This is a genomic window from Streptomyces sp., from assembly GCF_035645055.1.
Taxonomy (GTDB): Bacteria; Actinomycetota; Actinomycetes; order Streptomycetales; family Streptomycetaceae; genus Streptomyces.
On the sequence record NZ_DASQNH010000105.1, the window covers coordinates 1 to 55,028 of the forward strand.

Consider the following 55,028-nt stretch of genomic DNA (forward strand, 5'->3'; position numbering starts at 1 on the left):
CGTCCGCACCCCCATGCAGTGGACGCCCGACCGCAACGCGGGCTTCTCCACCTGCGACCCGGGACGGCTGTTCCTGCCCACGATCATGGACCCGGTCTACGGCTACCAGGTGACGAACGTCGAGGCGTCCATGGCCTCCCCCTCGTCCCTGCTGCACTGGACCCGGCGGATGATCGAGATCCGCAAGCAGAACCCCGCCTTCGGCCTCGGCTCGTTCCGCGAGCTGCAGTCGTCGAACCCCGCGGTGCTCGCGTTCCTGCGCGAGTACGAGGACGACCTGGTGCTGTGCGTGAGCAACTTCGCGCGGTTCGCCCAGCCGACCGAGCTGGACCTGCGTGAGTTCGCCGGCCGCCACCCGGTCGAGCTGTTCGGCGGTGTCCGCTTCCCCGCCATCGGTGAACTTCCGTACCTGCTGACCCTCGGGGGCCACGGCTTCTACTGGTTCCGGCTCGTCCGAGTCGCATCTCGCATCGGCCGTCGGCTGTGAGGCCGACGACCGTGAGCGTGCGCCGACGAAAGGAGGCGTCACCATGACGAAGACCGCATACCTCCGACCGAGTGGCAGCGGCAGGGCCGGGCTGACCCGGCCCATGGCCTCACTCGACGGCCTGTTGCGGGCGTGGCTGCCGAGGCAGCGGTGGTTCGCCGGGAAGGACCGTCCCGTCACGGATCTGCGGCTGCTGTCCCTGACCGAGCTGTTCCCGGGCTGTCTGCACCTCTTGGTGCACGCCGGTCACGCGGGCGGCCACGGCGGCCACGCGGGCGTGCCCGCGCCCGGCGGCACACCCCCGCCCGGGGACATCTACCAGCTGTTCCTGGGCATCCACGAACACCCGTCGCCACGCCTGGGCCGGGCCCTGATCGGCCGGGCGCAGGACGGCCCGCTGGCCGGTCTGACGGTCTACGACGCCCTCCTCGACCCCCGTTCGGCGCAGCTGCTCCTGGAGCGCCTGCGGCAGCCGGGCTCGGCGGGCCCGCTGCGCTTCGAGACCGACCCCGCCCAGCCGGTGCCGGCCGGGCTGGTGCCGCGGGTGCTGGAGGCCGAGCAGTCGAACTCCTCGCTGGTGTACGGCGACGAGTTCATCCTGAAGGTGTTCCGGCGCATCCAGCCGGGCGTCAACCCGGACCTGGAGGTGCCGGTCGCGCTGGCCGGGCAGGGCTGTGAGCGGGTACCCGCTCCGGTGGCGTGGTTCCGCACCACCCAGCCGCAGCCCGCGACGCTCGGCGTGCTCCAGCCGTTCCTGCGCGACGCGTCCGACGGCTGGACCCTGGCCCTGCACGCGCTCGCCACCGGCACGGACTTCACCGCCCATGCCCGTGAGCTGGGCCGGGCCACCGCGGACGTCCATCTGGCGCTGGCCGCCGCCTTCCCGACCGGCGCCCCCGGCGAGAACGGGCTGACGGCGGCGGCCATGGTCGAACGCCTCGACGCCGCCGCGCACAGCGTGCCCGCGCTGCGGCCGTTCGTGCCGGGGCTGCGGGGCGCGTTCAGCGCGCTCACCACCTGCGATCCGGGGCCGCCGGCCCAGCGGATCCACGGCGACCTGCACCTGGGTCAGGTGCTGCGCGCGGGCCGCGAGTGGTTCGTCATCGACTTCGAGGGCGAACCGTCCCGTCCGCTCGCCGAGCGGCGCGGCGCCCAGTCCCCGGTCCGGGACATCGCGGGCATGCTGCGCTCCTTCGACTACGCGGCCCGGCAGCGCCGGCCCTGGCGCCCCGAGTGGGCGCGCCGCTGCCGGGAGGCGTTCTGCGCGGGCTACGCGGCCCGGGCCGGATGGGACCCGCGCAAGAAGCACGGCCTGCTGCGCGCCTACGAGACCGACCGGGCCGTCTACGAAGTGATCTACGAGGCCAGACACCGTCCGGACTGGCTCCCCGTGCCGATGGCGGCGATCGAACGACTCGCCGTGAGAGGAGACTGACACCGTGGCGCTGCGCGACACCTCACTGCCCGAGCCGTCCGCCCCGAGCCAGGCCGTCCACCGGCCGGGCGGGGCGGCCCCGCCGCTGGACCCGGGCGACCGGGACCGGCTGCTGAACGGCTCCCATCACGACCCGCACGCCCTGCTCGGCGCGCATCCCGTGCCGGGCGGGGTCGCCGTGCGGGCGCTGCGCCCCTTCGCGCAGTCCGTGACCGCGCTGGTCGACGGGGTGCGGCACCCGCTGGTCTCGGAGGGTGACGGCCTGTTCTCCGTCGTGCTGCCCGGCACGGACATCCCGGCGTACACGCTGCTGATCTCGTACGGGGACGGCGAGCGGGAGACGCACGACCCGTACCGGTTCCTGCCGGCGCTCGGCGAGCTGGATCTGCACCTGATCGGCGAGGGCCGGCACGAGCAGCTGTGGAAGGCGCTCGGCGCGGAGCCGACGACCCATGAGGGCGTGGCCGGCACCCGGTTCACGGTGTGGGCGCCGAACGCGCGCGGGGTGCGGGTCGCCGGGGATTTCTGCCACTGGGACGGGACCGCGTTCCCGATGCGCTCGCTGGGCGCGTCGGGGGTGTGGGAGCTGTTCCTGCCGGGGATCGGCGAGGGCGCCCGGTACAAGTTCGAGATCACCTCCCAGTACGGCGGCCGGTTCCTGAAGGCGGACCCGATGGCCCGGGAGACGGAGATGCCCCCGGACACGGCGTCGGTGGTGACGGCGTCGCACTACGAGTGGGGCGACCAGGAGTGGCTGGCGCATCGCGCGGACACCCCGGTGCACGAGGCGCCGTTCTCGGTGTACGAGGTCCACCTGCCGTCCTGGCGGCCCGGCCTCACGTACCGGCAGCTCGCCGAGGAGCTGCCCGCGTACGTGAAGGACATGGGCTTCACGCACGTGGAACTGATGCCGGTGGCCGCGCACCCGTTCAGCGGGTCGTGGGGCTATCAGGTGACCTCCTACTACGCCCCGACGCCGCGGCTGGGCGGCCCGGACGACTTCCGGTACTTCGTCGACTCCTGCCACCGGGCGGGGATCGGCGTGATCATGGACTGGGTGCCGGCGCACTTCCCGAAGGACGACTGGGCGCTGGCCCGGTTCGACGGGGATCCGCTGTACGAGCCCGGAAACGCGCAGCGGGCGGAGCACCCGGACTGGGGCACGTACGAATTCGACTTCGGGCGGACCGAGGTGCGCAACTTCCTCGTCGCCAACGCCGTGTACTGGTGCGAGGAGTTCCACATCGACGGGCTGCGCGTCGACGCCGTCGCCTCGATGCTCTACCTCGACTACTCCCGCGAGGACGGCCAGTGGTCGCCGAACGCCTACGGCGGCCGGGAGGACCTGGCGGCGATGGCGTTCCTCCAGGAGATGAACGCGACCCTCTACCGCCGGGTGCCCGGCGTGGTGACGATCGCCGAGGAGTCCACCGCCTGGGGCGGGGTGACCAAGCCGACCGACTGCGGCGGCCTCGGCTTCGGGCTGAAGTGGAACATGGGCTGGATGCACGACTCGCTCCAGTACATCAGCAAGGAGCCCGTGCACCGCAAGTACCACCACCACGACATGACCTTCGCGATGGTGTACGCCTACAGCGAGAACTACGTGCTGCCGATCTCCCACGACGAGGTGGTGCACGGCAAGCAGGCACTGGTCTCCAAGATGCCCGGCGACTGGTGGCAGCGGCGCGCCACCCACCGCGCGTACCTGGGCTTCATGTGGGCCCACCCGGGCAAGCAACTGCTGTTCATGGGACAGGAGTTCGCCCAGGGCGGCGAGTGGTCCGAGGCACAAGGCCCCGAGTGGTGGCTGCTGGACGACGGCTACTGTGCCGCGGGCGACCACCGCGGTGTCCAGGCTCTGGTGCGCGACCTCAACACCCGTTACCGGCACAGCCCCGCCCTCTGGCAGCGGGACACCGACCCGTCCGGCTTCCGGTGGGTGGCCTGCGACTCGGCCGACGACAACGTCTTCGCGTTCCTGCGCTACGCCGCCGACGGCAGCCCGCTGCTGGCGGTCAGCAACTTCTCCCCCGTCGTCCGCCACGACTACCGCCTGTGGGCCCCGGACGACGTCGTCGCCTGGCAGGAGGTGCTGAACACCGACGCGGCCCGCTACGGCGGCAGCGACGTCACCAACCCGGATCCGGTCAAGCCCCAGGACGACCACATCCGGCTCACCCTGCCGCCGCTGGCCACGCTCTGGCTGACGCCCGTGCCGGTGTGAACCGCCGCCGCCGGGGCAGGCGGGGGCTACGGGAGGACCGTCCTCTCGCTTAGCGGCAGAGCCTCGGAAAGGCGGCACACGGTGCGCACGGTCGGTGTGGAGGAAGAGCTCCTTCTGGTGGATCCGGAGACCGGCGAGCCACGGGCCCGGTCCGCGGCCGTGCTGGCCCGGGCGGAGCACGAGGACGCCGGGCAGGATGTCTTCGAGAAGGAACTCCACGAGCAGATGGTGGAGTTCGCCACCCATCCGCAGTCGGAGATGGCGGCCCTGGGCGAGGAGATCGTCCGGTGCCGCCGGGAGGCCGCCCGGCACGCCGAGGAGATCGGGTGCGCGATCGCGGCGCTCGCCACCTCCCCGCTGCCGGTGAGCCCGGCCGTCGGAGCGAACAGCCGCTATCAGTGGATGGAGCGGGAGTACGGCATCGCCACCCGGGAACAGCTCGTCATGGGCTGCCATGTCCATGTGGCCGTCGACTCCGACGAGGAGGGCGTGGCGGTCATCGACCGGCTGCGGCCGTGGCTCGCCGTGCTGTCCGCGCTGAGCGCCAACTCCCCCTTCTGGCAGGGCAAGGACACCAGCTACAGCAGCTACCGCAGCCGGGTCTGGCAGCGCTGGCCGTCGGCCGGCCCGACCGAGCTGTTCGGCTCCGCCGAGGAGTACGACCGGCGGGTCGCCGACATGATGGCGACCGACACGCTCCTCGACGAGAAGATGGTCTACTTCGACGCCCGGCTCTCCCGGCAGTACCCGACCGTGGAGATACGGGTCTCCGACGTCTGCCTGGACGCGGACACCGCCACGCTGATCGCGACCCTCACCCGGGGCCTGGTGGAGACGGCCGCCCGGGACTGGCGGGAGGGGCGCGCGCCGGCCGACCTCGGCGTGAGCGTGCTGCGCCTCGCCGGATGGCGGGCCGCTCGCTCCGGCCTCACCGGCGATCTGCTGCTGCCCCCGGGGATGCAGCCCGCGCCCGCCGAGACGGTGGTGGAAGCCCTGCTGGACCACGTCAAGGACGCGCTCGCGGACAGCGGCGACCTGGACCGGGCGCGGGAGAGCTGCGCCCGGCTGCTGCGGGACGGCAACGGCGCCCGCGTGCAGCGGGACCTGCTCGCGCGGACCGGCAGTCTGCGCGAGGTCGTCGCCGCCTGTGTGCGCCGGACCCAGGGCGTTACGGAATGACCGCCCGGGACCAGGACGCTACAGGATGAGCACCAGGGCGTAGGCCAGGAAGAACGCCGCCACCAGGACCGCCAGCACGATGATCAGCGTCAGCGGTCCCTTGCCCCAGCCCTTGGGCGGGTTGTGGGTCTCGCGGGGCCCGGCCTCCGGCATGCTGCTCTCCGCGGGCGGGGTCTCCCCAGGGGGTACGCCGCCGCCCGGTTCCAGGCCTGTCGTCCGCTCGGGTTCCGGATCGGGGTTGATGTGACTCATGGGCTCCGAGTCCCCCGATCCGGCCGAGATCATCGGACCGGACCCGATTCCCTCGTCCGGGCACCACGCGGGCCCGCCGACCGCTACATTCGACCAGCGTCGATAACGGTTCTCGTCGGCAACGTCACGGCCCGTACACCACAGGAGCAGCGCATGCGCGACGTCGCTCTCGCTCCCCCGACCGTCCCGCCCGCCCTCACCGGCGGGCTCGCCGACAGCCTCTTCGAGCGGGCCGAGCGCGACCCGGCACGGCCGCTGGCCGCGTACCGCCCCGATCCCGCCTCCGATCACTGGCGGGAGGTGACCGCGGCGGAGCTGCGCGGCGAGGTGGTGGACCTCGCGCGGGGGCTGATCGCCTCGGGGATCTCGCCGGGCCGGCGGGTGGCTGTCATGGCGCGCACCCGGTACGAGTGGACGGTGCTGGCCTACGCGCTGTGGGCGGTGGGCGCCGAGGTGGTGCCGGTGTATCCGACCGCGTCGCGGGAGCAGGTCGCGTACATCCTGCGGGACGCCGGGTGTGTGGCCGTGGTCGTCGAGGACGAGCTGGGCGCGATGACGGTCGGCTCGGTGTGCGCCGGCCTCCCCGCGCTGCGGCACGTGTGGCAGCTGGACTCGGACGGGCTGGCGCGGCTGGCGGCGCGGGGCGAGGCGATCCCGCCGGAGACGGTCGACTCGCTGCGCCGGATCGTACTGCCGGACACCACCGCGGTCGTCGCCTACACCTCGGGCACCTCGGGCCGCCCGCTGGGCTGCGCGCTCAGCCACCGCGGTCTGGCGAACCCGTGCGACACCCTGCTGGCGGGCTGGGGCCACACGGTGGCACCGCCCGGCGAGCAGGGCCGGGTCCTCGCCTTCCTGCCGTTCTCGCATGTGTACGGCCTGATGATCCAGGGCCTGTGCGTGCGGGGCGGGCTGCTGCTGGGGCATGAGCCGGAGGTGGGCAGCGAGGAGGCTCTGGCGCGGGCGCTGCGCTCGTTCCGGCCGACGTACTTCTACGGGGTGCCGTCGCTGTTCGAGAAGGTGTACAAGACGTTTCTGCGGACGGCGCAGCAGACGGGCCGCGGGGCGCTGTTCGAGCGGGCCGCGGAGACGGCGCGGGCGTTCGCGGCGGCCACCGAGCGGCAGCGGCTCGGCCGGGGATCGGGACCCGGGATGGAGCTGCGGCTCCAGCACGCGGTGTACGAGCGGGCGGTCTACCGCAGGCTGCGGGCGGCCCTGGGCGGCCGGGTGGGGCGGGCCACCTCCGGCGGCTCACCGCTCAGCCGGGAGCTGTCCCGGTTCTTCGAGGGCATCGGCATCCCGGTGCACGACGGGTACGGGCTGACCGAGACCAGTGGCGGCATCACCATGCAGCCGCACGGCCGGGAGAAGTCGGGCACCGTCGGGCAGGCCCTGCCGGGCACGGAGATCCGGGTGGCCGCGGACGGGGAGATCCTGGTGCGCGGGCCGTCGGTGTTCCTGGGCTACCTCGGCGACGGCACGGCGACCCGGGCGGCGCTGCGCGACGGCTGGCTGGCCACCGGTGACCTGGGGCAGCTGGACTCCGAGGGCTATCTGACGATCACCGGGCGCAAGAAGGACGTCATCATCACCAGCAGCGGCAAGAGCGTCGCCCCGGCCGTGCTGGAGGAGCGGCTGCGGATGCACCCGCTGATCCACCAGGCGGTCGTCGTCGGCGACGACCGGCCCTGTGTGGGTGCCCTGATCACGCTGGACCCGGAGTTCCTGGTCCACTGGCGGGCGGGGCTGGCGCTGCCCGGCGACGCGCCGCTGCGCGAGGCACGGGAGGAGAACGCCCTGCGGGAGGAGGTCGCGCGGGCCGTGGCCGGGGCCAACAGCGCGGTGTCCCGGTCGGAGTCGATCCGGGTGTTCCGGGTGCTGCCCGAGCCGTTCGACGTGGCGAGCGGGCTGCTGACGCCGTCGATGAAGCCACGCCGGGACGCGATCGTGCGGCACTACGCGCCGGAGATCGACGCGATGTACGCGGCCCGGGCGCCCCTGCCCCGGCCGGCCGCCGACGATCCCGCGGGCTGGGACGACGCGGACAACGTGTTTCGCTGAGCCCGCCGCGACGGGTCCGCATGGGCTCGGCAGCCGGGGGAACTCGCCTGGCACATGCAAGTGACGTGGCGACGAGCCTGCGGAAACGCACGCGGGAATGGCGACATGACGACCGAGCCGGGATGGGACGACAGACTGGCTGCCCGAGGAATTCCAAGCCGTACGACCGGCTTTCCGGGCGAGCCGCGCGACGTGACGGGTGCGCGGCTCGCCGCTGAAGGCTTTCTGCGGGACCTGGCGCGCGTATCGCCGCCCGCTTCGCCCGAACACTGGGACGACATCCTGCTGGTGGTGACGGAACTGGCGGCGAACGCGGTGCAGTACGCGCCCGGGCCCTTCGAGCTGCGGATGCGCCGGGCCTATGACGGGGTGCACGTCACCCTGCACGACACCAGCACCACCCCGCCGTCACCGCGGCCGTTCCGGCCGAGCACGGGTGGCGGCGGGATCGGCTGGCATCTGCTCCACGCCCTGTGCGACCAGGTCAGCGTGGTGACCGGGGAGCGCGGCAAGGACGTGCACGCCTTCCTTCCCTGGTGAGGCCCCGGGCGTCAGCCGGCGCCCGCTGGGCACCCGGATGACCGCACCGACGGCCGCCTCGCGGGTGCCGGCGGGCACCGCGGCCATTGGCCCGTCGAGCGGCGCCCGACTGGCGCGCCGGCGTCCGGCACGGTGGGATCGATGCGTAAACCGCGGAAGGGAAGGACAACGTGACACGACCCAGGATCCTGGTGGTGGGCGCGGGCTTCGCGGGAGTGGAGTGCGTACGGCGCCTGGAACGCAGGCTCGGCCCCGACGAGGCCGACGTCACGCTGGTGACTCCGTTCTCCTACCAGCTCTATCTGCCGCTGCTGCCGCAGGTCGCCTCAGGGGTGCTCACTCCCCAGTCGATCGCGCTGTCCCTGCGCCGCAGCCGCAAGTACCGCACCCGGATCATCCCCGGCGGTGCCATCGGTGTGGACCTCAAGGCGAAGGTCTGCGTCATCCGCACGATCACCGACCAGACCGTCAACGAGCCCTACGACTATCTCGTGCTGGCCCCGGGCAGCGTCACCCGCACCTTCGACATCCCCGGGCTCACCGACCACGCCTTCGGCATGAAGACCCTCGCCGAGGCGGCCTACATCCGCGATCACGTCATCTCGCAGCTCGACCTCGCCGACGCCAGCCAGGACCCGGCCGAGCGGGCCTCGCGGCTCCAGTTCGTGGTGGTCGGCGGCGGCTACGCGGGCACCGAGACCGCCGCCTGCCTCCAGCGGCTCACCCACAGCGCGGTGAAGCGCTACCCGCGACTGGATCCGCGCCTGATCAAGTGGCACCTGATCGACATCGCGCCCAAGCTGATGCCCGAACTGGGGGACAAGCTCGGCCGCAGCGCCCTGGAGATCCTCAACCGGCGGGGCATCGAGGTCTCGCTCGGCGTGTCCATCGAGAAGGCGGGCCCCGAGGAGGTCACCTTCACCGACGGCCGGGTGATCCCCACCCGCACCCTGATCTGGACGGCCGGGGTGGTGGCGAGCCCGCTCATCGCGACGCTGGGCGCGGAGACGGTGCGCGGGCGGCTCGCGGTCACCGCCGAGATGAACCTGCCGGGCCACGACGGGGTCTTCGCGCTCGGAGACGCCGCCGCCGTGCCCGACGTCGCCAAGGGCCTGGGCAATGTCTGCCCGCCCACCGCGCAGCACGCCATGCGGCAGGGCCGCAAGGTCGCCGACAACGTCATCGCGACACTCCGCGGCCAGTCCATGGAGCCGTACATCCACAAGGACCTCGGTCTCGTCGTCGACCTCGGCGGCAAGGACGCGGTGTCCAAGCCGCTCGGCGTGGAGCTGCACGGGCTGCCCGCCCAGGCCGTGGCGCGTGGCTACCACTGGTCCGCGCTGCGCACCAACGTGGCCAAGACCCGGGTGCTGACCAACTGGGTGCTCAACGCCGTAGCCGGGGACGACTTCGTCCGCACCGGCTTCCAGGCCCGCAAGCCCGCCAAGCTGAAGGACTTCGAGTACACCGACGCCTATATGACCCCGGAGCAGGTGCGGGAGTACGTCGAGGGCTCGGGCCGCGGGGCATCCTGACGGCGGTCCCTCCCGGCGCGCGGGGACGACAGGGCGCGGGGACGCAAAAGAGGGGGGCCGGTCCTCGTGACCGGCCCCCTTCCCCTTTCCCCTCGCCGCCGTGCTCTTCAGCGACGCCGGCGCCGCCCGTTGCACGACCCGGCCGCGTGGCCGGCGCCCGGCCGCCCGGCGCCGCGCCGGCCCAGGGCCTCGTCCCGGACGCGGGCGCAGCTGCGGCTGATGAGCCGGGACACGTGCATCTGGGAGATGCCGAGCCGGTCGGCGATCCGGCTCTGCGTCATGTCCTCGAAGAACCGCATGTAGAGGATGGCCCGTTCGCGTTCGGGCAGGTTGCGCAGGCACTCCTTGGCGGACTCGCGGTCCACCACGATGTCGTACGAGGAGTCCGGCGCGCCGAGGGTGTCGGCGAGGCTGTAGCCGTCCTCGTCGGAGGACAGTTCGGCGTCGAGGGAGAGGGTGCTGAAACTCTCCAGGGCCTCGATCCCGGTGCCGACCTCCTCCTCGGTCAGGCCGGTGTGGGCGGCGATCTCGGCGATCGTGGGCTCGCGCGTGCCGGGGCTCTGGGCGAGTTCGCGGCGGGCCACCCGCACCTTGTTGCGCAGCTCCTGCACCCGGCGCGGGACGCGCAGCGCCCACATCCGGTCCCGGAAGTGGCGCTTGACCTCACCGGTGATGGTGGGGACGGCGTAGCTCTCGAAGGCCCCTCGTTCGGGGTCGTAGCGGTCGATCGCCTTCACCAGTCCGAGGGCCGCCACCTGGCGCAGATCCTCGACGGACTCACCCCGGTCGCGGAACCGGCCGGCGATGCGGTGGGCCATGGGCAGCCAGGCCGTGACGAGTTCGTCGCGCAGGGCGTCCCGCTCGGGGCCGTCCGGCAGTTCGGCCAGCCGGGCGAAGAGTTCGGCGGTCTCCGGAGCGTCGTCGTGCGGTCGTCGGTTGGGGTGCGTGGTGGAGGGCCCGGACGTGGTGGTGCGGCTGGTCGACGTGTCGATGCGCATGCGGATTCGCTCCTGAACGGTCTTCTCAGCGACTTTCTCGGGACTGACTTGACCGCGGGAAGGGTGCCGCTCCGGTCGACCGGAGGCCCCGGAGCGCAGACCACTCCCCGCTGGCGCGCCTCCGGTCCGAAGCACGAACATGCGCCTGCCCGGTCGCCCGGAGCGCAAACCCGGGCCGCCGGCCAAGAGTCCGCGACCGCTCAGAACACGTCCACCTCGGCGGTGATGCGCTTGCCGCCCGAGGGCAGGCCGGTGACCCGCACGTCACGTGCCAGCCGGCAGACGATGGGCCAGCCCCGGCCCCCGGGGCGCCGTCGCCCGCGGGGATCGACCGGCGGCCTGACCTCGGGCAGCCGGTCACTGCGGTCGCTCACCGACACCCGCACGCCGTGCTCGACGGCGTCGACGTCCACCTCGGTGATCCCGCCGCCGTGCAGGATGGCGTTGGTGGTCAGCTCCGAGGCGACCAGCAGCGCGTCGGCCAGGCCGTCCTCGTCGCAGTGCCTCCCGGTGGCCATGCACCGCCGGGCCACCACGCGCCGTACGGCCCCGCGCACATCGGCCGGGCGGCAGGGTCCCGGGCAGGGGGGTCCGGGACGGCCCGGCGGCCCGTCGAGGCGCTCGGTCGAGTACTGGATGCTCACGTTCTTTCGCTCCCTGACTGGTCGGCCGGGAAAGGGGAGGGGCAAGCCGTTTTACCCGATTGCCCCTCTTTTCGGCTGACCATCGAGGCCGGACCCAAACCAGTCGTCCCGGGCCGAACCGTGATCGAGACCGCCGGCGCGACCGTCATGGAAGCCGGCGTCGAAGCCGCTCTCGAAGTCGTCGTCGAAGCCGCCATCGAGGCCGCGAACCGGGGTACGCGGACGTCATGACCGATGTCGTGGACTCAGACGAGCTGGTGCGGCGCATCCAGCGCGGCAGGGCGTGGGCCCTGCGGGAGGAAAACACGTGGCGGCAGCGCAGCGACGCCCTGCGATCGGCCGAACCCGAGGAGGCCCGTGACGCCGCGGTGCGTGCGCTGGCCTACCAGGCGGTGATCGGGGTGCTGGACGAGATCCTCACACCGGGCAGACACCCGGAGGAGAGCTGACCGATGTGATCACGCCGTATCCGCCCGGGATCCCGGCGGTGCCGCCCGGCGGCCGGGACGCCGGAGACCGGGTGCGCGAACCTGCCGCGCTCTCTGCGCGCGGAGTCGGCGGCGGGGACGAACCTGCCGGACGCGGCCGACCCTCCACTGGGCCGTCCCGCCCGCCGCCTTGTCCACCGACACGTGCGCGAAACACACGGGAAACCGAAGTGAAACAGGTCACGTGACCGGGTTCCGGGTGGGGAACCGCCCGCAGATGGTTTATGGTTCATACATACGTGGTGACGGAGTCGATGGCATCCTCCTCCGGCACCGCTACGGCCCTGGCTGGTGTCCCCCGTCCAGCCAGGGCTTTTAATTTTCCCCCGCGGCGAGATTCCGCCCTCCGCCAAGGTGCCCGCGGCGCCCGCAGCGGCTGAAATAGGCGTAGGCAACGCACGGGAACCGACCGTCGGCGAGGAGCACCGCGTCATGACCAAAGCGACGAAACTGCTGACCGCCCTGCCGCCGGCGCAACGCCAGCGCCTGATGACGCTGGCCCGGGAGGTGTCCTTCCCGGAGGACACCCGGATCTTCGAGCCGGACGGTGTGGCCGACCGGTTCTGGGTGATCCGCTCCGGCGCGGTCTCGCTCGACCAGCGGGTGTCGACGCTCCAACGGGTGACCGTCGCCAGCCTGGGCTCCGGCGACCTGCTGGGCTGGTCCTGGCTGTTCCCGCCGCACCGGTGGGACTTCGGTGCCGAGGCGTTCAGCCCCGTGCGCGCCTACGAGTTCGAGGCGGAGCCGGTGCTCGCGCTGTGCGAGGAGGATCCGGGACTCGGCATGACGCTGGTGCGGACCGTCGCCGAGATCCTCGCCCACCGGCTGGAGACGACCCGGGGCCAGCTGATGGAGCAGTACTCGCTGCGCCGCCGGTCCTCCTGACGCGGGCCCGGCAGCGGCTGACTCAGACCCGGTAGCGGCGCAGGGCGGGGACCGCCGCCGCCAGGGTCAGCATCACCGCGACGACGAGCAGCCCGCCGCCCGCCACGGCGGCCCGCGGGCCGAAGGCGGAGCCGGCCGTGCCGTGCAGGACGTCCGCGAGCCGCGGCCCGCCGGCGACCACCACGGTGAACACGCCCTGCATCCGGCCGCGCATCTCGTCGGTGGCGGCGGAGAGCAGGATCGCCCCGCGGAAGACCATCGAGACCATGTCCGCGACCCCGGCCAGCACCAGGAAGGCCGCCGCGAGCCACAAGCTGGTGCTCAGCCCGAAGCCGGTGATCGCGACGCCCCAGACGACCACCGCGCCGATGAGCATCAGCCCGTGCCGGCGGGCCCGCGAGAACGTCCCGGAGAACAGCCCGCCCGCCACCGCGCCGACCGGGATCGCCGCGAACAGCAGACCGAGCGCGAGGCCTTCGCCGTACGAGGCGTAGGTCTCGGCCGCGAGCTGCGGGAACAGCGCGCGGGGCATGCCGAGGACCATCGCCACGACGTCGGCGAGGAAGGACAGCAGCAGCACCTTGTGCCGGGCGATGTAGCGGAACCCGGCCGCGATCTCGCGCAGCCCGGCCCTCCGCGCGGCCGAACCGGCGAGCGGCGGCAGCGCGGGCAGCCGGTAGACCGCCCACACGGTGACGCACAGCGCGACGGCGTCGAGGAGATACAGCTCCGGCAGCCCGACGACCGGTATGAGGGCGCCCGCCAGCAGCGGCCCGGCGACCAGGCCGGTCTGCGTCACCGTGGAGTTGAGGGCATTGGCCGCGGCCAGTTCGCCCGCGGGGACCAGGCGGGCGACGGAGGCGCTGCGGGCCGGGGAGTTCAGGCCGAAGAACGCCTGCTGCGCGGCGAGCAGCACCATCAGCACGCCCACCGACTCCAGGCCGGTCACCGCCTGCGCCCAGAACAGCAGCGAGGTGACGGCGATGCCGCTGTTGGTGATCAGCAGCAGGGTGCGGCGGTCCATGGCGTCGGCGATCGCCCCGCCCCACAGCGCGAACACCACCAGCGGCAGCAGCCCGGCGAGGCTCGCGTAGCCGACCCAGGCCGAGGAGCCGGTGATGTCGTAGATCTGCTTGGGCACGGCGACGGCCGTCAGCTGGCTGCCGACGGCCGTGACGATGGTCGAGGACCACAGTCTGCGGTACGCGGGGCGGCGCAGCGGCCGGGTGTCCATCGCCCAGCGGCGCCGGCCCCGGCCGGGCGGCTCGGCCGGGGTTGGTACGGGGTGCTGCTGCTCGGTGCCGCTGTCGCTGGTTTCCACGGGATGCCGGTCGCTCGCTTCCTGGTTGCTCGATACATCTTTCGAATCAGGGTCACTGTCGCAGATGTGACCGGCGCTGATGGAGAGATCGCTCAGCTCCGGACGATGAGCGAGATGCCGAGCGCGATCATCGTCACCGCGAGCACGCCGTCCAGCACCCGCCAGGCGGTGGGCCTGGCCAGCCAGCGGCCGAGCAGCCGGGCGCCGAAGCCGAGGGCGGTGAACCAGCACAGGCTGGCGAGCGCGGCGCCGATGCCGAAGGTCCAGCGCAGCGGGCCCTGGTCGGCGGCGACCGAGCCGAGCAGGAAGACGGTGTCGAGGTAGACGTGCGGGTTGAGCCAGGTCATCGCCAGGCAGGTGAGCACCGCCCGGCGGCGCGAGGTCACCGCCTCCCCCTCGGTGCGCAGCCCCGCCGTCCCCGGCCTCAGCACCCGGCGGGCGGCGAGGGCGCCGTAGCCGAGCAGGAAGGCTCCGCCGATCCAGCCGACCGCCGTCAGCGCGCCCGGCCAGGCCACCACGACCGCTCCGACGCCGCCGACGCCGAGCGCGATGAGCAGCGCGTCGGACAGGGCGCAGATCCCGACGACGGCGAGGACCGCCTCCCGGCGGACCCCCTGGCGCAGGACGAAGGCGTTCTGGGCACCGATGGCGACGATGAGCGAGAGACCGGTGCCGAATCCGGCGGCAGCGGCGGTGAGCGTGGAGGACATGCCTCGACGCTAGGCAGCCGACGAGCTTGCGTACAGCTAAAGATTCTTACGTATCTTTAGCGACTGTGAAGACAGAAGCCCTTGCGTCCGGAATGCCGGAACTTCCCCTCGACCAGGTGCGCACGCTGCTCGCGGTGGTCGACGAGGGAACCTTCGACGCGGCGGCCGCCGCCCTGCATGTGACCCCGTCGGCGGTCAGCCAGCGGGTGAAGGCGCTGGAGCAGCGCACCGGCCGCGTCCTGCTGCTGCGCACCAAGCCGGTGCGGCCCACCGAGTCCGGCGAGATCGTCGTACGGCTGGCCCGTCAGCTGGTCCGGCTGGAGCGGGACGCGCGCGCCGAGCTGGGCCTGCGCGGCGCCGGGGAGCCGACCCGGGTGTCGGTGGCGGTGAACTCCGACTCACTGGCGACCTGGTTCCTGACCGCGCTCACCCGCGTGCCCGAGGAGCTGCGGCTCTGCTTCGAGCTGCGCCGCGAGGATCAGGACCACACCGCGGTGCTGCTGCGGCAGGGACTGGTGATGGCGGCCGTGACCTCGTCGTCCGAGCCGGTGACGGGCTGCTCCGTGCGAGCGCTGGGCACCATGCGGTACGTCGCGGTGGCCCACCCGGAGTTCGCCGGGCGCCATCTCGGCGGACCGCTGCCGGAGACCCTGCCGCACGCACCGGTGGTGGTCTTCGACCGGCGTGACGACCTCCAGGACGGGTTCGTGCGGCTGCTGCGGCACGGCCGGGGCCGGGCGGGCGCGCTGCGCCACTCCGTGCCCACCTCGGAGGGGTTCGTCGAGGCCGTGGCCGCCGGACTGGGCTGGGGCATGGTGCCCGAGGTACAGGCCGAGCCGTTGCTGCGGGCCGGCCGGCTGGTCCACCTCGCCCCGGACCGCGAGGTGGACGTGCCGCTGTACTGGCAGCAGTGGAAACTGGACTCCCCCGCCCTCGCCGCGGTCGCCCGCGCGGTGGCGGTGACGGCCGCCGAAGCCTTGCGTCCTCCGTCGTAGCGCGTTTCACCCCTGCCCCGCAGGTGACCCGGAACCGGGTAACCGACCGTACAGACGACTTCGATGACGGGTGACGTCACATGAGCAACTGGCGTGAGCAGGCGGCGTGCCGCCTTGAGGACCCCGATCTCTTCTTCCCGATCGGCACCTCCGGACCGGCCCTGATGCAGGCCGAGCAGGCCAAGGCGATCTGCCGGCGCTGCCCCGTGCGCGAGCCCTGCCTGGAATTCGCCCTCGACACCGGCCAGACCCTGGGCGTGTGGGGCGGCACCGGGGAGACGGAGCGCCGGGCGCTGCAACGGCGCAGGAAGGCCCGCCACACCGGCTAGCCCGCCGCGGCTCCGGCCGCCGCGGCGCCCGTCAACCGCGGGCGCCGCGGCGCAGCGGGCCCCACTCGCGCTCCTGGCGGGCCACCTCGGCGCGCGCCTCGTCGATCACCTCGTCGGCGAGACGGCACAGGGGCCGCACCTCTTCGACGAGGGGCTCGTTGTCGGGGCCCCGGCCGTTCTCCCTGCCCTCCAGGACCCAGGGACGGACGCCGGGGCCCTTCTCGTGCGGCAGGTGGGCGTAGTCGTACAGCCGCCGGGCCACCCACAGGCGGACGGGGCGGTCCTGCCACCAGTCCTCGACATCGAGCGGATTGGCCGACAGGCCGGGCATGGGCACACCGGTCAGCTCGTCGGTGCTGGAGACCTCGCCCAGGTCGATCTCGGGTCCCTTGGACCACCGGACGTACAGTCCGCCCTGCCGTTCCTCCACCAACCCCGTCAGCTCGGCCAGCGTGTGCACGACCGGCAGGTCGTCCCAGGCGCTCATGGCGTGACCTCCCTCTTCGCCGTCAGGCGAACGGGGTACCCCGCTCGGCGGGATCGGAATCGGGCGGACCGCTCCGCCCCGGGTTACGCTCCCGGCACGAACCGCCGTCCGAGGGAGGTCCGCGCATGAGCGTCCGGGTACGCCGGGTCCACGAGCCGCCGGCCCCCGACGACGGCCTGCGGGTCCTGGTCGACCGGCTGTGGCCGCGGGGCCTGGCGAAGGACGCCGCCCGGGTGGACGAGTGGCCGAAGGACCTCACCCCGTCGGCCGAGCTGCGCCGCTGGTACCACGCGGGCGAAGGGTCGTACGAGGAGTTCGCACGCCGCTACGAGGCGGAACTGGCCGCGCCCGGGGCGGCCGAAGCGCTGGCGCGCACCCGGGCGTGGGTGCGCGAGGGACCGGTGACGCTGCTGACCGCCGTGAAGTCCCCGGAGCAGAGCCACGCCGCGGTGCTGGCCCGGCTGCTGGAGCGGTGACGCCGGGACGGGGTCAGCCGGTCTGCCGAGCCGCCGCCCGGCCCGCCGCCCGCCCGGAGAAGAGGCAGCCGCCGAGGAAGGTGCCCTCCAGGGCGTTGTAGCCGTGGACCCCGCCGCCGCCGAACCCGGCGACCTCACCGGCCGCGTACAGACCCTCGATCGGTGTGCCGTCGGTGCCGAGGGCGCGGGAGTCGAGGTCGGTCTGGATGCCACCGAGGGTCTTGCGGGTCAGCACGTGCAGTCTGACGCCGATCAGCGGTCCGGCCGCCGGGTCGAGCAGCCGGTGCGGCGAGGCGACCCGGCCGAGCCGGTCGCCGATGTAGCGGCGGGCGTTGCGGATGCCCTGGACCTGGGCGTCCTTGGTGTAGGGGTGGGCGATCTGGAGGTCGCGGGCCTCGATCTGGCGGCGCACCTCGGCCGCGTCGAGGAGGGGCTTGCCGGTGAGACCGTTCATCTTCTCGACGAGCTGTTCGAGGGTGGGCGCGGTCACGAAGTCGGCGCCGTTGCGCAGGAAGGCGTCCACCGGTCCGGGGGCGCCCTTGCCGAGGACGCGCTCGCGCAGGAACGCCGTGCGGTCCTTGGCGGTGATGTCCGGGTTCTGCTCGGAGCCCGACAGCGCGAACTCCTTCTCGATGATCTTCCGCGTGAGGATGAACCAGGAGTGGTCGTACTCGGCGATGTCCTCGGTGGTGCGCAGGTACCGCAGGGTGCCGAGCGTGTCGTAGCCGGGCAGGCAGGAGCCGGGCAGGCGGCGGCCGAGCGCGTCGAACCACATCGAGGAGGGGCCGGGCAGGATGCGGATGCCGTGGCCCGGCCAGATCGGGTCCCAGTTCCGCAGGCCTTCCGTGTAGTGCCACATGCGGTCGCGGTTGACCAGCCGGACGCCCGCCTCCGCGCTGATGTCGAGCATCCGCCCGTCGACGTAGGCGGGCACGCCCGTCACCATCCGGGCCGGGGGCGTGCCCAGGCGCTCGGGCCAGTGGCGGCGGACGATGTCGTGGTCGGCGCCGATGCCGCCGGTGGTGACGATCACGGCCTGGGCGGTCAGCTCGAACTCGCCGGCGGCCTCCCGCCCGGAGGCGACACCGCGCGGCGCGTCGTCCGGGACCAGGACCGTGCCGCGCACCCCGCGCGCGGCGCCGCCCTCGACGACCAGCTCGTCCACCCGGTGCCGGTGGTGGAAGGTCAGCAGCCCGTCGCGGGCGGCCTGCCGGGCATAGCGCGCGAACGGCTCGACGACGCCGGTGCCGGTCCCCCAGGCGATGTGGAAGCGGGGCACCGAGTTGCCGTGGCCGTGCGCGGTGAGGTCGCCGCGCTCCGCCCAGCCGACCGTCGGCAGGAACGTGATGCCGTGCCCGTCGAGCCAGGACCGCTTCTCGCCGGCCGCGAACTCGACGTAGGCGCGGGCCCAGCGCACCGCCCAGGAGTCCTCGTCGTCGACCCGGTCGAACCCGGCGCTGCCCTGCCAGTCGTTCCAGGCGAGGTCGAAGGAGTCCTTGATGCCGAGGCGGCGCTGCTGCGGGGAGTCGACGAGGAAGAGCCCGCCGAACGACCAGAAGGCCTGTCCGCCGAGGTTGGCGGCGTTCTCCTGGTCGACCAGGGCCACCCGGCGGCCACGGCTGGTCAGCTCGTGCGCGGCGACCAGACCGGCCAGTCCCGCTCCGACGACGATGACGTCGGCATCCATGGCGATCATCCCTTCCTGGGCGGTGCGCCGCCGCCGTCCGTCAGCAGCGCGGTGAGCAGCTGTTCGAGCCAGGCCCGCGCGCCCTCGACGTCCTTGTCCAGCAGCAGTTGGGTGGTGACCCCGTCGTAGGCGGCGACCACCGCGTGGGCGGCGGCGTCGATGTCGCCGAGCACGGCGGGCAGGGGGGTGTGTCCCTGGGCGCGGGCCAGCCGGTCGGCGATCGCGCCGCGCAGCCGGGCCCGGTGTTCCAGGAGGGTCGCGGCGACGGCCGGCTGCCGGGCGGCGTGCACGAGGAAGTCGGTCTTCACCAGCAGCCAGTCGAGGTCCAGGAGCAGCACGTCGGTGACCCGGTCGACGGCGGCCGGCACGTCGAGGTCGGGGCCGTCCTGGGCGAGCGCGCCGGAGACCTGTTCGGCGATGAGGTCGGCGCGCTGCCGGTAGAGGGCGAAGAACAGCTCGTCCAGGCTGTCGAAGTTGGAGTAGAAGGCGCCCCGGCTGTAGCCGGCGGCCTCGCAGACCTCCTCGATGGAGACGCGCCCGAACCCCTTGGCGGCGAACACGGCGAACGCGGCGTCGAGCAGGTTGGCCCGGGTGCGGGCGCGGCGCCTGGTGACGCGGGGGGTGCTGGGTTCCGTAACCAAGGTCGAGCCTCCGTTCGATGCGCGAATGTATCGGATGCATCGATGTATCGAAAGGGCGCCGACAGGGGGAAGGAGTCACGGGAACAAGTTTTCGATTCAGGAGTACGCTGGAACCATGCACCACCTCCAAGGCTCCCTCTTCGACCAGACCGACCAGCTGCGGCTGGGGCCTCTGGACGGGATCCGCCGGACGGACCTCGGCTCCGGGGCCTGGATCGATGTGCTGCCCGGCTGGCTGAGCGGGTCCGACACACTGTTCGAACACCTGGCGGCCGAGGTGCCGTGGCGGGCCGAGCAGCGCAAGATGTACGACCACGTCGTGGACGTCCCCCGACTGCTCGCCTTCTACCGGGCGGGTGAGCGGCTGCCCCACCCGGTGCTCACCGAGGCACGCGACACGCTCAGCGCGCACTACGCCGACGAACTGGGCGAACCGTTCACCACGGCAGGGCTCTGCCACTACCGCGACGGCCGGGACAGCGTCGCCTGGCACGGCGACCGGATCGGCCGGGGCGCCCGCGAGGACACCATGGTCGCCATCCTCTCCGTGGGGACGCCGCGCGATCTGCTGCTGCGCCCGGCGGGCGGCGGCGAGACCCTGCGCCGCCCGCTCGGGCACGGCGACCTCATCGTGATGGGCGGCTCCTGCCAGCGCACCTGGGAGCACTGCGTACCCAAGACCAGCCGGGCCGCGGGCCCGCGCATCAGCATCCAGTTCCGTCCGGCCGACGTGCACTGAGTCCCGTCTGCTTTGCTGTCCCCGTCGGTACGGACCTCACCACGCGGGACGAGCATGCGGGCAGATGTGCGGCAAGTGACGGACGGCGCCTACTTGGTGCACGGCAGCAACACCAACTGGGTGATCCTCACCGAGGGGGACGCCGTCACCCTCGTCGACACCGGATACCCCGGGGACCGCGAGCTGGTCCTGGACTCCCTGGCGGCGGTGGGCAGTTCACCCGAGGCGGTCGCGGCCGTGCTCGTCACCCACGCCCACAACGACCATCTGGGCTCGGCGGAGTACCTGCGCGCGGCCCACGGCACGCCCGTGTACCTGCACGAGGCCGAAGTGCCGCACGCCCGCCGGGACTTCCTGCACCAGGTGTCGATCGGGCGGGTGCTGCGCAACGGCTGGCGGCCGGGCGTGCTGCCGTGGGCCGTGCACGCGCTGCGCTCCGGCGGCACCGCGCACCTCCCCGTCGCGGCGCCCGAGCCGTTCCCGGCGGCGGGCCCGCTGGACCTGCCGGGGCGCCCGGTGCCGGTGCACACCCCCGGCCACACCCTGGGCCACTGCGCCTACCACCTGCCGGACGCCGGCGTGCTGATCTCCGGTGACGCGCTGGTCGGCGGCCACCCCACCAGCCGGGCGACGGGCCCTCAGCTGCTGCCGGACATGTTCCACCACGAGCGGGCCCGCGCGGTGGCCTCGCTGGACGTGCTCGCCGGGCTGGACGCGGACGTCCTGCTGCCCGGGCACGGGCCCGCGCACCGCGGCCCGGTACGGGACGCGGCGCTCCACGCGGCGGAACGGGCCGCCTGAGACGGGCAGCCACGGCCCGCCCGGTCGCCGTTAAGGTCAGGCCATGGCTTTGCACATCAGCGCCACCAACCCGGAGCACCCGGCGCTCCTGCTCGAACTCCCCTGGCAGCTCCCGCTGGAGGAGTGGCCGGAGGAGTACCTGGTCCCGCTGCCGCGCGGCATCTCCCGGCACGTGGTGCGCTACGCCCGCGCGGGCGACGAGGTGATCGCCGTCAAGGAGCTGGCCGAGCGGCCCGCCCTGCGCGAGTACGAGCTGCTGCGCGACCTGGACCGGCTCGGCATCCCGGCGGTGGACGCCCTCGCCGTGGTCACCGGCCGCGCGGACGCGGACGGCGAGCCGCTGGAACCGGTGCTGATCACCCGGCATCTGGGCGGTTCGATGCCGTACCGCTCGATGTTCGAGACGACCATGCGCCCGGCGACCATGCACCGGCTGATGGACGCCCTCGCGGTGCTGCTGGTGCGGCTGCACCTGGCGGGGTTCGCGTGGGGCGACTGCTCGCTGTCCAACACCCTGTTCCGGCGCGACGCGGGCGCCTACGCCGCCTACCTCGTCGACGCCGAGACCGGTGAGCTGCACGCCCGGCTCAGCGACGGGCAGCGCGACTACGACCTGGACCTCGCCCGGGTCAACATCAGCGGCGAACTCCTCGACCTGGAGGCGTCCGGGGCGCTGCACCCCTCCGTCGACCCCGTCGAGTTCGGCACCGAGATCTGCGCCCGCTACCAGGGGCTGTGGAAGGAACTGACCCGCACCTCGGTCTACCCGGCGGGCAAGTACCACTACATCGAACGCCGGATACGCAGACTCAACGACCTCGGCTTCGACGTCGCCGAGATGCAGATCGACCACTCCTCCAACGGCGACACGGTCACCTTCGTGCCCAAGGTCGTCGACGCCGGCCACCACCAGCGCCAGTTGCTGCGGCTGACCGGCTTGGACACCGAGGAGAACCAGGCCCGGCGGCTGCTGAACGATCTGGAGTCCTGGATGGCCACCCAGGACGACTACGCGCCCGGCGATCCCCTGGCCGCCCGCCCGGAGGTGCTGGCACACCGCTGGGTGCGGGAGGTCTTCCGGCCCACCGTGCGCGCGGTGCCGCCGGAACTGCGCGGCGGCATGGACCCGGCCGAGATCTACCACCAGCTGCTCGAACACCGGTGGTACCTCTCGGAGCGGGCCCAGCACGACATCGGGCTGGACACGGCCGTGAAGGACTACGTCGACAACATCCTCCCCCGCGCCCGCAGGACACTGGAGCCGCCGGCGCCGCGGTGATCGGCCCGCGTGGTCAGGCGGGCGGCACCACCGCGACCGGGCACGGCGCGTGGTGCAGCACCCCGTGGGCGACGGAGCCGATCCGGGCGCCGACCGCGGTCCGCCGGGCCCGGCGGCCGACGACCACCAGCTGGGCCCGCGCGGACACGTCCAGCAGCACCTGCCCCGCGCTGCCCATCTCCACGTGCTCGACCACCGGGACCTGCGGGAACCGCTCCCGCCACGGCTGCAACGCCTCGCTCAGCGCCTTCTTCTCGTACGGCACCGGGCCGCCGGCCTCGTCGAGCAGCTGGAGCGAGGCGGGACTGTAGGCGAACACCGGCGGCAGCGTCCACGCCCGGACCGCCTTGAGGGTCGCCCCGCGGGCCGCCGCCGTCTCGAAGGCGAACCGCAGCACGGCGGCGCTGTCCTCGGGGCCGCCCTCCTGGCCGACGACGATCTCGCGGCCCTCCGCCTCGGCCGAAGCCCGGCCGCCCGCGCGCACCAGCACCACGGGGCCGGTGCCCTCCGCGAGCACCTGCCGGCCGACCGAGCCGAGCAGGAAGCCGACGACCCGGCCGTGCCCGCGGGAGCCCAGGACGAGCAGCTCGGACCGGCCCGTGGCGGCGACCAGGGTCCCGACGGCGTCGCCCTCCACCACCTCGGCGGTCACGTCCAGCCCGGGGTGGCGCCCGGCGATCTCCCGGACGGCCCCGTCCAGCGCCCCCCGCACCCAGCCCGCCTGGGTGCCCCGGTCCCCGTCCACCGCCTCATGCGGCGTGAACCGCCAGGCGTGCACCACATGCAGCGCCCGGTCGCGCCGGACGGCCTCCCGGGCCGCCCAGGCCAGCGCCGCGTGGCTCTCCTCCGATCCGTCCACTCCTGCTGTGATCGGACGTGCCATCCCACTGCCTCCTCGTGCTTGTGTTCGGCGGTCACCGGTGATCTTCCCCTACCCTGCCGCCATGAGCCTTGTCTGGGAGCAAGTCATCGTGGACGCCGCCGATCCCGTCGCCCTGGGCCGCTGGTGGGCGCGGGCCCTCGGCTGGACGGTGGTGAACGACGACCCCGAGGATTTCGAGATCCGCCCGGCGCCGGACCGGGTACCGGGTCTGCTGTTCGTCCGGGTTCCCGAGAGCAAGTCGGTCAAGAACCGTCTGCACCTGGACTTCCGCCCCGACGACCAGCGCGCCGAGGTCGACCGGCTGCTCGCGCTCGGGGCCCGGCACGCGGACGTCGGCCAGGGCGAGCAGACGTGGGTGGTCCTGGCGGACCCGGAGGGCAACGAGTTCTGCGTGCTGCGGTCGCGGGCCGCCTGAGCGGCCCTTTCGCATACCTGAGCGAACCCCGGCGATCGAACATACGATGGCGGGAGCCGGCCGCGGTGACGACGGGCACACCGCGGCCGATTGTCCGACCGCTCGGGGTGGGAGACGCATGGCACAGGCCGCCGACACAGCGCGGACCGTCATTCTGACCGTGGACGACGACCCGGGGGTCTCCCGCGCGGTCGCCCGCGACCTGCGACGGCGCTACGGGGCGTCGTACCGGATCGTGCGGGCCGAGTCCGGGGAGTCCGCGCTGGAGGCGCTGCGGGAGCTGAAGCTGCGCGGTGACCTGGTGGCGGTGATCCTGGCCGACTACCGGATGCCGCAGATGAACGGCATCGAGTTCCTGGAGCAGGCCCTCGACGTGTATCCGGGGGCGCGACGGGTGTTGCTGACGGCGTACGCGGACACCAACGCGGCGATCGACGCGATCAACGTGGTCGACCTGGACCACTACCTGCTCAAGCCGTGGGACCCGCCGGAGGAGAAGCTCTACCCGGTGCTGGACGATCTCCTCCAGGCCTGGCGGGCCAGCGACCACCGGCCGGTGCCGAGCACCAAGGTGGTCGGGCACCGCTGGTCGGCGCGCTCCTCGGACGTACGGGAGTTCCTGGCCCGCAACCAGGTGCCCTACCGCTGGTACTCGGCCGACGAGCCGGAGGGGCGGCGGCTGCTGGCCGCGGCCGGGCAGGACGGCTCGCGGCTGCCGCTGGTGGTCACCCCGGAGGGGGCGCCCCTGGTGGAGCCGGAGGCGCCGGAGCTGGCCGCGCGGGTGGGGCTGGCGACCACACCGACCGCCGAGTTCTACGACCTGGTGGTGATCGGCGGCGGGCCCGCCGGGCTCGGCGCGGCGGTGTACGGGGCCTCCGAGGGGCTGCGGACGGTGCTGGTGGAGCGGTCGGCGACCGGCGGCCAAGCCGGGCAGAGCTCGCGGATCGAGAACTATCTGGGCTTCCCCGACGGCGTGTCGGGCGCGCAGCTCACCGACCGGGCCCGCCGGCAGGCGGCGAAGTTCGGCGCCGAGATCCTGACCGCCCGGGAGGTGACGGGCCTGGAGGTCAACGGGGCGGCGCGGATCGTACGGTTCTCCGACGGCTCGGCGGTCGCCGCGCACAGCGTGATCCTCGCGACCGGCGTGTCGTACCGGCAGCTCGACGCGCCGGGCCTGACCGAGCTGACCGGCTGCGGCGTGTTCTACGGCTCGGCGCTCACCGAGGCGGCCGGCTGCCAGGGACAGGACGTGTACATCGTGGGCGGCGCCAACTCCGCCGGACAGGCGGCGATGTACCTGGCGCGGGGCGCCAAGTCGGTGACGCTGCTGGTGCGCGGCGAGTCGCTGGCCGCGTCCATGTCGCACTACCTCATCCAGCAGATCGAGCAGGCGCCGAACATCACGGTGCGCTGCGGCACCGTCGTGGACGCCGCGCACGGCACCGGCCGCCTGGAGCAGCTGACCCTGCGGGACATCGCCACCGGGAAGACCGAGCCGGTCGACGCCCAGTGGCTGTTCGTGTTCATCGGCGCCGCCCCGCGCACCGACTGGCTGGACGGCACCGTGCTGCGCGACGAGCGCGGGTTCATCCTGGCCGGGCCCGACCTCACCCCGGACGGGCGCCCGCCTGCGGGCTGGGAGCTGGACCGGCCGCCGTACCACCTGGAGACCAGTGTGCCCGGGGTGTTCGTCGCGGGCGACGCGCGCGCGGAGTCCGCCAAGCGGGTGGCGTCCGCCGTCGGAGAGGGAGCCATGGCCGTGATGCTCGTCCACCGCTACCTGGAGCAGTCATGAGCGGCCGGCCCATGCCGTGCGACCCGCGGGAGATCAGCTCGCTGTTCCTGTTCGAGAAGCTGAGCCCGGAGCAGCTGGGAAGGCTGTGCGCCGAGGGGCGGGTGGAGCTGTTCGAGCCGGGCCCCGTCTACGCCGAGGGCGAACCCGCCACCTGCTTCTACGTGTTGATCGAGGGCACCGTCGTGCTGTCCCGGCGGGTCGGCGGCGACGACATCGAGGTCACCCGGACCTCGCAGCGCGGGGTGTACGCGGGCGCCATGCAGGCGTATCTCGGGGACCGGGTGCGGCAGGTCTACAACAACTCGATGCGGGTCACCGAACCGAGCCGGTTCTTCGTGCTGCCCGCCGACACGTTCGCGAGCGTCATGCGCGAGTGGTTCCCGATGGCGGCCCATCTGCTGGAGGGACTGTTCTTCGGGTCGAAGAACACCCAGCGGATGATCGGCCAGCGGGAGCGGCTGCTGGCGCTCGGCTCGCTGTCCGCCGGGCTCACCCACGAGCTGAACAACCCCGCGGCGGCGGCCGTCCGGGCGACCGAGGCGCTGCGCGAGCGGGTGGCGAAGATGCGGCACAAGCTGAGCGTCATCTCGGCGGGCCCGTATCCGCGCGAAGTGCTGGCGCATCTGATCGAGATACAGGAGCGCACCGCCGAGCGGGTGGGCAAGGCGCCCGCGCTGAGCCCGCTGGAGGCCGCCGACCGGGAGGACGCGGTCTCCGACTGGCTGGACGACCACGGCATCCCCGACGGCTGGCGGCTGGCGCCCACCTTCGTGCAGGCCGGTCTCGACCTCGACTGGCTCGACCAGGTCGCGGCGGCCGTCGACGAGTCGGTCCTGCCGGGCGCGATCGGCTGGCTCAACTACACGGTGGAGACCGAACTGCTGATGGACGAGATCGCGGACGCCACCACCCGTATCTCGCACCTGGTCGACGCGGCCAAGCAGTACTCCCAGCTGGACCGCGCGCCCTACCGGATCGCCGATGTGCACGAACTCCTCGACAGCACGCTGCTGATGCTGTCGGGGAAGATCGGCAAGCGGATCACCGTGGTCAAGGAGTACGACCGCGGCCTGCCGCCGATCCCCGCGTACCCGGCGGAACTGAACCAGGTGTGGACGAACCTGATCGACAACGCGGTGTCCGCCATCGACAGCGCGGGCGGCGAGGGGACGCTGACGGTACGGACCGCGCGCGACCACGACCGGCTGCTGGTGGAGTTCCGGGACACCGGGCCCGGCGTGGCGCCGGAGATCCGGGACCGGATCTTCGATCCGTTCTTCACCACCAAGCCGGTGGGCGAGGGCACCGGGCTCGGCCTGGACATCTCCTGGCGGATCGTGGTGAACAAGCATCACGGCACCCTCCAGGTGGACTCGGTGCCGGGTGACACCCGCTTCCAGGTGCTGCTCCCGCTCACCGCCGCGGAGGACGAGACGACTCCCGAACCCCTGGAGGAGCCCGCATGACCGAGCGGACCGGAATCGATCCGAGCGTGCCGCCGAGCGGCACCGGATGCGTGGAGTGCGACGCCGTCGGCGGCTGGTGGTTCCATCTGCGGCGCTGCGCCCGGTGCGGGCACGTCGGCTGCTGCGACTCCTCCCCCGGCAAGCACGCCACGGCCCACTACCGGGCCACCGGGCACCCGCTGGTGCAGAGCTACGAGCCGGGCGAGGACTGGTTCTGGGACTACGCCGCCGACTCCCTGCACGACTCCGGCCCCGCGCTCGCCCCGCCGTCCAGCCACCCCGAGGACCAGCCCGCGCCGGGGCCCGCGGGGCGGGTGCCGAAGGACTGGGCGAAGGGTCTGGGCGCCTAGGAGCGGGGCCCACGCGCGACGGCGGGAGGTGGCGCGCATCGCATGCGCGCGGGTTGTGTGCGCGCTGGTCGCGTGCGCGTCGTGTGCGCTGGTCGTGTGCGCCGGTCGTGTGCGCGGTTCCCCGCGCTCCCGCGTGAGGTGATGCATCCGCTGACATCCGGCAGGCCGGCTGTGTGTCGTCCCTGGTGAACCGGCCGTGTGCGAGAAGGTGACCTCGCCTTCAGGTGCCCGGTGTCGTACGGACTCCGGGCGGGCGCGCGCGGAAGAGGGACCGGATGGCCTCGGCGAGGGTACGCGGTGGTGCGGTGATCGGAGCGGTGGTGCTGTCCCTGCTGGCGGTACCGGCGCCGGCCGTGGGCCGGGAGGCCCCGGTGGCGGGCGCGGCGGCGCTGCCCGCGGCGGACCTGGCGGGGCTGCGCGGGGTGCTGCGCGGCGCGGGACGGCAGGGCGCGCCCGGGGCGATGGCCAGGATCGACGACCGGGGCACCGTGCGCCGGGCGGCGGTGGGCGTCGCCGACCGAAGCACCGGGCGGGCCCTCGCCGACCGGGACCGCTTCCGGGTCGGCAGCGTCACCAAGACCTTCACCGCCGTCGTCCTGCTGCAACTCGCCGCCGAGGGCAGACTGCGGCTCGACGACCCGGTCCACCGTCATCTGCCGGGGTCGCTCCCCGACCGGCGGATCACCGTGCGGCACCTGCTGAGCCACCGCAGCGGGCTGTACGACTACACCAACGACATGTTCGCGAGGACGGTGCCCGGCTTCGAGGCGGTGCGCGACCGGGTCTTCACCTACCGCCAGCTGGTCGACCGCTCGCTGCGCCACCCGCGCACCAACGCGCCCGGCGCGGCCTACGCCTACTCCAACACCAACTTCGTGGTCGCCGGGATGCTGGTCGAAAAACTGACCGGCGGCCCGGTGGGACGGGCGTACGAGAGCAGGATCGTCCGGCCGCTGGGCCTGCGCGACACCTTCTACGTCCATCCCGCCACCGGCATCCCCGGCCGGCACGCCCGTGGCTACCTCACGCCGGACCGGGCGGGCGCGCCGCTGGTCGACTCCACCCGGCAGACGGTGTCCTGGGCGCAGAGCGCGGGCGCGCTCGTCTCCAGCACCCGGGACCTGAACACCTTCTACTCCGCGCTGCTCGGCGGCCGGCTGACCTCGGCGGCCATGCTGGCCCAGATGAAGCGGTGGGTGACGGTCGACGGCACGCAGTCGTACGGGCTGGGCCTGCGCCGCCGGAAGCTGTCGTGCGGGGTGTCCGTGTACGGCCACACGGGCGCCGTACAGGGCTACTACACCTACGCGTTCACCTCCGGGGACGGCAGCCGCAGCCTCACCGCGCTCGCCAACACGTCCAACAACGGGGCCGTGCTCAACAGCCTGCTCGGCACCCTGGAGCCGGTGTTCTGCGGGAAGAAGGCGAAGACCCGGCCGGCCGGTCCGGTGCGGCGGTACGAGGACATCGCCCCGCAGGTGCCCGTGACCGCCCCGCAGGCCCGCTTGGCGGAGTCCGCCGGTGACTGAGCCGCGACGCGCACCGCGGGAACCCGCGCCCCATCGCGCCAACATCCTCAAGCCGGACTTCTGTATCGGCGTGGCATTCGCGGGTGGCGGCCGGGCCGGGACGTACTGGACACAGGTGTTCGGTGGCTGACCCCGCACCCTCGATCTTGGCGACAGCGGATCCTTTGGCCAGGATGCCCCCATGAAGGGTGACCTCTTTTCCAGCGAGCACATGGTGCGGCCGGCCGCCGGCCCGGGCATGACCGTCGAGAACGCCAAGTGCATCCGGTACACGGTCGACGGCGAGATGCTGGCCCGGCAGGGCGCGATGGTCGCCTACCGCGGTGACCTCGCCTTCGAACGCAAGGGTCAGGGCGTGGGCGGCATGCTCAAACGCGCGGTCACCGGCGAGGGCCTGCCGTTGATGACGGTGCGCGGACAGGGCGAGGCCTGGTTCGCGCACGAGGCCCAGAACTGCTTCGTCGTGGAGGTCGGCCCCGGTGACGAGTTCACCGTCAACGGCCGCAACGTGCTGTGCTTCGACGCCACGCTGGCCTACCGGATCGCCACCGTGAGGGGCGCGGGCATCACGGGCGGCGGCCTGTTCAACAGCGTCTTCACCGGGCACGGCAGGCTGGGGCTGGTCTGCGAGGGCAGTCCGCTGGTCATCCCGGTGACCCAGGGGTCCCCGGTGTACGTCGACACGGACGCGGTCGTCGGCTGGACCGCCGGGCTCCAGACCTCCCTGCACCGGTCGCAGTCCATCGGCTCGATGCTGCGCGGTGGCTCCGGGGAGGCCGTCCAGCTGATGCTGTACGGAGAGGGGCACGTCGTGGTGCGGCCCAGCGAGATGACCCCGCAGAAGGCGCAGCCGCACTGAGCGTGCGCCCGGGGCGAAACCGTGTTGACCGCCGGAGGCGGCCGGGTGAGGGTCGAACCGGCGCGGTTCACCGGACCGCCGCGCCGGAAGGATGAGTGAGCTCCTTGATCGGCATCACGGACATCGAAGCCGCCGCCGGGCGGATCGCCGGCCACGTCGTCCGCACTCCCACGGTGCCGAGTCCCGGGCTGTCCGCCCTGCTCGGCGTCCCGGTCATCACTAAGCTGGAACTCCTCCAGCGCACCGGCTCGTTCAAGTCGCGCGGGGCGACGGCGAAGCTGCTGTCGCTCACCGAGGCGGAGCGGGCGGCCGGGGCGGTCGCGGTCAGCGGTGGCAACCACGGCATCGCGCTCGCGGTCATGGCCGCCGCCCTCGATGTGAAGGCGACGGTGGTCATGCCGCGCTCGGCGCCCGCGCGGTCGGTGGCGCTCGCCCGGGACGCCGGGGCCGCGGTGCGGCTGACGGACGGGATGGCCGAGGCCTTCCGGCTCGTGGAGGTGTTGCGGGACGAAGGGCTGACCCTTGTGCACCCGTTCGACGACCCGGTGGTCATCGCGGGGCAGGGCACCGTGGGCCTGGAGCTCGCCGAGGACGCGGGCGAGGTGACCGACGTCCTGGTCAGCATCGGCGGGGGCGGGCTGATCGGCGGGGTGGCGGCCGCGCTGCGCGCCCGTCGGCCGGGGGTGCGGATCTGGGGGGTGGAGACCGAGGGCGCCGAGGCGATGTCCGCGGCGCTGCGGGCCGGGGGCCCGGTGCCGGTGGAGCTGTCGTCGATCGTGTCGACGCTCTGCGCGCCCGCGGTCTCCCGGTTGACGTACGACCATGTGTCCGCCCTGGTGGACGAGGTGCTGGTGGTCCCGGACCGGGAGGCGGTGCGGGGCTGTCTGGAGCTGGCCGAGCACGCCAAGCTGTGGACGGAGCCGGCCGCCGGCTGTCTGCTGCCGGCGGCCCGGCGGGTGCTGGAGCGGGTGGGGTCCGGGGCGCGGCTCGGTCTGGTGGTGTGCGGGGGCAACGCGCCCACCGGTGACCTGCGGGACTGGGCGGAGCGTTTCGGGCTGGACTGAACGCCGTCGCGGAGCCCTGCGGACTGACCCGTGGTCAAAACTGCGCCCCCGTCAGGAATACGCGCCCGCGCGTTGAACGCACGCCGTCGCACCCCTCGTACCACTGGCAAAGGGTGAGAACCGGGCGTTCAGCGAGGGATGACCATGGACGAGGCGTACATCGGCGCGCAGGAGTCGGTGGCGGGGAGATACCGGCTCCTCGACGTCGTCCACCGCGAGACGAACCGCGTCTGCTGGTACGGGGAGGACATCGAGGCCGGGCGGCCCTGTCTGGTGACCGGGGTCAGGCTGCCGGAGGCGATGGGCGAGGACGCGGCGCGCCGGGTCGTCGGCCGGGTGATGCGCGTCTCCGGGACGGTGGAGCGGCTGTGCCCCGGGCGGGTGGCGCCGGTGCTCGACGCCGTCGTGGAGGAGGAGGTGCTGTGGACCGTCACCGACCGGGCCGGCGGCACACCGCTCGGCGAACTCCTCACCGAACGCGGGACGTTCCACCATGTGCGGGCGGCGCGGATCGGCCTGGAGATGCTGGACGTCCTGGACGCGGCGCACGGCGAGGGCGTCACGCACGGCGAGCTGAGCCCCGGCCAGGTGCTCGTCCCCGAGCGGGGCCCGGTCGTCATCACCGGTTTCGGCCTGGCGGGGGCGACCCTCGCCCCCCGGCTGACGGCACCGTCGTACGCCTCCCCCGAGCAGGCCCGCGACGAGCGCATCGGCCCGGCCGCCGACCTGTGGGCGCTGGGCGCCGTCCTCTACACCCTGGTCGAGGGGCGTCCGCCGTTCCGCGAGCGGGACGACCCGGAGGCCACCCTGCGGGGCGTGGACCGGCTGCCGCCGCGCGCCCCGGGGCGCGCCGGCCCGCTCACGCAGGTCGTGCGGGGGCTGCTGCGCAAGGACTCCCGGGAGCGGCTGTCCCGGCCGGTGGTCCGCGCGGCCCTCCTGCGGGTGCTGCGCGAGGACTTCGCGGCCGTGCCGCCGAGCGCGCCGCCGCCCCGGGTGCGCCGCGCCTGCGCCGCCGTCCGCCATGCCGCGCCGCGCTGGAGCGGACGCGCCATGGTCGCCGGGACGGCGCTGGCCGTGGCCGTGGTCACGGTGGCGGTCCTCGCCGCGACCCGGGGCCTGCCGGGCGGCGGTCCCATCGCGGCCGACGCCCCGTCCCGGCCGTCCGCGTCCGGCGGACCTGCCACCGGCTCGCCGGAGACCGGCCCGCCCCCGGCCGCCCCGGCGCCCGGTCGTCCGGACCCGAGCGCGACCCGGGACTCCTCCCCCACGCGCCCGCCCTCGGCCGGCCCGACGGGCCTGCCCCGGGGATTCCGCATGTATGCCGCCCCGGAGGGCTTCTCCGTGGCGTTGCCCGACGGCTGGGGTCCGCTGCGCACCACCCGGGTCTCCGACCTGGCGTACCGCGTCGTGCTCGGCGCGGACGGTGACGACCGGACGCTCGCGGTGACCTACAGCGAGCGGATCGGCCCGGACCCGGTCGTGGTGTGGCGCGACGACGTGGAGCCAGGGCTGAAGGGCGCCGACGGCTACCGGAGGCTCGGCGAGATCCGGGCGACGACGTACCAGGGCCGCGAGGCCGCCGACATGGAGTGGGTGGCCGCGTCCGAGGGCACACGGGTGCGCACCTTCGGGCGCGGCTTCCTGATCGGCGGCGGGCGGGGTTACTCACTGCGCTGGACGGCTCCGGCGGACGGCTTCGACGCACCCGCCAACCGGCAGGCGCTGGACACCGCCCTGCGCACCTTCCGCGCCCCGTCAGCGTGACGGAGGGCGCGGGGTGCGCCGGGTGCGCAGCGGGCCGCCGTGCAGGGGCTGGGTGCTCCAGCGGGCGGTGAAGACCCGGCCCGGGAGCGAGCAGGTGATCAGCAGGTGGTGCGGGGTCTCCAGGAACAGCAGGTCCAGGCTCAGGGTCGCGGCGTCCGTCCAGCCACCGCTCACCGCCACCGGGGCGGGGTCCTCGGTGACGGTCCACCCCGCCCCGCCGAGGCGCAGGGGGAGGTCGTGCCCGTCGTCGGTGAGCGTCACCGTCCAGCCGTCCGGCTCGCCGCTCAGGGTGACCGCCGTGAGTCCGGGCTGGTCCGCGCACAGGCCCCCGGCCGGGATGAACGCGGCGGCGGTCCAGTCGTCCGCCCGCGCGGGTGGCGCGGGCCGGCCGGGGGCGGGCGGCAGGGTGAGTCCCGCCAGCCGCTCCCCGAGGGCCCGCTCCCCGGGCTCGCGGCCGGTCAGGGGCGCGGCGCCGAAGGCGGGCAGCAGATGGGCCCAGACCAGGTTCAGCATTCCCTGCATCCGCTCGGTCTCGGCGGTCGTCACGATCACGGCGTCCTGCTCGGGCAGGACCAGGCAGAACTGGCCGAAGGCCCCGTCGCCGCGGTAGCCGTGCCGGGACATCCAGAACTGGCAGCCGTAGCCCTGGTCCCAGTCCTCGCGCTCGGTGTCGCCCATGCCGCCCGCGGTGGGGACGTGGGCGCGGGTGGCCTCGGCGACCCAGCCCTCCGGCAGCAGCCGCACACCCTGCCGGACGCCGTCGCGCAGGTACAGCTCGCCGAGCCGGGCGACGGCGTCGGTGGTGGCGTGCAGTCCGCTGAAACCGAGTTCGCGGCCGGTGCGGTCGCGCAGCCAGACGGCGTCCCCGATGCCGAGCGGGTCCAGCAGCCGCGGGCGCAGATACGCGGTCAGGGGCTGTCCGGTGACCCGCTGGACGATCGCCGCGAGGGTGTAGGTGGTGGGCTGGTTGTAGGCGAAGACGGTACCGGGGTCGTGCTCCGGCGGCAGCAGCAGAAAGCCCCGCACCAGTTCCGCCGGGTCGAGGGCGCGGGCGGCGTCCAGGGTCTCGCCGAGGTGTCCGCTGGACATGGTGGCCACGTGCCGGACGAGCATCGCGCGGCTGCGCGGGTCGGTGATGTCGGCGGCGAACTCCGGGAAGTACGAGATCACCGGGGCGTCGAAGTCGATCAGCCCCTCGGCGGCGGCGAACGCCGCGGCCGTCCCGGTGAAGCTCTTGCTGAGCGAGTACAGGAGCTGGAGGCGGTCGGGGGTGTACGGCGCCCACCAGCCGGCGGTCACGACGTGGCCGTGGCGGAGGATCATCAGGCTGTGCGGCTCGATCTCGTCGGCCGTGTCGAGGGCGTCGAGGAAGGCGAGGATCCCGGCGGGGTCGACGCCTTGGGCGGCGGGCGTGCTCGTGGGAAGAGGGCGCACACTCATACGGTCATCCTCCCCGGTGACCGGCCGGACGGGGAGGGTTCTCACAGAGATCACAGGAGTCCCGTTTTCCCGGCTCGGAGCCGGGGACTCGCCCGTTATGGTGCAAATCGGATACACGATGATGACCGAGCAGGCCGGCCCTCGTGACCTGGTCCAGCACGTGGCGCGGGCCGAGGAGGTCGGCTTCGACTTCTCGGTGACCTCGGACCACTACTTTCCGTGGCTGCGTTCGCAAGGCCACTCCCCCTACGCGTGGAGCGTGCTGGGCGCGGCGGCGCAGGCGACGTCCCGTATCCCGCTCATGACGTACGTGACCTGCCCGACCTTCCGCTACCACCCGGCGGTGGTGGCCCAGAAGGCGGCGACCATGCAGCTGCTGTCCGAAGGCCGGTTCCGGCTCGGCCTGGGTTCGGGCGAGAACCTGAACGAGCACGTGGTGGGCGGCGGCTGGCCTTCGGTGGACGTGCGGCACGAGATGCTGGAGGAGGCCGTCGAGATCATCCGGGCGCTGTTCGAGGGCGGGCACGTCACCCGTCGCGGTCAGCACTTCGACGTGGAGTCGGCCCGGCTGTGGGATCTGCCCGACGCGCCGCCGCCGATCGGCATCGCTGTCTCCGGCGACCGCTCCTGCGCGCTGGCGGGCCGCCTGGCGGACCTGGTCATCGCGACCGAGCCCAAGCCGGGACTGCTGGAGGCCTTCGACCGGCACGGCGGTACGGGCAAGCCGCGCGTGGGCCAGCTGCCGGTGTGCTACGACACCGACCGCGATACGGCGGTCAAGCGGGCGCACGCCCAGTTCCGCTGGTTCGGCAACGGCTGGAAGGTCAACTCCGAGCTGCCGCACCCCGACTCCTTCGAGTCGGCCACGCAGTTCGTCACACCGGACGACGTCGCCGAGTCGATCCCCTGCGGCGACGACCCGGAGGCCTTCGTCGAGGCCGTACGCCCGTACGCCGAAGCCGGTTTCACCGAGATCGCGCTGGTGCAGATTGGCGGGGACACGCAGGCGGAGTTCCTGGACTGGTCGGCGAAGACCCTGCTGCCGGCGCTGCACGACGCGCTGGACTGACCGGAGGCCCGGGCGCGGTTCCCCGGCCGGTCACCCTCAGGGGTGCGGATCATCCCGGTTTGCCGTTTTCGCAGCCCGATCCCAGGAGAGTCACCGGTGTCCGGCGCATCTTGTGCGTTGAGCGGGTATCAGAAGGCTCTGGACCCGTACTCCCCGGAGGCTTTCTGGTGAACCCCTTCGTGCACAGGACCCTGGTCATGCAGCTCCAGGCCGGCACCGCTGACCGCTTCCCGGTCCTCGCCCACCTGGGGTACGACGCCGAGGACCCGTTCGCCGTCACCGCTGTGTTCAGCCATGACGGCCGGGTGCTCGCCCGCTGGCGGCTGGACCGGGAGATGCTGGCCGACGGCATGCGCGGTCCCGTCGGCATCGGCGACGTCCGGATACGCCCGGAGTCGACGGGCCGCTGGGAGGAACTGCGCCTGGACTTCTTCGGCGACCCGCGGTCCGACGGCGGCCACCATCACGCGGCGGTCTTCGCCTGGGCCCCGGCGATCGCGTCCTTCCTGGAGGAGACCTACGCGGTGGTGGCGCCCGGCCGGGAGCGGGTGCGGGTGGACGACTTCCTGGCCGAGGTCATCGCGGAGGGCTGAGCACGCTCCCGCCGACCGGCCCGGCCCTCCCCGGGCGGAGCTGAGCAGCCGTACTCATGTCCGGCTCCGCCAGCCGGCGGCGGACGACGTTCACGACCGCCGCCGGCTGGCGGCACTCAGCGGCTGGTGTGCCGGTGGCGGGTCCACAGGGGTATCCCGAACCAGCACACCAGGTACCACGCCAGCACGCCTGTGACCAGGTAGGGAACGTAGGGGTCGTGAGTGGCCACGCGCAGGATCAGCAGGAGCGAGGCGGTCGTGGTGGCCAGCAGCAGGATCAGGCCGACGATGGTCATCCGAGAGGCCCAGTTCACCGCCTGCGGCTTGATCCGCCGCCCGGCGACGAGCCGGTGCAGCGAGACGGGGCTGATGAGGGCGCCGGTCGCGGCGGCCCCCAGGACGACCGTGACGATGTAGATCATGCGGTCGGTGTCCTCCAGCTCGCGGTAGGTCGGAGTGAAGACCACGGTGAGCAGAAAACCGAAAAGAATCTGTACGCCCATCTGGGCGACACGCACCTCTTGGATGAGCTCGACCCACATCCGGTCGGCTCTCTCCTCCTCGGTCTCGTTGCGCCCTCTGTTCTTCTTCGTGCTGTCTTCCGCGGCCGTCACGGCGCTGCCTCCCCGGTGGAAACGAATGGATGTCTTCCCGTCCGAATGCCCGCTCGGCGGCGGAACTGTCCCCGCCGGGGGAGGCACCTGCGGCGTACGGCCTACCAGCGGCCCTCGACCTGGTCCTTGATCCGCCGGTCGTAGAGGTCCCGGATCGCGTCCAGGGTGGTGTCCGGCAGCGGCGGCAGCGTGGCGGCGGCCGTGTTGGCGCGGGCCTGCTCGGGCGAGCGGGCGCCGGGGATGACCGTGGTCACGCCGGGCTGCTGGGCGATCCAGCGCAGCGCGAGCTGGGCCGGGGTGTATCCCCCGGGGGCGAGGGCGGCGAACTCGGCGGCGGCCTCGACGCCGGTGGCGAAGTCCACTCCGGAGAAGGTCTCGCCCTGGTCGAAGGACTCGCCGTGCCGGTTGTAGGTGCGGTGGTCGTTCTCCGGGAACACCGTGTCCTTGGTGTACTTTCCGGACAGCAGGCCGGAGGCGAGCGGGACCCGGGCGATGATGCCCACGCCGGCCTCCCGCGCGGCGGGAAGCACCTCGCGCAGCGGCTTCATGCGGAACGGGTTGAGGATGATCTGCACGCTGACCACGTTCGGCCGGGCGATCGCGGTCAGCGCCTCCTCGCAGGTCTCGACGCTGACGCCGTAGGCGGCGATCCGCTCCTCGGCGACGAGGGTGTCCAGGGCGTCGAACACCTCGTCGGAGGAGTGGACGGGGGTCGGCGGGCAGTGCAGCTGCACCAGGTCGAGACGGTCCACGCCGAGGTTGCGCCGGGACCGGTCGTTCCAGGCGCGGAAGTTGTCCAGGACGTAGTTCTCGGGGATCTGGTCGACGCGGCGGCCCATCTTGGTCGCGACGAGGACGTGCAGATCGGGCCTGCCGCGCAGGAAGGTGGCGATGGTCTGCTCGCTGCGGCCGTCGCCGTACACGTCGGCGGTGTCGAAGAAGGTCACCCCCGACTCCGCCGCCGCCTCCAGCACCGCGAGGGCCTCCTTGTCGTCGACGTCGCCCCAGTCGGCGCCCAGTTGCCAGGTCCCGAGGCCGATGACGGACGCCCGCTGACCCCATCTGTCGAATACGCGCTCTTCCATGGCGTCAGTGTGTCACCCGTCCCGGCCCGCCCCGGCGCGGGTGTGCGCGGCGCGGGCCATCTTCGGGCCCAGCCAGCGCTTGAACCGGCGCAGCGGCGCCAGCCGTCCGGCCGCCCGGTCGAGCCGGTGGTACAGCCGCGGCGGGAGGTGCGGCAGCAGGGGCGAGTGGCGCTGTCCGAGCAGGGCGAACATCTGCTCCGGCGGGAGCCGGAGGTAGCGGGGCAGGTTCTCGTACCACTGGGCGCTGTAGCGGGCGGCGCTCTGCGCGGAGAGCAGGGCCGCCTTGCGCTCCCGTTCGTAGCGGGCGAGGGCCTGCGGCAGGGTGGGCAGGTCGCGCAGGGCGCCGGCCAGCGCGATGGCGTCCTCCAGGGCGAGGGTGGTGCCCGCGCCGATGGAGTAGTGGGTGGTGTGCGCGGCGTCGCCGACCAGGACGAGGTTGCCGCGGTACCAGGTGCGGTTGGTGAGGGTGCGGAAGGTGAGCCAGGGGGCGCTGCCGTCGGCCGGGGAACGGCCGATCAGCCGGTGGCCGTCGAGGACGTCGGCGAACAGCTTCTCCAGCAGGACAAGTCCCTCGGCCTCGTCGGCCCGGTCCAGGCCGAGGCCGGTCCGGGTCCCGGGGGCGCACTCGACGACGCAGGTGCCGCGGCCGGGGCCGTAGCCGTAGCCGTAGCACCAGATCCAGCCGTGGTCGGTCTCGACGAAGCCGAAGGTGAATGCGTCGAAGACCTTGGTGGTGCCGAGCCAGATGTAGGAGTTGCGGCCGGCCGTCACCTCGGTGCCGAAGTGGTCGGCGTACCGGGTGCGCAGCGCACTGCGGACGCCGTCGGCCGCCACGACGAGGTCGGCGTCGGGCAGCCGGTCGGCGGTGACCTCGTGCGCGTACTCCAGGCGGACGCCGAGGGAGCGGGCCCGGGCGGCGAGGATCTCCAGCAGTCGGTGGCGGCCGATGCCGAAGCCCTGGTCGCCGGTGTGCCGGACGGTGCGGTCGCCGATGTGGGCGACTCCCTCGCTCCAGCTGACGGAGTGCTCGCCGAGGGCGCGCGCCGACTCGGGGTCGTGCAGGTGCAGCCGGTCGAGCAGCCCGCGCCAGTAGGTCACGCCCCACCCGTAGGTGGAGCCCTCGGGGTTGCGCTCGTGGACGGTGACCTCGTGGGACGGGTCCTGGAGCTTCAGCAGGATCGACAGATACAGGCCGGCGGGCCCGCCGCCGACGCAGGCGACCTTCACGCGCACCCCTGGTAACTATTGGCGGTCAACGGGCAACGCAGAGTAGCAGCCACCCGGCGGGGGTTTGCGTCAGCTTCCCGGCGTGAGCCGCGCCACGCGCGCGGCCGGGGTGCGGGAAGTTACCTCGCGAAACAGGGGCCCCACGAGAAGGAATTGCCCGTTCCGCCCCCATCGGACCATCACCATCAGCAAGATCAACTTGGTTCAACACTGCACGACATGTAGGCAATTGTCCGGATCGGAGCCAACCGTTCGCGGGAGTGCCCGGCGGCCCGATAGGCATGCGGAGCCATCCACCCCCTTCACATCTGGAGGTCCGCATGCCGGAACTCAGCCGTCGTCGCGCGCTCGGTGCCGCCGCCGCCCTCGCCGCGGCAGCCGGGACCCAGGCGGTCGCCGCCCCGGCCGCCACCGCCACCGAACACCACCCCGGCGCGCCCGGCGCGCCCGGCTCCTTCGACGAGGTCTACAAGGGCCGCCGGATACAGGGCCGGCCGACCGCCGGGGGCCATCACCACCACGGGGCCGGCTACACGGTCTTCATCGACGGGGTGGAGCTGCACGTGATGCGCAACGCCGACGGCAGCTGGATCAGCGTCGTCAGCCACTACGACCCGGTGCCCACCCCGCGGGCCGCCGCCCGTGCCGCGGTCGACGAACTCCAGGGCGCGCGGCTGCTGCCGTTCCCCGCCAACTGATCCGCCCCCGCACGCCTTTTGGAGCACACGCACATGACCGTCCGCAAGAACCAGGCCACCCTGACCGCCGACGAGAAACGGCGCTTCGTCGCCGCCGTCCTGGAACTCAAGCGCAGTGGCCGCTACGACGAGTTCGTCACCACGCACAACGCCTTCATCATCGGCGACACCGACAACGGCGAACGCACCGGCCACCGCTCGCCCTCGTTCCTGCCCTGGCACCGCAGATACCTGCTGGAGTTCGAGCGGGCCCTGCAGGCGGTGGACGCCTCGGTCGCGCTGCCCTACTGGGACTGGTCCGCCGACCGCACCACACGGGCCTCCCTGTGGGCGCCGGACTTCCTCGGCGGCACCGGGCGCAGCCTGGACGGCCGGGTGATGGACGGGCCGTTCGCCACGTCGGCCGGCAACTGGCCGATCTCGGTGCGGGTGGACGGGCGCGCCTTCCTGCGGCGGTCGCTCGGCACCGCGGTGCGGGAACTGCCGACGCGGGCCGAGGTGGAGTCGGTGCTCGGCATGGCGACCTACGACATGGCGCCCTGGAACAGCGCCTCCGACGGCTTCCGCAACCATCTGGAGGGCTGGCGCGGCGTCAATCTGCACAACCGCGTCCACGTCTGGGTGGGCGGGCAGATGGCCACCGGGATGTCGCCCAACGACCCGGTGTTCTGGCTGCACCACGCCTATATCGACAAGCTGTGGGCCGAGTGGCAGCGCCGCCACCCCGGTTCCGGCTATCTCCCCGCCGCCGGGACACCGAACGTGGTGGATCTCGACGAGAAGATGAAGCCGTGGAACGACACCTCCCCGGCCGATCTCCTGGACCACACCGCCCACTACACCTTCGACACCGACTGACACCCCCGGTCGACGAGAGGCATCGCCCCGCAGGTCACGGGTACCCGCGTCACACCTGTCCGACGAACGACGAAGGAGTGACCGACGCATGTCGCAGGTCGAGGAATCCATCGAGGTCGCCGTCCCCGTGCACACCGCCTACAACCAGTGGACGCAGTTCGAGACGTTCCCCGCGTTCATGGACGGCGTGGAGCGCATCGAGCAGCGCACCGACACGCTCACCCACTGGGTGACCAAGGTCGACGGGGTCCGGCGGGAGTTCGACGCGGAGATCACCGAGCAGATCCCGGACGAGCGGGTCGCCTGGACGACCGTCGCCGGCGACGCCCGGCAGGCCGGCGTGGTGACCTTCCACCGCCTCGACGACGCCCACACCAAGGTGATGCTCCAGATGGAGTTCCAGCCGGACGGCGTCGCCGAGACCGTCGGCGACAAGCTGGGGGTCGTGAAGCGGCAGACCAAGGGCGACCTGGAGCGCTTCAAGAAGTACATCGAGGAGCGCGGGCAGGAGACCGGGGCCTGGCGCGGCGTGGTGTGAGCGCACCGCGCCTCCCGGCCGTCAGCGGGATCTCCCGCGCCGCCGTCGCTCAGCCGGCCGCCGCGGTGCGGCACTCCGGGTGGCCCCAGCCCTGGTCGTTCTTGGCGATCGGCTCGCCCGCGGCGTAGGACCGGCCGCACAGACAGCGGCCGGGGAACTTCGCCTTGATCGTCCGCGCGCCGCCGCTCTTCCGGGCCACCGGAGAGCGGCGGCGCGGCGTCTTGGCGGGCGGGGCGTCCGGGGCGGGCGGCGGCTCCGGGGAGCCCAGGCCGCTGCCCGCGGGCTCCTGGGCGGAGGCCGCCTGACTGGCGGCGCGGTCGGCGAAGTCGTTGAGCGGATCGCCGTCCACCTGGTGGGCGGGGACGTAGCGGAACTCGACGGTGCGGCCGTCGAGCAGTTCGTCGATCCGCACGACCAGGTCCTGATTGGCGACGGGCTTGCCGGCGGACGTCTTCCAGCCGTTGCGCTTCCAGCCCGGCAGCCAGGTGGTCACGGCCTTCATCGCGTACTGCGAGTCCATCCGGATCTCCAGCGGCACGGCCGGGTCGGTCGCCGCCAGCAGCCGCTCCAGGGCGGTCAGTTCCGCGACGTTGTTGGTGGCCCGGCCGAGCGGGCCCGCCTCCCACCGGGCGGGCTTCTCCGTCTCGTCGGCGACGACCCAGGCCCAGCCCGCCGGTCCGGGGTTTCCCTTCGATGCCCCGTCGCACGCGGCCACCACTCGTTCACGCATGTGCCCGATCATGCCATGGCCGGGGCGGGCTCCCGGTCGGGGAGGGGGCCGGGGCTCAGGAGACCTCGACGGTCTCGGGCATCTCCCCTTCCGTCCTGGTGACGTCGATCACCGAGAAGTTCGCTCCCTGCGGATCGCTCAGCGCGGCGAACCGCCCGTACGGGGTGTCCATCGGGCCGAACCTCAGCACACCGCCCAGCTCGGTGGCCTTCGCCACGGCCTCGTCGCAGTCGGGGACGGTGAAGTAGACGTTGATGTACGGCGGGACCTCGGGCGGGAACTCCTCGGTCATCCTCATCCGGCCGAGCACCGGGGCGTCCCCGGCCTCGAAGATCCGGAAGTCCATCTCGTGGTCCTGCATCTGCTTGGCCCGGTACGGGAAGACGGCCGGGAAGAAGGCGTCCGACTTCTCGGGCTCGCGGGTGTAGACCTCCGCCCAGCAGAACGCGCCCGGCTCGCCCGTCTCCGCCTGGAAGCCCTCATGGGTGCCCGCCTGCCACACGCCGAACGCGACCCCGCTCGGGTCGCGGGCCAGGCACATGGTGCCGAAGTCGGCGACCGACATCGGCTCCGTCACCACCTCGCCGCCGTTCTGCCGGATCTTCTCTGCGGTGGCGGCGGCGTCCGGGGAGGCGAGGTAGAGACACCACTGCGACCGCGCCTCCCCCTCCTGGCCCGGCATGGGCGGGACGATCGCGGCGACGGCCTTGCCGTCTCGGTAGGCCTCCGTGTAGTTGCCGAACTCGGTCGCCGACTCGCCGAACGTCCAGCCGAGGACAGCGCCGTAGAAGCTCTTGGCTCCCTCCAGGTCGGTGAACATCGCGTCGGCCCAGCAGGGGTGTCCCTCAGGTTTCACGGCCATGATCGCGGCCCCCTTCCGGTTCGGGGGGAATAGTTCGTTCCTCACGCTAGCCATCCGGCGGTCGCCTTGCCCGCCGACGTGCCCGCGCGGGCCGGGCGGTCACCGCGCGTACCCCGCCGTACGCGCGCGGACGACCGCGGCTGACGCGTGTCTTCCCCCCGCCGCCGGGCTGTGCTTGCCTGGTGAGCCCTGTCGGTGGCGGGGTGGGAGTGACCTGATGCGCGGACGGTGGGTGGCGGGGTGGACGCTGGCCGGTGCGCTGCTGCTGGGCGGGTGCGGTGATCCGGCGTCGGAGCCGGACCGTCCACCGGCCGCCCCTTCCCTGCCCGAGGCGCCGGCCACCACGCACCAGCGGGCACCCGCCACACCGACGGCGCCGCCCGCGAAGCCGCCGGCGGTGCTCTACCTCGGCGACTCCCTGGCGATGGAGAACCAGCGGGTCCTCGGGCAGGAGCTGCGCCGGGAGCTGAGGGCCGACTACACCAGCGCCCCGTACTCGGGCACCACCCTGTGCGACTACCTGGAGGGCACCGGCGCACGCTCCCTCGTCCCGGCCGCGGACAAGGCGGCGGCACTGGTGCGGTCGGTGCGGCCGGACGTCGTGGTCCTCCAGTTCTGGGGGAACGCCTGGGGGTACACCCCCTGCATGGGCGGCATCACCTACGACGCCTCCCCGGACCGCTATCTGGAACGGTACGCCGCCGACGCCGAGCGGCTCGCCGAGCAGATCGCGGCGGCCGGGGGCCAACGGCGGCCGAGGCTCGTGTGGGTGCTCCAGGGACCGGATCCGATCACCCCCGAGCGGGTGCGGAAGGTGAACGCCGTCTACGCGGAGCGGGCCGCCGCCGGGGGCGATCTGGTGGCCGACGCGGGCCGCGCGGTGAGTCCCGCGTCCGGCCGCTACACCTGGACCCGGTTCCTGCCGTGCACCGCCTGGGAGCGGGCCCACCCGGACTACTGCACCGAGCCGGGCAGCGGCCGTACGGCCCTGCACCGGGACGACGACTACCTGCACTTCTGCCTCGCTCCGACGACGTCCACGCCGAAGCCCTGCCCGGTGCGCTCCCCCGGCGTGCTGCGCATCGCCCGGGAGATCACCCGGGTGGTCGGCGCGCGGGCCCGGGGCGACGGCTGAGCCGTCACCCGCCCGCGTACGCCCGCTCCAGGGTGGCGATGTCGAGCTTGCCCATCTTCAGCATCGCCTGGGTGGCGCGGGACGCCTTCTCCGTGTCCGGGTCGCTGATCATGGTCATCAGCCGCTCCGGGATCACCTGCCAGGACACGCCGTACCTGTCCTTGAGCCAGCCGCAGGGGCCGGGCTCGCCGCCGTTCTCGGTGAGCTTGGTCCAGTAGTAGTCGACCTCCTCCTGGTCGGCGCAGAAGATCTGGAAGGAGATCGCCTCGTTGAAGGTGAACTCGGGGCCGCCGTTGAGCGCCACGAAGCGCTGCCCGTTGGCGGTGAAGTCCACCGTGAGCACGGTGCCGGCCGGCCGGGGAGCGCCCTCCCCGTAGCGGGTGACGCCGCCGATGGCCGAGTTCTTGAAGACCGAGACGTAGTAGTGGGCGGCTTCCTCGGCCTGGTCGTCGAACCAGAGACACGTGGTGAATCCGTCGGTGGTCATGGGCACCTCCTGGGCGTGGAACACGGTCACCACTGTCGACCGCCGCCCGCCGCGAAACTCATCGGCCGGACACGGACGAACTCCGAGGGACTGCCCAGGGCGGCAGGCTCTGCCCTCGGCGAATCTGCGGCGGGCAGAGAAAGCGCCGGCCGGCGCCGTGCGCGGTCGAGAGTGGAGTCGACGGCATCCCCGACAAGGAGGTCCGATGACTCCACTCACGACGTTCGCCCCGCGCGCGCAGGAGGGCGACACCCCGCCGAACCGGTTCGACGACCATCTCGCGGCACAGCTGCTCGGGCAGCGCATCGTGCTGCTGGGCACCCAGGTCGACGAGGTCTCCGCGAACCGGGTCTGCAGCCAGCTGCTGATCCTGTCCGCCGAGGACCCGCGGACCGACATCAGCCTGTTCGTCCACAGCCCCGGCGGCTCGGTCCACGCCGGACTGGCCATCTACGACACCATGCGGCTGATCCCCAACGACGTCTCCACGCTGGCGATGGGATTCGCGGCCAGCATGGGGCAGTTCCTGCTCAGCGTCGGCGCGCCCGGCAAGCGGTACGCGCTGCCGAACGCGCGGATCATGATGCACCAGCCGTCCGCGGGCATCGGCGGCACCACCGCGGACATCGAGATCCAGGCGGACAACCTGGAGTTCACCAAGCGGACCATCGAGCGGATCACCGCGGAGCACACCGGGCAGAGCCCGGAGACCATCTCCCGGGACGGTGACCGGGACCGCTGGTTCACGGCCGAGGAGGCCAGGGAGTACGGGATGGTGGACCGGATCGTGGACTCCTTCGCGGAGGTCCTGCCGGCCGCGACGCGACGACGGACGGGGCTGTAGGCATGGGGAGTTACACGATTCCGCACGTGGTCGAGCGCACCCCGCAGGGCGAGCGGTCGTACGACGTGTTCAGCCGACTGCTCTCGGAGCGGATCATCTTTCTCGGCACCGAGATCGACGACGGTGTGGCCAACGTCGTCATCGCCCAACTCCTCCATCTGGAGTCGGCGGCGCCGGAGAACGAGATCTCGATCTACCTCAACTCGCCCGGCGGCTCGTACACCTCGCTGATGGCGATCTACGACACCATGACCTTCGTGAAGGCGCCGATCTCCACCTTCTGCGTCGGGCAGGCGGCGTCCACGGCGGCCGTGCTGCTCGCCGGCGGGGATCGCGGGCGGCGGTTCGTGCTGGAGCACGCGCGGGTGCTGCTGGGCCAGCCGGCCAGCGGCGGACGCCAGGGCACGGTGTCCGACCTCGCCCTTCAGGCCAAGGAGATGGTGCGGATCCGCTCCCAGGTGGAGGAGGTGCTGGCCCGGCACACCGGCCACGACATCGCCACCCTGCGGGCGGACATGGACCGGGACAAGGTGTTCACCGCGCAGGAGGCGGTGGCGTACGGGCTGGCCGACGAGGTGCTGAGCCGGCGTCTCGCGGCGGTCTGAGACGCCGGCCGGGCACCGGTCTCAGGCGGCCAGGCAGAGTCCGTCGTACGACGAGGTCGTGGTCGTACGGCCGCGGTGGGCCTGCCGGGAGGTCACCCGGAGCAGCTCCCGCTGAGCCATCGTCAGCAGGTCGCCGAGGCCGAGGCCGAGCGCGTGGGCGGCGGCCGCGAGCACCTCCGAGGAGGCCTCCTTGCGGCCCCGCTCCACCTCCGACAGATACGGCATGGAGATCCGGGCCGCGTCGGCGACATCCTTCAGCGTCCGCTCCTGCGCGAGGCGTTCGCGGCGCAGGACGTCGCCGACAAGGTCGCGCCACAGGGGCTCCCTGGGGGCGGTGCGCTGTGGGTGAGCCGGCCGCAGGGGCGCGGGGGACGGGGGCATGGCCTCCGGCCGCGCGGGGCGGTCGGCCCGGGGGCGAAGGGGGATGACACGGGCTTCGTTCGTCGCTTGGTCGGTCATCGCTTCAGCCTAGGAGCCGGAGGCCGGACGGGAAGATTCCGGCGTTCCGCCCTCGGTGGAATGGGGCAATTCGGAAGCGGCGCCCGACGGGTCAGCGGCCGTGGCCGCCATACGTCGCCTCCACACGGGGGGCGGTCTGGGGCACCGGGACCGCGTCCCGCACGCCGGCCAGGAGGAGGCCGGCGCAGGGGCTCGGGCATCGATGGTCCAGTGGGGCGCGCGGTCTGCCGCCTCGCGCGCCCCGGCTGGGCCGGGGGCGCCCGCCGACGCGTCGAGCACCCGCTCGTTTACCCCCGGGCCGCCCGGCGGCCGAGTGCATCGCCACCACGCCCGATGGCGGTGCCGGGAGGGCCGCGACCGCCCCCTCCCGGCACCGCCATCGGGCGCGCCACCACTGTTTTGCGCCTCCTTGGCACTGGTAGTGCATGGTCGGCCACAGTCCGGGTACCCGCACGGTTGCGTCCCCGGTACCCGGGGGCGCACCAGGTCATCATCCGAAAGACAGTTCGAAAGAGGCAGACGCCGCGCCATGACTTTCGTGAGAGAGGCAATGGACACCGCCACCGCCATGACCGGGCCTGAGGCACCGCCCACCGGGCAGGGCGAGCGAACCGGGACCGGGTCGGGGCCGGTGCCGGCAGTCGTGGACCCGCAGGCCGTGGCACCCCGCGACGCACGAGAGCTGTCCCGCCAGTTCTTCCGCCGGCTCCAGGAGCTGGAGGAGGGGACGCACGAGTATCAGTACGCGCGCAACACGCTCATCGAGATGAACATCTCGCTGGTGCGCTTCGCGGCCGGGCGCTTCCGAGGCCGCGGTGACGACATGGAGGACATCGTCCAGACCGGCATGATCGGCCTGATCAAGGCCATCGACCGGTTCGACCTGAGCCGCGAGGTCGAGTTCACGTCGTTCGCGCTGCCGTACATCGTGGGCGAGATCAAGCGGTTCTTCCGCGACACCACGTGGGCGGTGCACGTCCCGCGCCGGCTCCAGGAACTGCGCGTGGAGCTGGCCAAGGCGCGCGAGGAGCTGTCCAGCCGCCTGGACCGCGATCCGACGGTGGCGGAGCTGGCCACGCTGATGAACATCTCCGTGGACGAGGTGGTCGAGGCCCGGATCGCGGCCAACGGCTACAACTCCGCGTCGCTTGACGCCGCTCTGACCGGTGACGGACCCGAGGACGGCGAAGCGGTGCTGGCCGACTTCATCGGCGTCGAGGAGCACGGGCTGCGGCTCGTCGAGGACTTCCAGTCGCTGGCCCCGCTGATGGCCGAGCTGGACGAGCGGGACCGGCGGATCCTGCACATGCGGTTCGTGGAGGAGGCGACCCAGGCGGAGATCGGCGAACAGCTCGGCTGCTCGCAGATGCATGTGTCCCGGTTGCTGAAGCGGATCATCGTCCGGCTGCGTGAGGGGATGCTCGGCGAGCTGGACCGCGTCTGAGGCCCCGGGAGGACCCGGGCGCCATGCCGTCCGGGCGGTTTCACCCGCCGTCGAGTTCGACCACGGCCCAGACGCGCTTGCCGACCGGCACCCGCTCGACGGCGACCCGGGACGCGAGCGCGTGCACGATCTCCAGGCCGTGCCGGCCGATGCGCTCCGGGTCCCGGGGGAAGCGCCGGGGCAGGGCGTCGCTGCTGTCGTAGACGGAGACCGTGACCGCGCCGTCCGTGCCCTCCAGGTCGAGGATGTACGGTCCGTCGCTGTGCCGGTCCGCGTTGGTGACCAGCTCGCTGACCACCAGGAGGAGACCCTCCCGGGCGCGCTCGGCGATCTCGGCGCACCATTCGGTCCTGAGCTGGTTCAGGAACTGCGCGGCGAACGCCCGCGCGTCCGCTATGCACCCGGGTTCCCCGGTGTAGTGCGCCGCCCGCCGCAGCGGTTCCACGGGCACGTCGAAACCGGAGGGTGCGATCGTGCCGTCCCGGTGCTCGATCATGCGTTTCTCTCTCCCACGCCGGCTTGGCCGGATACTGCTGCACCAGTCCTCGTACCCCGAGTTCGGCGGAGCAGTCCATGACGCGGCGGTCGTCACACGGCGGGCACGGAGGTGGCCGCTCCCGGCATGCTCGGCGGGAGGAGGAGCAAGGCGAGCGGGGGCGGCAGGGAGGTCGAGGTCTCGGGCGACGGCTCCGGCAACGGCGTGGAGGTGACCGGCTCCGGCGGCGAAAGGTTCTCGGGGCCCGGCGTGGAGGCCTCGGTGGTCACCACCGGGGCCTCCTCGGCCGGCGTGGAGGTGTCCTCGCCGGGGATCGTCGTCTCGTCCTCCGGAGTCGAGGTCTCCTCGTCCGGCGTGGTCGTCTCGTCGTCCGGGGTCGACGTCCTGTCGTCCGGCGGGCTGTCCGGCGAGGGCGACACGACGCTGACGGACGGCGTGGGCATGGCCTTCGGCGGCCGGGCCGGCTTGTCGGTGCCGCCGTCGTCACCGCGGGGGCGGGCCACCCACTTGTCGTTCTCGGAGTCGCGGAGCACGAAGGTGGTCACGACCTGCTGGGACGGCTGCATCACGACGACGTTCGACGCGTTGAACGACGGCCAGGCGTCCCCGGTCCGCTGGAAGCCGCTGTGCTGCTGGACCGGGTTGGTCAGCGGGTTGCCGCAGGCGCAGCGCACCCGCGGCATGCCCCGGTCGTTGACGAGCACCGCCGTGCCGGACTGGAGGATGGCCTGGTAGGGATTGGCCTTGCCGTCGCGGTAACCGTGGTTGGTGACACGGGTGTCCCATTGCAGTTGCACGGGGGTGAGACCGCGCAGATAACCGGGCACGTCGGACGGGGCGATCCCGAGGACGGAGCCGAACGCCTTGTTCTTCGCCGGGTTCTCCCAGAGATACGAGATCTGCCGCTCCACGTCGCAGGCGGCGACCTTCTCGGTGCCGCCGTAGACCCCGGCCCGGCCACCGTTGAGGGGCCGCACCTCGTTCTTGCCGATCGACTGCGCCGGCGACGGGCTCACCGGCTTCACGGCGCTCTTCCTGGCCGTGGGCGGGGTGAAGGGGTCCGGGCCCTCCTCGGCCGCGGCCTGCAGGAAGACCTCACTGCCGCCCGGGCCGCCGTCGCCGCGGGTGACCAGGACACCCACGGTCGCCACCGCGGCCACCAGCACGGCGGTCGTCGCGACACGAGGGACGGACTTCCACCACGGCCGGCCGGGTTCCGGCGGCGGTTCACCACCGGGCGTCGGGGTCGGGGGCGGCGGGGGCGGGCCGGAGGGCGGCTGCGCCCGGTCGGCGAGCGGGCCCGAGGGCGGCCTGGTGGGGCGGCCGGAGGTCGGCGGTTCGACGCTCACGAGCTGTGCTCCTGTCGGGGAGTGCCGACGGCCCGGATTACTCCGTTCAGCCGTATTTCATGCCCCTACTGACTATTGTGTGCTCCAGTGCGGTACGGCCCGCAAGCTGACGCGGACGGCTCTCCCGGCGGGCGAGGCGCCCGGGCGCTGATTAGCGTGGGCATGTGAGCCTGCGAATCTCCGCCGGCCGGGCCGTCGCCCACCACGGGTGGGTCCAGGCCCTGGCCGTGACCCTGGCCGGGGTGCTCGCCATGGGCGTCGTCGCCGCACTGGGACTGTGGGCGGCCGGGGCGACGGACCTGCCGGACGGTGCCTACCCCAAGGTGGTCGCGGCGACGGTCGTCACGGCGGTCGGCGGCAGCGTCGAGTTGTCGGGTGACGCCGGCCAACTCGCCGGTGTCGAGGGCGGTCTGACGGTCGTTCCGCTGTCCGTGACGCTGGTCGGCGCACTGGTGTTCGCCGCCGGTTTCCTGCGGCCGCTGCGGCACCGGGCGGTGGCCGGCGCGGGTGAGCTGGTCGGCTGGGCCGCACGGATCGCCGTGCTGTGGCTCCTGGTACTGATCGCGCTGGCCCTCACCGCCCGGCACACCTTCGGCTTCTCCCTCGGCGAGGGCGCGGTCAGCGACCTGGCCGACCTCTTCGGCGTCGAACCCAAGCTCGGCTTCACCACCGATGTGCCGCTGACCCTGGTCTTCGGGGTGCTGTGGCTGGCCGGGGTGCTGGTGCTGGCCCTGCTGTGTTCGCGCGGGGCCCCGTTGCCGGGGCGGCTGCTGCGGTTCCAGGAGTCGGTGCGCCCGGCGGCGTACGCGATGGTCGTCCTGCTGCTGGCCTACGTGGTGCTGGGCGTCGTCACCGGGCTGGTGGTCGCGGTGACGCGCGGGCACGGTGCGGAGACGCTGGCGGTGATCCTGCTGGGAACGCCGAACCTGGCGTGGCTGGCGCTCACCCTCGGGCTCGGCGCCACCTGGGACGGTCATGTGGAGGGGCCGTTCGGGCTGCCGATGCCGCAGGTACTGGACCAGGTGATGCGGTCCGCGGACGTGAGCACCGTCAATCTGGGCACGCTCTCCGACTACGACGGCCGGGTGTGGTGGCTGGTGGTGGTCGACGCGGTGCTGCTGCTGGCGGCGGCCTTCCTGATGGCCGTCCGCTCACCGGCCCGTGTCCACCTGTGGCAGCACGCGGCGCACATGGCGGTGGCGCTCGCCCTCGCGGTCCTCATGATCTGCCTGGTCGGCCGGATCTCCGCCGTCTTCGGCCTGTCCGTGCTGGGCATCGGCGATCTGGGCGGCGGGCTGTCCGGGGACCTGTTCCTGCGACCCCGGATCTGGGGGGCGCTGGGCCTCGCCCTGCTGTGGGGGCTGGTGACCGGTTTCCTCGGTGCCGTGTTCGCCCTGCGGGTGCGCCGCTCCGGCGAGGTGCCGGACGAGTCACCCCTTTAGAGCGTCCTCCCTGACCCGCGGGGCCTGTCGGCCGGGGATCGGTCAGGGCGGAGCCCGCGAGGCCGAGGCCGCCTACGACCGGCCCGCTACGGCTGGGTCCGCCGCCCGAACACCGGCTCGGCCCACCTCGGCGGCGTCCCCGGCCGCTCCCCCGCGTCCGGTTCGGCGCCGGCGTCCACCCGGGTCGGCGGGTGCCCGGCGTCCGCGGGTCCGCCCCGCGCGGGGTATCCGCTCAGCGCCGTGCGCAGGGCGGCGGTGAAGGCGAGACAGGAGTCGTGGCGGACGTCGGGGCTCTTGGCGAGGGCGCGCGCGAACACTTCGTCGACGCGCGGGGCGAGGTCGGGGCGGGACTCGGTGAGCGCGGGCGGGGTGTCGTGCTGGTGCGCCCAGAGCAGGGCCATGTCGTCGTCGCGCAGGAACGGCGGACGGCCCGCCAGGGTCTCGTAGACCACGCAGGCCAGGCCGTAGACGTCGCAGCGGCCGTCGACGGGCCGGCCGGAGATCTGTTCCGGGGCCACGTAGTCGAGGGTGCCGACGAACTGGCCCACGGTGGTGAACCCGGTCAGGGACAGGGACTTCTTGGTCAGCCCGAAGTCGGTGAGGTAGGCGTGCTCGGGGTGCTCGCTGTCGGTGCCCCGGGCGATGAGGATGTTGCCGGGTTTCACGTCCCGGTGGACCAGGCCGTGATCGTGGGCGGCGTCCAGCGCGGAGGCCACCTGCATGCCGATCCGGACGGCGGTCGCGGGCGGCAGCGGGCCCGCCCGGTCCAGCAGATGCCGCAGGTCACGGCCCTCGACGTAGCGCATGGCGATGTACAGCACGCCGTCGGTCTCGCCCGCCTCGAAGACGGGCACGATGTGCGGGTGGTCGATCGCGGCGGCCACCCGCGACTCATGGGTGAACCGCTTGCGGAAGGTGTCGTTGCGGGCCAGTTCGGGGGCGAGCAGCTTCAGCGCGACCACGCGGTCCAGGCGCAGGTCCCGCGCCCGGTAGACGACGGCCATGCCGCCGCGGCCGATCTCGTCCTGGATGCGGTACCCGGCGACCTGCCGGCCCGCCATCTCCGCCGACCGGCCCGCGAACGCGGCTGTGTCCCGCGCCATCACAGGTCATCCTCCGGAGACACCAGCCGCGTCGGCGCGTGCCCCGGGTCGGCGCCGTACCCCGAGTCCCGGCGGTACGGCGGTTCCCGTTCCTGGTCCCACCGCCGTTCGTCCTGCTCGTCCCACGGATGTTCGCGGGAGCGCGGGTCCTCGTCGGCCGCGTAGGTGCTCAGCCCCGTCCCGTCGCTGTACGACCAGCGCTCCCGCTCGGCGTCGTACAGCCACACCGACTCCCCGTCCACGACGACACCGATCCGCAGCCCGCGGGTGCGGTCCCGGAACGACTCGCCGTCCAGGGCGTCGTCCGCCAGCTCCTCCACGGCGGCCCGGTAGCGGGCGAGGGCCTGCTCGGCCCGGGCGAGCAGCGGACGGGGGTCGCCGTCGGGGGCGAGCCGGCGGTTCCGGGTGGGCGGGTCCTGCGGTACGGGGACCAGTGCCCGGCCGTCGATCCAGGCGGACCAGCCGTTGGAGCACCGGACGCGGCCCCAGTCGCCGCGCCGCTCGACGAGCTGCACCGGCAGCAGCGGATCGAGGGGGACCGTGGGCCGGTCGGGTGCCGGGGTCTCCCAGCTCGGCAGGCCGTGCCGGGGGACGACGTGGGTGGGCCGGAAGCCGCGGGCCGTCATGAGGGCACCTACTTCCGCATCACGACGGGCTCGTGGCGGCGCAGCAGCCGGATCACCAGCCAGCCGAAGGCCAGCGAGAGGACGGCCAGCGCGCCGATGCCGAGCAGCCACGTGTCCAGCGTGTGCGCGAACAGCGGATCGCGGGTGAGGTCACCGGGCGACAACCGGGCCAGGTCCAGGGTGCCGGCCATCGCGCCGAACGCCCAGCGGGAGGGCACCAGCCAGGCGGCCTGTTCGAGGCCGGGCACGCCGTCGAGCGGCAGCAGGGCGCCGCAGAAGACGACCTGGACGATGGCGAGCAGGACCAGCAGCGGCATGGTCACCTCCTCCTTGCGGACCAGGGCGGAGACCAGCAGGCCGAGCATCATCGCGGTGAAGGCGAGCAGCGCGACGGCGACGATGATCTCGGCGAGGGGCGGCATCAGCACCCCTCGGCCGCCGGGCGCCTTGAGGTCGACGCCGTACAGCCCGACCAGGGTGAGCACCACGGCCTGGAGCACGGTGACCGTGCCGAGCACCACCACCTTGGACATCAGGTACGCCGATCTGGACAGGCCCACCGCCCGCTCGCGCTGGTAGATCACCCGCTCCTTGACCAGTTCGCGCACGGCGTTCGCGGCGCCGGTGAGGACGCCGCCGACGCAGAGGATGAGCAGGACGTTCAGCGCGTTGTTGTGGGTCAGCTCGCTGCCCGCGAGGGCGCGGGTCATGCCGCCCATCACGAACGGCAGGGCGATCATGACGGCGAGGAAGGTGCGGTCGGCGGCGAGCGCGGCGGAGTAGCGGCGGACCAGCGTGCGCAGCTGGCCGCCCCAGCCGCGGGGCCGCGGCGGCGGTCCCAGGATGACCGGGCCCTGACGGGGCACCTTGGGCTGGCCTCCGGCCTCGGCCACGTACCGCCGGTGGAACGGCGAGGCGTGGTACTCCCCCGCCCAGTCCCGGTCCTGGTCCTGGTCGAACGCCTCGAAGGCCTCCGGCCAGTGCTCGAAGCCGAAGTAGGCGAGGGCGTCGCCGGGCGGGCCGTAGTAGGCGACCTTTCCGCCGGGGGCGAGGACGAGGAGGCGGTCGCAGACGTCCAGACTGAGCACGCTGTGGGTGACGACGATGACGGTCCGGCCGTCGTCGGCGAGACCGCGCAGCATGTGCATCACCGAGCGGTCCATGCCGGGGTCGAGGCCGGAGGTCGGCTCGTCGAGGAAGAGCAGCGAGGGTTTGGTCAGCAGCTCCAGCGCCACGCTGACCCGTTTGCGCTGGCCGCCGGAGAGGCTGTGCACGTGCTGCCGGGCGCGCTCCTGGAGGCCCAGTTCCCGGATCACCTCGTCGACCCGGGCCCGGCGCTCGGCCTTGGCGGTGTCCTGCGGGAAGCGCAGTTCGGCGGCGTAGGAGAGGGCGGCGTGGACGGTGAGCTGGGCGTGCAGGATGTCGTCCTGCGGGACCAGGCCGATGCGCTGGCGCAGCTCGGCGTAGTCGTGGTAGAGATCGCGGCCGTCGTAGAGGACGGTGCCGTGGTCGGCGGGACGCTGGCCGGTGAGCGCGTTCATCAGCGTGGACTTGCCGGCGCCGCTCGGGCCGACGACGGCGAGCAGGGATTTCTCGCCCACCGGGAAGGAGACCTGGTCGAGCAGGCGCTTGCGGCCGCGGTCGACGGAGACGGTGAGGTCCTGGACGTCGAGGGAGACCTCGCCGGTGTCGACGTACTGCTGGAGTTCGTCGCCGACCAGGCAGAAGACGGAGTGGCCGATGCCCACGATGTCGCCGGGGCCGAGACCGGCCCGGTCGACCGGCACACCGTTGAGGTAGGTGCCGTTGTGGCTGCCGAGGTCGGCGATCTGGTAGCTGCCGTCGGCGTGGAGGCGCAGTTCGGCGTGGTGGCGGGAGACGACCAGGTCGTCGACGACCAGGTCGTTGTCGGCGGCGCGGCCGATGCGGACGGTGCGGGTGGGCAGCGGCCGCACGCTGGTCGGCTCCCGGAAGGTCCCGGTGAGGGCGGGCCGGGAGACCGTCGAGGGGCGTTGCGGGGCGGTGACGGCGAGGCCGGTGAGAACGACGCAGGGGCCGTCGGTGGGGCTGCCGAAGCGGATGACGGTGCCCGGTCCGACGCCCCGCTCGTGGACGCGGCGGCCGTCGGCGTAGGTGCCGTTGGTGCTGTGCTCGTCCTGGAGTGTCCAGTGGTCGGCCTCGGGGTGCAGGACCGCGTGGTGCCAGGAGACCCGGGCGTCGTCGAGGACGATGTCGCTGAGGGGGTCACGGCCCACGTGGTAGTCGCGGGCCGGGGTCATCACGGTGACGCCCGTCTCGGTCTCCAGGACGAGTTCGGGTGCCGTGGACGCGGCCGGCCGCTCCGCCATGCCAGAATTCTACCGATTGGCCCACATTCGTGCGATCGGCCCAGGCCCACCTGCCCGGTCGGCCGCCGGGGCTCCGCGCGGCCGGTCAGGCCACCGGCACGACCAGCGTGGGGCCGGTCCGCTGCATCCGCAGGGCGTCGACGGACTCGGCCAGCAGCTCGTACTCGGTGGTGTCGTCGCTCACGGCGATCCGCACCAGCCGTCCGGCCGCGAGTTCGTCGGCGACCCGCTCCTGCCGGTCCGCGTCCGCGCACCAGGAGCGCAGTACGGCGGGCACGTCCTGGACTCCGTCCCCGACCGGGACCAGCGCGTTCGGCGGATAGGGGGCGTCGCCGGGCCGGGGGTCGAGCCGCTCGGCGATCCAGGTGGCGCGGTCCCGCAGCCACCACAGGGCGAGGGCCAGGGTGGGTGCCCGGTAGGTGCCCAGGGGTACTCCGATGCGCTGCCCGCCGCAGGTGCCGTACGCGGTGACATGGCACAGGAATTCGTCGTGCACGTTCGCCTCCCCCGTCGGGGAACTGCCCCTGCCGTCGAGTATCTTCACTCTTGAACCACTGTCACCATGCCTTTTTGGCCAGTCTCCTGGCATATTCCGCGCGAGCCGATTGGCCGGAATGCTACGGCCCCGCGATGAGTTCCGCGGCGGGCCGGAGTC

General features: G+C 73.0%; 56 protein-coding genes. 33 read left to right on the plus strand and 23 right to left on the minus strand.

The features are described 5' to 3' along the window. The 4 genes from VE614_RS33315 to VE614_RS33330 all read left to right on the plus strand — a co-directional run. Window positions 1-487 (plus strand): alpha-glucosidase C-terminal domain-containing protein (locus VE614_RS33315; protein WP_324946035.1); only part of this gene is annotated, 487 nt, incomplete at its 5' end. A gap of 43 nt (window positions 488-530) precedes the next feature. Further along, on the plus strand, window positions 531-1,922 hold the full coding sequence (locus VE614_RS33320) for a maltokinase N-terminal cap-like domain-containing protein (RefSeq protein ID WP_324946040.1): 1,392 nt from the start codon (window positions 531-533) through the stop codon (window positions 1,920-1,922). Between the two features lie 4 nt (window positions 1,923-1,926). Then, on the plus strand, window positions 1,927-4,149 hold the full coding sequence (gene glgB / locus VE614_RS33325) for a 1,4-alpha-glucan branching enzyme (protein ID WP_324946044.1): 2,223 nt from the start codon (window positions 1,927-1,929) through the stop codon (window positions 4,147-4,149). A gap of 81 nt (window positions 4,150-4,230) precedes the next feature. Then, entirely contained in the window at window positions 4,231-5,328 is a 1,098-nt protein-coding gene (locus VE614_RS33330) for a glutamate--cysteine ligase (RefSeq protein ID WP_324946048.1), read from the plus strand. Between the two features lie 18 nt (window positions 5,329-5,346). Here VE614_RS33330 and VE614_RS33335 read toward each other — a convergent pair whose 3' ends face one another. Next, complete coding sequence (locus VE614_RS33335) at window positions 5,347-5,580, minus strand: DUF6480 family protein (RefSeq protein ID WP_324946052.1); 234 nt, start codon at window positions 5,578-5,580, stop codon at window positions 5,347-5,349. Between the two features lie 153 nt (window positions 5,581-5,733). Between VE614_RS33335 and VE614_RS33340 the strand changes: the two genes are divergently transcribed. The 3 genes from VE614_RS33340 (at window position 5,734) to VE614_RS33350 (ending at window position 9,716) form a co-directional block, all read left to right on the plus strand. Then, window positions 5,734-7,641, plus strand: coding sequence for an AMP-dependent synthetase/ligase (locus VE614_RS33340; protein ID WP_324946055.1), 1,908 nt, complete (start codon window positions 5,734-5,736; stop codon window positions 7,639-7,641). Between the two features lie 105 nt (window positions 7,642-7,746). Further along, window positions 7,747-8,181: an ATP-binding protein gene (locus VE614_RS33345; RefSeq protein WP_324946058.1), complete on the plus strand. Its 435-nt coding sequence runs from the start codon at window positions 7,747-7,749 to the stop codon at window positions 8,179-8,181. A gap of 170 nt (window positions 8,182-8,351) precedes the next feature. After that, the gene (locus VE614_RS33350) at window positions 8,352-9,716 is read left to right on the plus strand and encodes an NAD(P)/FAD-dependent oxidoreductase (protein WP_324946061.1); all 1,365 of its coding nucleotides are present in this window, start codon (window positions 8,352-8,354) and stop codon (window positions 9,714-9,716) included. Between the two features lie 107 nt (window positions 9,717-9,823). Here VE614_RS33350 and VE614_RS33355 read toward each other — a convergent pair whose 3' ends face one another. Both VE614_RS33355 and VE614_RS33360 read right to left on the minus strand, forming a co-directional pair. Then, window positions 9,824-10,714 carry a SigB/SigF/SigG family RNA polymerase sigma factor gene (locus VE614_RS33355; protein WP_324946064.1) on the minus strand — a complete coding sequence of 297 codons (891 nt, stop codon included), beginning with the start codon at window positions 10,712-10,714 and terminating at the stop codon, window positions 9,824-9,826. A gap of 200 nt (window positions 10,715-10,914) precedes the next feature. Next, window positions 10,915-11,352: an ATP-binding protein gene (locus VE614_RS33360; RefSeq protein WP_414719685.1), complete on the minus strand. Its 438-nt coding sequence runs from the start codon at window positions 11,350-11,352 to the stop codon at window positions 10,915-10,917. A gap of 233 nt (window positions 11,353-11,585) precedes the next feature. Between VE614_RS33360 and VE614_RS33365 the strand changes: the two genes are divergently transcribed. Next, window positions 11,586-11,807 carry a hypothetical protein gene (locus tag VE614_RS33365; RefSeq protein WP_324946069.1) on the plus strand — a complete coding sequence of 74 codons (222 nt, stop codon included), beginning with the start codon at window positions 11,586-11,588 and terminating at the stop codon, window positions 11,805-11,807. Between the two features lie 471 nt (window positions 11,808-12,278). Then, complete coding sequence (locus tag VE614_RS33370; protein WP_324946072.1) at window positions 12,279-12,731, plus strand: cyclic nucleotide-binding domain-containing protein; 453 nt, start codon at window positions 12,279-12,281, stop codon at window positions 12,729-12,731. Between the two features lie 22 nt (window positions 12,732-12,753). On the opposite strand, the gene VE614_RS33375 is transcribed toward VE614_RS33370, so the two are convergent. After that, entirely contained in the window at window positions 12,754-14,052 is a 1,299-nt protein-coding gene (locus VE614_RS33375) for an MFS transporter (protein ID WP_324946075.1), read from the minus strand. Between the two features lie 92 nt (window positions 14,053-14,144). Next, window positions 14,145-14,762, minus strand: a complete 618-nt coding sequence (locus VE614_RS33380; protein ID WP_324946078.1) for a LysE/ArgO family amino acid transporter — start codon at window positions 14,760-14,762, stop codon at window positions 14,145-14,147. 92 nt (window positions 14,763-14,854) lie between these two features. Here VE614_RS33380 and VE614_RS33385 point away from each other — a divergent pair, with 92 nt between their 5' ends. Both VE614_RS33385 and VE614_RS33390 read left to right on the plus strand, forming a co-directional pair. Continuing rightward, entirely contained in the window at window positions 14,855-15,757 is a 903-nt protein-coding gene (locus tag VE614_RS33385) for a LysR family transcriptional regulator ArgP (RefSeq protein WP_324946080.1), read from the plus strand. 80 nt (window positions 15,758-15,837) lie between these two features. After that, a complete protein-coding gene (locus tag VE614_RS33390) occupies window positions 15,838-16,086 on the plus strand; it encodes a WhiB family transcriptional regulator (RefSeq protein WP_324946083.1) in 249 nt (82 codons plus the stop codon). Between the two features lie 31 nt (window positions 16,087-16,117). Here the strand turns inward: VE614_RS33390 and VE614_RS33395 are convergent, their stop codons facing one another. Beyond that, window positions 16,118-16,573 (minus strand): DUF6098 family protein, encoded by a 456-nt coding sequence (locus VE614_RS33395; protein WP_324946086.1) that lies wholly within the window; start codon window positions 16,571-16,573, stop codon window positions 16,118-16,120. A 125-nt stretch (window positions 16,574-16,698) separates the two neighbouring features. Here VE614_RS33395 and VE614_RS33400 point away from each other — a divergent pair, with 125 nt between their 5' ends. Then, on the plus strand, window positions 16,699-17,049 hold the full coding sequence (locus VE614_RS33400) for a DUF488 domain-containing protein (RefSeq protein WP_324946089.1): 351 nt from the start codon (window positions 16,699-16,701) through the stop codon (window positions 17,047-17,049). Window positions 17,050-17,062: 13 nt separating this feature from the next. Here the strand turns inward: VE614_RS33400 and VE614_RS33405 are convergent, their stop codons facing one another. Both VE614_RS33405 and VE614_RS33410 read right to left on the minus strand, forming a co-directional pair. After that, window positions 17,063-18,736 carry an FAD-binding dehydrogenase gene (locus tag VE614_RS33405; protein WP_324946092.1) on the minus strand — a complete coding sequence of 558 codons (1,674 nt, stop codon included), beginning with the start codon at window positions 18,734-18,736 and terminating at the stop codon, window positions 17,063-17,065. 5 nt (window positions 18,737-18,741) lie between these two features. Continuing rightward, window positions 18,742-19,377 carry a TetR/AcrR family transcriptional regulator gene (locus tag VE614_RS33410; protein ID WP_324946095.1) on the minus strand — a complete coding sequence of 212 codons (636 nt, stop codon included), beginning with the start codon at window positions 19,375-19,377 and terminating at the stop codon, window positions 18,742-18,744. Between the two features lie 115 nt (window positions 19,378-19,492). On the opposite strand from VE614_RS33410, the gene VE614_RS33415 reads away from it, so the two are divergent. Genes VE614_RS33415 through VE614_RS33425 form a run of 3 tightly spaced genes read left to right on the plus strand, consistent with a single transcriptional unit; the run spans window position 19,493 to window position 22,196 of the window. Beyond that, window positions 19,493-20,116 carry an alpha-ketoglutarate-dependent dioxygenase AlkB gene (locus VE614_RS33415; RefSeq protein ID WP_324946098.1) on the plus strand — a complete coding sequence of 208 codons (624 nt, stop codon included), beginning with the start codon at window positions 19,493-19,495 and terminating at the stop codon, window positions 20,114-20,116. A gap of 54 nt (window positions 20,117-20,170) precedes the next feature. Continuing rightward, window positions 20,171-20,917, plus strand: coding sequence for an MBL fold metallo-hydrolase (locus VE614_RS33420; protein WP_324946101.1), 747 nt, complete (start codon window positions 20,171-20,173; stop codon window positions 20,915-20,917). Between the two features lie 43 nt (window positions 20,918-20,960). Beyond that, entirely contained in the window at window positions 20,961-22,196 is a 1,236-nt protein-coding gene (locus VE614_RS33425; protein WP_324946103.1) for a DUF4032 domain-containing protein, read from the plus strand. 13 nt (window positions 22,197-22,209) lie between these two features. Here VE614_RS33425 and VE614_RS33430 read toward each other — a convergent pair whose 3' ends face one another. Then, window positions 22,210-23,079, minus strand: coding sequence for a universal stress protein (locus VE614_RS33430; RefSeq protein ID WP_324946106.1), 870 nt, complete (start codon window positions 23,077-23,079; stop codon window positions 22,210-22,212). A gap of 61 nt (window positions 23,080-23,140) precedes the next feature. On the opposite strand from VE614_RS33430, the gene VE614_RS33435 reads away from it, so the two are divergent. From VE614_RS33435 to VE614_RS33470, 8 genes are all read left to right on the plus strand, one after another. Beyond that, window positions 23,141-23,494 carry a VOC family protein gene (locus VE614_RS33435; protein WP_324946109.1) on the plus strand — a complete coding sequence of 118 codons (354 nt, stop codon included), beginning with the start codon at window positions 23,141-23,143 and terminating at the stop codon, window positions 23,492-23,494. 118 nt (window positions 23,495-23,612) lie between these two features. Next, window positions 23,613-25,289 carry an FAD-dependent oxidoreductase gene (locus tag VE614_RS33440; RefSeq protein ID WP_324946112.1) on the plus strand — a complete coding sequence of 559 codons (1,677 nt, stop codon included), beginning with the start codon at window positions 23,613-23,615 and terminating at the stop codon, window positions 25,287-25,289. Further along, entirely contained in the window at window positions 25,286-26,755 is a 1,470-nt protein-coding gene (locus VE614_RS33445) for an ATP-binding protein (RefSeq protein ID WP_324946115.1), read from the plus strand. Before VE614_RS33440 ends, VE614_RS33445 begins: the two co-directional genes overlap by 4 nt. Next, window positions 26,752-27,105 carry a UBP-type zinc finger domain-containing protein gene (locus tag VE614_RS33450; protein WP_324946118.1) on the plus strand — a complete coding sequence of 118 codons (354 nt, stop codon included), beginning with the start codon at window positions 26,752-26,754 and terminating at the stop codon, window positions 27,103-27,105. The genes VE614_RS33445 and VE614_RS33450 overlap by 4 nt, the downstream gene beginning before the upstream one ends. Before the next feature lie 275 nt (window positions 27,106-27,380). Then, the gene (locus tag VE614_RS33455; RefSeq protein ID WP_324946121.1) at window positions 27,381-28,634 is read left to right on the plus strand and encodes a serine hydrolase domain-containing protein; all 1,254 of its coding nucleotides are present in this window, start codon (window positions 27,381-27,383) and stop codon (window positions 28,632-28,634) included. Between the two features lie 181 nt (window positions 28,635-28,815). After that, window positions 28,816-29,493 (plus strand): AIM24 family protein, encoded by a 678-nt coding sequence (locus VE614_RS33460; protein ID WP_324946124.1) that lies wholly within the window; start codon window positions 28,816-28,818, stop codon window positions 29,491-29,493. A gap of 104 nt (window positions 29,494-29,597) precedes the next feature. Next, window positions 29,598-30,557 (plus strand): threonine/serine dehydratase, encoded by a 960-nt coding sequence (locus VE614_RS33465; RefSeq protein WP_324946223.1) that lies wholly within the window; start codon window positions 29,598-29,600, stop codon window positions 30,555-30,557. Between the two features lie 138 nt (window positions 30,558-30,695). Continuing rightward, window positions 30,696-32,321: a serine/threonine-protein kinase gene (locus VE614_RS33470; RefSeq protein WP_324946127.1), complete on the plus strand. Its 1,626-nt coding sequence runs from the start codon at window positions 30,696-30,698 to the stop codon at window positions 32,319-32,321. On the opposite strand, the gene VE614_RS33475 is transcribed toward VE614_RS33470, so the two are convergent. Then, a complete protein-coding gene (locus VE614_RS33475) occupies window positions 32,313-33,761 on the minus strand; it encodes a serine hydrolase domain-containing protein (RefSeq protein WP_324946130.1) in 1,449 nt (482 codons plus the stop codon). The genes VE614_RS33470 and VE614_RS33475 overlap by 9 nt on opposite strands. A gap of 97 nt (window positions 33,762-33,858) precedes the next feature. Here VE614_RS33475 and VE614_RS33480 point away from each other — a divergent pair, with 97 nt between their 5' ends. After that, window positions 33,859-34,830: an LLM class F420-dependent oxidoreductase gene (locus tag VE614_RS33480; RefSeq protein ID WP_324946133.1), complete on the plus strand. Its 972-nt coding sequence runs from the start codon at window positions 33,859-33,861 to the stop codon at window positions 34,828-34,830. A gap of 167 nt (window positions 34,831-34,997) precedes the next feature. Beyond that, complete coding sequence (locus VE614_RS33485; protein WP_324946136.1) at window positions 34,998-35,423, plus strand: SsgA family sporulation/cell division regulator; 426 nt, start codon at window positions 34,998-35,000, stop codon at window positions 35,421-35,423. Between the two features lie 116 nt (window positions 35,424-35,539). Here VE614_RS33485 and VE614_RS33490 read toward each other — a convergent pair whose 3' ends face one another. The 3 genes from VE614_RS33490 to VE614_RS33500 form a co-directional block, all read right to left on the minus strand. Beyond that, the gene (locus VE614_RS33490; protein WP_324946226.1) at window positions 35,540-35,965 is read right to left on the minus strand and encodes a DUF6328 family protein; all 426 of its coding nucleotides are present in this window, start codon (window positions 35,963-35,965) and stop codon (window positions 35,540-35,542) included. A 173-nt stretch (window positions 35,966-36,138) separates the two neighbouring features. Beyond that, the gene (locus VE614_RS33495; protein ID WP_324946139.1) at window positions 36,139-37,122 is read right to left on the minus strand and encodes an aldo/keto reductase; all 984 of its coding nucleotides are present in this window, start codon (window positions 37,120-37,122) and stop codon (window positions 36,139-36,141) included. Between the two features lie 12 nt (window positions 37,123-37,134). Then, the gene (locus VE614_RS33500; protein WP_324946142.1) at window positions 37,135-38,355 is read right to left on the minus strand and encodes an FAD-dependent monooxygenase; all 1,221 of its coding nucleotides are present in this window, start codon (window positions 38,353-38,355) and stop codon (window positions 37,135-37,137) included. 314 nt (window positions 38,356-38,669) lie between these two features. On the opposite strand from VE614_RS33500, the gene melC1 reads away from it, so the two are divergent. The 3 genes from melC1 (at window position 38,670) to VE614_RS33515 (ending at window position 40,443) form a co-directional block, all read left to right on the plus strand. Continuing rightward, the gene (melC1, locus tag VE614_RS33505; RefSeq protein ID WP_324946145.1) at window positions 38,670-39,047 is read left to right on the plus strand and encodes an apotyrosinase chaperone MelC1; all 378 of its coding nucleotides are present in this window, start codon (window positions 38,670-38,672) and stop codon (window positions 39,045-39,047) included. A 33-nt stretch (window positions 39,048-39,080) separates the two neighbouring features. Then, entirely contained in the window at window positions 39,081-39,905 is an 825-nt protein-coding gene (gene melC2, locus VE614_RS33510; RefSeq protein ID WP_324946148.1) for a tyrosinase MelC2, read from the plus strand. An 88-nt stretch (window positions 39,906-39,993) separates the two neighbouring features. Next, window positions 39,994-40,443, plus strand: a complete 450-nt coding sequence (locus tag VE614_RS33515) for an SRPBCC family protein (protein ID WP_324946151.1) — start codon at window positions 39,994-39,996, stop codon at window positions 40,441-40,443. Between the two features lie 49 nt (window positions 40,444-40,492). Here VE614_RS33515 and VE614_RS33520 read toward each other — a convergent pair whose 3' ends face one another. Together VE614_RS33520 and VE614_RS33525 are read right to left on the minus strand one after the other, a co-directional pair. Beyond that, window positions 40,493-41,185, minus strand: a complete 693-nt coding sequence (locus tag VE614_RS33520; protein ID WP_324946154.1) for a ribonuclease H — start codon at window positions 41,183-41,185, stop codon at window positions 40,493-40,495. A gap of 43 nt (window positions 41,186-41,228) precedes the next feature. Further along, window positions 41,229-42,035 carry a VOC family protein gene (locus VE614_RS33525; protein ID WP_324946157.1) on the minus strand — a complete coding sequence of 269 codons (807 nt, stop codon included), beginning with the start codon at window positions 42,033-42,035 and terminating at the stop codon, window positions 41,229-41,231. 217 nt (window positions 42,036-42,252) lie between these two features. Here VE614_RS33525 and VE614_RS33530 point away from each other — a divergent pair, with 217 nt between their 5' ends. Next, entirely contained in the window at window positions 42,253-43,170 is a 918-nt protein-coding gene (locus VE614_RS33530; RefSeq protein ID WP_324946160.1) for an SGNH/GDSL hydrolase family protein, read from the plus strand. Window positions 43,171-43,174: 4 nt separating this feature from the next. Here VE614_RS33530 and VE614_RS33535 read toward each other — a convergent pair whose 3' ends face one another. After that, complete coding sequence (locus VE614_RS33535) at window positions 43,175-43,657, minus strand: VOC family protein (RefSeq protein ID WP_324946162.1); 483 nt, start codon at window positions 43,655-43,657, stop codon at window positions 43,175-43,177. A 205-nt stretch (window positions 43,658-43,862) separates the two neighbouring features. Between VE614_RS33535 and VE614_RS33540 the strand changes: the two genes are divergently transcribed. Together VE614_RS33540 and VE614_RS33545 are read left to right on the plus strand one after the other, a co-directional pair. After that, the gene (locus VE614_RS33540; RefSeq protein ID WP_324946165.1) at window positions 43,863-44,501 is read left to right on the plus strand and encodes an ATP-dependent Clp protease proteolytic subunit; all 639 of its coding nucleotides are present in this window, start codon (window positions 43,863-43,865) and stop codon (window positions 44,499-44,501) included. A 2-nt stretch (window positions 44,502-44,503) separates the two neighbouring features. Continuing rightward, window positions 44,504-45,106, plus strand: a complete 603-nt coding sequence (locus VE614_RS33545; RefSeq protein WP_324946168.1) for an ATP-dependent Clp protease proteolytic subunit — start codon at window positions 44,504-44,506, stop codon at window positions 45,104-45,106. Window positions 45,107-45,127: 21 nt separating this feature from the next. Here the strand turns inward: VE614_RS33545 and VE614_RS33550 are convergent, their stop codons facing one another. Then, window positions 45,128-45,565 (minus strand): helix-turn-helix transcriptional regulator, encoded by a 438-nt coding sequence (locus VE614_RS33550; protein WP_324946171.1) that lies wholly within the window; start codon window positions 45,563-45,565, stop codon window positions 45,128-45,130. 568 nt (window positions 45,566-46,133) lie between these two features. Between VE614_RS33550 and VE614_RS33555 the strand changes: the two genes are divergently transcribed. Continuing rightward, window positions 46,134-47,009, plus strand: a complete 876-nt coding sequence (locus tag VE614_RS33555) for an RNA polymerase sigma factor SigF (RefSeq protein WP_324946229.1) — start codon at window positions 46,134-46,136, stop codon at window positions 47,007-47,009. Between the two features lie 40 nt (window positions 47,010-47,049). Here VE614_RS33555 and VE614_RS33560 read toward each other — a convergent pair whose 3' ends face one another. Next, a complete protein-coding gene (locus VE614_RS33560; protein ID WP_324946174.1) occupies window positions 47,050-47,505 on the minus strand; it encodes an ATP-binding protein in 456 nt (151 codons plus the stop codon). A gap of 92 nt (window positions 47,506-47,597) precedes the next feature. Beyond that, window positions 47,598-48,854 (minus strand): DUF6777 domain-containing protein, encoded by a 1,257-nt coding sequence (locus VE614_RS33565; protein ID WP_324946178.1) that lies wholly within the window; start codon window positions 48,852-48,854, stop codon window positions 47,598-47,600. A gap of 164 nt (window positions 48,855-49,018) precedes the next feature. On the opposite strand from VE614_RS33565, the gene VE614_RS33570 reads away from it, so the two are divergent. Beyond that, on the plus strand, window positions 49,019-50,296 hold the full coding sequence (locus VE614_RS33570; protein ID WP_324946182.1) for a streptophobe family protein: 1,278 nt from the start codon (window positions 49,019-49,021) through the stop codon (window positions 50,294-50,296). An 86-nt stretch (window positions 50,297-50,382) separates the two neighbouring features. On the opposite strand, the gene VE614_RS33575 is transcribed toward VE614_RS33570, so the two are convergent. The 4 genes from VE614_RS33575 to VE614_RS33590 all read right to left on the minus strand — a co-directional run bounded on the left by VE614_RS33575 (window position 50,383) and on the right by VE614_RS33590 (window position 54,869). Further along, a complete protein-coding gene (locus VE614_RS33575) occupies window positions 50,383-51,399 on the minus strand; it encodes a serine/threonine-protein kinase (RefSeq protein WP_324946185.1) in 1,017 nt (338 codons plus the stop codon). Beyond that, window positions 51,399-52,025, minus strand: a complete 627-nt coding sequence (locus tag VE614_RS33580) for a hypothetical protein (RefSeq protein ID WP_324946188.1) — start codon at window positions 52,023-52,025, stop codon at window positions 51,399-51,401. The genes VE614_RS33575 and VE614_RS33580 overlap by 1 nt, the downstream gene beginning before the upstream one ends. Before the next feature lie 8 nt (window positions 52,026-52,033). Next, window positions 52,034-54,373 carry an FHA domain-containing protein gene (locus VE614_RS33585; RefSeq protein ID WP_324946191.1) on the minus strand — a complete coding sequence of 780 codons (2,340 nt, stop codon included), beginning with the start codon at window positions 54,371-54,373 and terminating at the stop codon, window positions 52,034-52,036. An 85-nt stretch (window positions 54,374-54,458) separates the two neighbouring features. Beyond that, a complete protein-coding gene (locus tag VE614_RS33590; RefSeq protein ID WP_324946194.1) occupies window positions 54,459-54,869 on the minus strand; it encodes a hypothetical protein in 411 nt (136 codons plus the stop codon). Window positions 54,870-55,028 lie beyond the last annotated feature (159 nt).

Coding starts and splice junctions, on each gene's coding strand:
- VE614_RS33320 (WP_324946040.1), top strand. CDS start 531: ATGACGAAGACCGCATACCTCCGACCGAGTGGCAGCGGCAGGGCCGGG.
- VE614_RS33335 (WP_324946052.1), bottom strand. CDS start 5,580: ATGAGTCACATCAACCCCGATCCGGAACCCGAGCGGACGACAGGCCTG.
- VE614_RS33340 (WP_324946055.1), top strand. CDS start 5,734: ATGCGCGACGTCGCTCTCGCTCCCCCGACCGTCCCGCCCGCCCTCACC.
- VE614_RS33345 (WP_324946058.1), top strand. CDS start 7,747: ATGACGACCGAGCCGGGATGGGACGACAGACTGGCTGCCCGAGGAATT.
- VE614_RS33355 (WP_324946064.1), bottom strand. CDS start 10,714: ATGCGCATCGACACGTCGACCAGCCGCACCACCACGTCCGGGCCCTCC.
- VE614_RS33365 (WP_324946069.1), top strand. CDS start 11,586: ATGACCGATGTCGTGGACTCAGACGAGCTGGTGCGGCGCATCCAGCGC.
- VE614_RS33370 (WP_324946072.1), top strand. CDS start 12,279: ATGACCAAAGCGACGAAACTGCTGACCGCCCTGCCGCCGGCGCAACGC.
- VE614_RS33380 (WP_324946078.1), bottom strand. CDS start 14,762: ATGTCCTCCACGCTCACCGCCGCTGCCGCCGGATTCGGCACCGGTCTC.
- VE614_RS33385 (WP_324946080.1), top strand. CDS start 14,855: ATGCCGGAACTTCCCCTCGACCAGGTGCGCACGCTGCTCGCGGTGGTC.
- VE614_RS33390 (WP_324946083.1), top strand. CDS start 15,838: ATGAGCAACTGGCGTGAGCAGGCGGCGTGCCGCCTTGAGGACCCCGAT.
- VE614_RS33395 (WP_324946086.1), bottom strand. CDS start 16,573: ATGAGCGCCTGGGACGACCTGCCGGTCGTGCACACGCTGGCCGAGCTG.
- VE614_RS33400 (WP_324946089.1), top strand. CDS start 16,699: ATGAGCGTCCGGGTACGCCGGGTCCACGAGCCGCCGGCCCCCGACGAC.
- VE614_RS33405 (WP_324946092.1), bottom strand. CDS start 18,736: ATGGATGCCGACGTCATCGTCGTCGGAGCGGGACTGGCCGGTCTGGTC.
- VE614_RS33415 (WP_324946098.1), top strand. CDS start 19,493: ATGCACCACCTCCAAGGCTCCCTCTTCGACCAGACCGACCAGCTGCGG.
- VE614_RS33420 (WP_324946101.1), top strand. CDS start 20,171: ATGCGGGCAGATGTGCGGCAAGTGACGGACGGCGCCTACTTGGTGCAC.
- VE614_RS33425 (WP_324946103.1), top strand. CDS start 20,961: ATGGCTTTGCACATCAGCGCCACCAACCCGGAGCACCCGGCGCTCCTG.
- VE614_RS33430 (WP_324946106.1), bottom strand. CDS start 23,079: ATGGCACGTCCGATCACAGCAGGAGTGGACGGATCGGAGGAGAGCCAC.
- VE614_RS33435 (WP_324946109.1), top strand. CDS start 23,141: ATGAGCCTTGTCTGGGAGCAAGTCATCGTGGACGCCGCCGATCCCGTC.
- VE614_RS33440 (WP_324946112.1), top strand. CDS start 23,613: ATGGCACAGGCCGCCGACACAGCGCGGACCGTCATTCTGACCGTGGAC.
- VE614_RS33445 (WP_324946115.1), top strand. CDS start 25,286: ATGAGCGGCCGGCCCATGCCGTGCGACCCGCGGGAGATCAGCTCGCTG.
- VE614_RS33450 (WP_324946118.1), top strand. CDS start 26,752: ATGACCGAGCGGACCGGAATCGATCCGAGCGTGCCGCCGAGCGGCACC.
- VE614_RS33455 (WP_324946121.1), top strand. CDS start 27,381: ATGGCCTCGGCGAGGGTACGCGGTGGTGCGGTGATCGGAGCGGTGGTG.
- VE614_RS33460 (WP_324946124.1), top strand. CDS start 28,816: ATGAAGGGTGACCTCTTTTCCAGCGAGCACATGGTGCGGCCGGCCGCC.
- VE614_RS33470 (WP_324946127.1), top strand. CDS start 30,696: ATGACCATGGACGAGGCGTACATCGGCGCGCAGGAGTCGGTGGCGGGG.
- VE614_RS33475 (WP_324946130.1), bottom strand. CDS start 33,761: ATGAGTGTGCGCCCTCTTCCCACGAGCACGCCCGCCGCCCAAGGCGTC.
- VE614_RS33480 (WP_324946133.1), top strand. CDS start 33,859: ATGGTGCAAATCGGATACACGATGATGACCGAGCAGGCCGGCCCTCGT.
- VE614_RS33490 (WP_324946226.1), bottom strand. CDS start 35,965: ATGTGGGTCGAGCTCATCCAAGAGGTGCGTGTCGCCCAGATGGGCGTA.
- VE614_RS33495 (WP_324946139.1), bottom strand. CDS start 37,122: ATGGAAGAGCGCGTATTCGACAGATGGGGTCAGCGGGCGTCCGTCATC.
- melC1 (WP_324946145.1), top strand. CDS start 38,670: ATGCCGGAACTCAGCCGTCGTCGCGCGCTCGGTGCCGCCGCCGCCCTC.
- melC2 (WP_324946148.1), top strand. CDS start 39,081: ATGACCGTCCGCAAGAACCAGGCCACCCTGACCGCCGACGAGAAACGG.
- VE614_RS33515 (WP_324946151.1), top strand. CDS start 39,994: ATGTCGCAGGTCGAGGAATCCATCGAGGTCGCCGTCCCCGTGCACACC.
- VE614_RS33520 (WP_324946154.1), bottom strand. CDS start 41,185: ATGATCGGGCACATGCGTGAACGAGTGGTGGCCGCGTGCGACGGGGCA.
- VE614_RS33525 (WP_324946157.1), bottom strand. CDS start 42,035: ATGGCCGTGAAACCTGAGGGACACCCCTGCTGGGCCGACGCGATGTTC.
- VE614_RS33530 (WP_324946160.1), top strand. CDS start 42,253: ATGCGCGGACGGTGGGTGGCGGGGTGGACGCTGGCCGGTGCGCTGCTG.
- VE614_RS33535 (WP_324946162.1), bottom strand. CDS start 43,657: ATGACCACCGACGGATTCACCACGTGTCTCTGGTTCGACGACCAGGCC.
- VE614_RS33540 (WP_324946165.1), top strand. CDS start 43,863: ATGACTCCACTCACGACGTTCGCCCCGCGCGCGCAGGAGGGCGACACC.
- VE614_RS33545 (WP_324946168.1), top strand. CDS start 44,504: ATGGGGAGTTACACGATTCCGCACGTGGTCGAGCGCACCCCGCAGGGC.
- VE614_RS33550 (WP_324946171.1), bottom strand. CDS start 45,565: ATGACCGACCAAGCGACGAACGAAGCCCGTGTCATCCCCCTTCGCCCC.
- VE614_RS33555 (WP_324946229.1), top strand. CDS start 46,134: ATGACCGGGCCTGAGGCACCGCCCACCGGGCAGGGCGAGCGAACCGGG.
- VE614_RS33560 (WP_324946174.1), bottom strand. CDS start 47,505: ATGATCGAGCACCGGGACGGCACGATCGCACCCTCCGGTTTCGACGTG.
- VE614_RS33575 (WP_324946185.1), bottom strand. CDS start 51,399: ATGGCGCGGGACACAGCCGCGTTCGCGGGCCGGTCGGCGGAGATGGCG.
- VE614_RS33580 (WP_324946188.1), bottom strand. CDS start 52,025: ATGACGGCCCGCGGCTTCCGGCCCACCCACGTCGTCCCCCGGCACGGC.
- VE614_RS33585 (WP_324946191.1), bottom strand. CDS start 54,373: ATGGCGGAGCGGCCGGCCGCGTCCACGGCACCCGAACTCGTCCTGGAG.